47 protein-coding genes and 2 tRNA genes are annotated in these 51,359 nt (G+C 67.0%); 31 read left to right on the top strand and 18 right to left on the bottom strand.

What is annotated here, in order from left to right:
* From O1Q03_RS32570 to O1Q03_RS32560, 3 genes are all read left to right on the top strand, one after another.
* Positions 1–427 (top strand): IS30 family transposase (locus tag O1Q03_RS32570; protein WP_269500940.1); only part of this gene is annotated, 427 nt, incomplete at its 5' end.
* Positions 428–771: 344 nt separating this feature from the next.
* Positions 772–1,119, top strand: coding sequence for a surface attachment protein Sap1 (gene sap1, locus O1Q03_RS32565; RefSeq protein ID WP_269508754.1), 348 nt, complete (start codon positions 772–774; stop codon positions 1,117–1,119).
* Between the two features lie 176 nt (positions 1,120–1,295).
* Positions 1,296–1,850, top strand: a complete 555-nt coding sequence (locus O1Q03_RS32560; protein WP_124455812.1) for a YaeQ family protein — start codon at positions 1,296–1,298, stop codon at positions 1,848–1,850.
* Positions 1,851–1,857: 7 nt separating this feature from the next.
* Here O1Q03_RS32560 and O1Q03_RS32555 read toward each other — a convergent pair whose 3' ends face one another.
* Together O1Q03_RS32555 and O1Q03_RS32550 are read right to left on the bottom strand one after the other, a co-directional pair.
* Positions 1,858–2,271: a VOC family protein gene (locus O1Q03_RS32555; RefSeq protein ID WP_269508752.1), complete on the bottom strand. Its 414-nt coding sequence runs from the start codon at positions 2,269–2,271 to the stop codon at positions 1,858–1,860.
* Between the two features lie 189 nt (positions 2,272–2,460).
* Positions 2,461–2,592, bottom strand: coding sequence for a hypothetical protein (locus tag O1Q03_RS32550; RefSeq protein ID WP_269508750.1), 132 nt, complete (start codon positions 2,590–2,592; stop codon positions 2,461–2,463).
* A 117-nt stretch (positions 2,593–2,709) separates the two neighbouring features.
* Between O1Q03_RS32550 and ada the strand changes: the two genes are divergently transcribed.
* The 3 genes from ada (at position 2,710) to gshA (ending at position 6,845) form a co-directional block, all read left to right on the top strand.
* The gene (gene ada / locus O1Q03_RS32545) at positions 2,710–3,801 is read left to right on the top strand and encodes a bifunctional DNA-binding transcriptional regulator/O6-methylguanine-DNA methyltransferase Ada (RefSeq protein WP_269508749.1); all 1,092 of its coding nucleotides are present in this window, start codon (positions 2,710–2,712) and stop codon (positions 3,799–3,801) included.
* Positions 3,798–4,772 carry a DNA-3-methyladenine glycosylase family protein gene (locus O1Q03_RS32540; protein WP_269508747.1) on the top strand — a complete coding sequence of 325 codons (975 nt, stop codon included), beginning with the start codon at positions 3,798–3,800 and terminating at the stop codon, positions 4,770–4,772. The genes ada and O1Q03_RS32540 overlap by 4 nt, the downstream gene beginning before the upstream one ends.
* 459 nt (positions 4,773–5,231) lie before the next feature.
* Positions 5,232–6,845 (top strand): glutamate--cysteine ligase, encoded by a 1,614-nt coding sequence (gene gshA / locus O1Q03_RS32535; RefSeq protein ID WP_269508744.1) that lies wholly within the window; start codon positions 5,232–5,234, stop codon positions 6,843–6,845.
* Between the two features lie 121 nt (positions 6,846–6,966).
* Here the strand turns inward: gshA and O1Q03_RS32530 are convergent, their stop codons facing one another.
* A complete protein-coding gene (locus O1Q03_RS32530; RefSeq protein WP_269508742.1) occupies positions 6,967–7,278 on the bottom strand; it encodes a DUF4148 domain-containing protein in 312 nt (103 codons plus the stop codon).
* 405 nt (positions 7,279–7,683) lie between these two features.
* Here O1Q03_RS32530 and O1Q03_RS32525 point away from each other — a divergent pair, with 405 nt between their 5' ends.
* Positions 7,684–9,324 carry an L-lactate permease gene (locus O1Q03_RS32525; protein ID WP_269508740.1) on the top strand — a complete coding sequence of 547 codons (1,641 nt, stop codon included), beginning with the start codon at positions 7,684–7,686 and terminating at the stop codon, positions 9,322–9,324.
* 118 nt (positions 9,325–9,442) lie between these two features.
* Here the strand turns inward: O1Q03_RS32525 and O1Q03_RS32520 are convergent, their stop codons facing one another.
* Positions 9,443–10,360: a LysR family transcriptional regulator gene (locus tag O1Q03_RS32520; protein WP_269508737.1), complete on the bottom strand. Its 918-nt coding sequence runs from the start codon at positions 10,358–10,360 to the stop codon at positions 9,443–9,445.
* A 229-nt stretch (positions 10,361–10,589) separates the two neighbouring features.
* Between O1Q03_RS32520 and O1Q03_RS32515 the strand changes: the two genes are divergently transcribed.
* Positions 10,590–12,761: a phosphocholine-specific phospholipase C gene (locus tag O1Q03_RS32515; protein WP_269508734.1), complete on the top strand. Its 2,172-nt coding sequence runs from the start codon at positions 10,590–10,592 to the stop codon at positions 12,759–12,761.
* Positions 12,762–12,979: 218 nt separating this feature from the next.
* Positions 12,980–13,705: a phosphonate utilization associated transcriptional regulator gene (locus O1Q03_RS32510; RefSeq protein WP_269508732.1), complete on the top strand. Its 726-nt coding sequence runs from the start codon at positions 12,980–12,982 to the stop codon at positions 13,703–13,705.
* 124 nt (positions 13,706–13,829) lie between these two features.
* Here the strand turns inward: O1Q03_RS32510 and O1Q03_RS32505 are convergent, their stop codons facing one another.
* The 7 genes from O1Q03_RS32505 to O1Q03_RS32475 all read right to left on the bottom strand — a co-directional run bounded on the left by O1Q03_RS32505 (position 13,830) and on the right by O1Q03_RS32475 (position 21,563).
* Complete coding sequence (locus O1Q03_RS32505) at positions 13,830–14,102, bottom strand: hypothetical protein (RefSeq protein ID WP_269508730.1); 273 nt, start codon at positions 14,100–14,102, stop codon at positions 13,830–13,832.
* On the bottom strand, positions 14,099–14,416 hold the full coding sequence (locus tag O1Q03_RS32500; RefSeq protein WP_269508728.1) for a hypothetical protein: 318 nt from the start codon (positions 14,414–14,416) through the stop codon (positions 14,099–14,101). Before O1Q03_RS32500 ends, O1Q03_RS32505 begins: the two co-directional genes overlap by 4 nt.
* A 470-nt stretch (positions 14,417–14,886) precedes the next feature.
* Positions 14,887–16,275, bottom strand: coding sequence for an FAD-dependent oxidoreductase (locus O1Q03_RS32495; protein ID WP_269508725.1), 1,389 nt, complete (start codon positions 16,273–16,275; stop codon positions 14,887–14,889).
* Between the two features lie 126 nt (positions 16,276–16,401).
* The gene (locus O1Q03_RS32490; protein WP_269508722.1) at positions 16,402–17,532 is read right to left on the bottom strand and encodes a 2-aminoethylphosphonate--pyruvate transaminase; all 1,131 of its coding nucleotides are present in this window, start codon (positions 17,530–17,532) and stop codon (positions 16,402–16,404) included.
* A 48-nt stretch (positions 17,533–17,580) separates the two neighbouring features.
* The gene (locus O1Q03_RS32485; protein ID WP_269508720.1) at positions 17,581–19,308 is read right to left on the bottom strand and encodes a putative 2-aminoethylphosphonate ABC transporter permease subunit; all 1,728 of its coding nucleotides are present in this window, start codon (positions 19,306–19,308) and stop codon (positions 17,581–17,583) included.
* Positions 19,305–20,396 (bottom strand): putative 2-aminoethylphosphonate ABC transporter ATP-binding protein, encoded by a 1,092-nt coding sequence (locus tag O1Q03_RS32480; RefSeq protein ID WP_269508718.1) that lies wholly within the window; start codon positions 20,394–20,396, stop codon positions 19,305–19,307. The genes O1Q03_RS32485 and O1Q03_RS32480 overlap by 4 nt, the downstream gene beginning before the upstream one ends.
* 111 nt (positions 20,397–20,507) lie before the next feature.
* Positions 20,508–21,563 (bottom strand): putative 2-aminoethylphosphonate ABC transporter substrate-binding protein, encoded by a 1,056-nt coding sequence (locus tag O1Q03_RS32475; RefSeq protein ID WP_269508716.1) that lies wholly within the window; start codon positions 21,561–21,563, stop codon positions 20,508–20,510.
* Between the two features lie 218 nt (positions 21,564–21,781).
* Here O1Q03_RS32475 and phnA point away from each other — a divergent pair, with 218 nt between their 5' ends.
* The 5 genes from phnA to O1Q03_RS32450 all read left to right on the top strand — a co-directional run bounded on the left by phnA (position 21,782) and on the right by O1Q03_RS32450 (position 26,927).
* Complete coding sequence (gene phnA, locus O1Q03_RS32470; protein ID WP_269508713.1) at positions 21,782–23,020, top strand: phosphonoacetate hydrolase; 1,239 nt, start codon at positions 21,782–21,784, stop codon at positions 23,018–23,020.
* A gap of 27 nt (positions 23,021–23,047) precedes the next feature.
* Entirely contained in the window at positions 23,048–24,502 is a 1,455-nt protein-coding gene (gene phnY / locus O1Q03_RS32465) for a phosphonoacetaldehyde dehydrogenase (protein ID WP_269508711.1), read from the top strand.
* A gap of 192 nt (positions 24,503–24,694) precedes the next feature.
* Positions 24,695–25,477: an amino acid ABC transporter substrate-binding protein gene (locus O1Q03_RS32460; protein ID WP_269508709.1), complete on the top strand. Its 783-nt coding sequence runs from the start codon at positions 24,695–24,697 to the stop codon at positions 25,475–25,477.
* Between the two features lie 14 nt (positions 25,478–25,491).
* A complete protein-coding gene (locus O1Q03_RS32455; RefSeq protein WP_269508706.1) occupies positions 25,492–26,172 on the top strand; it encodes an amino acid ABC transporter permease in 681 nt (226 codons plus the stop codon).
* Positions 26,169–26,927 carry an amino acid ABC transporter ATP-binding protein gene (locus O1Q03_RS32450; RefSeq protein ID WP_269508704.1) on the top strand — a complete coding sequence of 253 codons (759 nt, stop codon included), beginning with the start codon at positions 26,169–26,171 and terminating at the stop codon, positions 26,925–26,927. The genes O1Q03_RS32455 and O1Q03_RS32450 overlap by 4 nt, the downstream gene beginning before the upstream one ends.
* Before the next feature lie 142 nt (positions 26,928–27,069).
* Here O1Q03_RS32450 and O1Q03_RS32445 read toward each other — a convergent pair whose 3' ends face one another.
* Positions 27,070–28,104, bottom strand: coding sequence for a DUF3592 domain-containing protein (locus tag O1Q03_RS32445; protein WP_269508701.1), 1,035 nt, complete (start codon positions 28,102–28,104; stop codon positions 27,070–27,072).
* Between the two features lie 186 nt (positions 28,105–28,290).
* Positions 28,291–28,366 (bottom strand) — tRNA-Lys (locus O1Q03_RS32440).
* Positions 28,367–28,556: 190 nt separating this feature from the next.
* Here O1Q03_RS32440 and O1Q03_RS32435 point away from each other — a divergent pair.
* Both O1Q03_RS32435 and O1Q03_RS32430 read left to right on the top strand, forming a co-directional pair.
* Positions 28,557–28,961 carry a PaaI family thioesterase gene (locus O1Q03_RS32435; protein WP_269508698.1) on the top strand — a complete coding sequence of 135 codons (405 nt, stop codon included), beginning with the start codon at positions 28,557–28,559 and terminating at the stop codon, positions 28,959–28,961.
* An 8-nt stretch (positions 28,962–28,969) separates the two neighbouring features.
* Positions 28,970–29,836, top strand: a complete 867-nt coding sequence (locus O1Q03_RS32430; protein WP_269508696.1) for a patatin-like phospholipase family protein — start codon at positions 28,970–28,972, stop codon at positions 29,834–29,836.
* Positions 29,837–29,890: 54 nt separating this feature from the next.
* On the opposite strand, the gene O1Q03_RS32425 is transcribed toward O1Q03_RS32430, so the two are convergent.
* Positions 29,891–30,904, bottom strand: a complete 1,014-nt coding sequence (locus tag O1Q03_RS32425) for a D-2-hydroxyacid dehydrogenase family protein (RefSeq protein ID WP_269508694.1) — start codon at positions 30,902–30,904, stop codon at positions 29,891–29,893.
* Positions 30,905–31,333: 429 nt separating this feature from the next.
* On the opposite strand from O1Q03_RS32425, the gene O1Q03_RS32420 reads away from it, so the two are divergent.
* Positions 31,334–32,383 carry a LysR family transcriptional regulator gene (locus O1Q03_RS32420; protein ID WP_269508692.1) on the top strand — a complete coding sequence of 350 codons (1,050 nt, stop codon included), beginning with the start codon at positions 31,334–31,336 and terminating at the stop codon, positions 32,381–32,383.
* 132 nt (positions 32,384–32,515) lie between these two features.
* Here O1Q03_RS32420 and O1Q03_RS32415 read toward each other — a convergent pair whose 3' ends face one another.
* From O1Q03_RS32415 to dprA, 3 genes are all read right to left on the bottom strand, one after another.
* Positions 32,516–35,113, bottom strand: coding sequence for a DNA topoisomerase III (locus tag O1Q03_RS32415; RefSeq protein WP_269508689.1), 2,598 nt, complete (start codon positions 35,111–35,113; stop codon positions 32,516–32,518).
* A 190-nt stretch (positions 35,114–35,303) separates the two neighbouring features.
* Positions 35,304–35,684, bottom strand: coding sequence for a thioredoxin family protein (locus O1Q03_RS32410; RefSeq protein WP_269508686.1), 381 nt, complete (start codon positions 35,682–35,684; stop codon positions 35,304–35,306).
* Between the two features lie 36 nt (positions 35,685–35,720).
* Complete coding sequence (gene dprA / locus O1Q03_RS32405; protein ID WP_442865894.1) at positions 35,721–37,178, bottom strand: DNA-processing protein DprA; 1,458 nt, start codon at positions 37,176–37,178, stop codon at positions 35,721–35,723.
* A gap of 71 nt (positions 37,179–37,249) precedes the next feature.
* On the opposite strand from dprA, the gene def reads away from it, so the two are divergent.
* The 14 genes from def (at position 37,250) to O1Q03_RS32335 (ending at position 49,931) form a co-directional block, all read left to right on the top strand.
* Positions 37,250–37,753, top strand: coding sequence for a peptide deformylase (gene def / locus O1Q03_RS32400; protein WP_269508681.1), 504 nt, complete (start codon positions 37,250–37,252; stop codon positions 37,751–37,753).
* Positions 37,754–37,785: 32 nt separating this feature from the next.
* Positions 37,786–38,769 carry a methionyl-tRNA formyltransferase gene (gene fmt, locus O1Q03_RS32395; RefSeq protein ID WP_269508678.1) on the top strand — a complete coding sequence of 328 codons (984 nt, stop codon included), beginning with the start codon at positions 37,786–37,788 and terminating at the stop codon, positions 38,767–38,769.
* A 110-nt stretch (positions 38,770–38,879) separates the two neighbouring features.
* Entirely contained in the window at positions 38,880–39,518 is a 639-nt protein-coding gene (locus O1Q03_RS32390) for a LysE family translocator (RefSeq protein ID WP_269508675.1), read from the top strand.
* 99 nt (positions 39,519–39,617) lie between these two features.
* A complete protein-coding gene (htpX, locus tag O1Q03_RS32385; RefSeq protein ID WP_014895693.1) occupies positions 39,618–40,475 on the top strand; it encodes a zinc metalloprotease HtpX in 858 nt (285 codons plus the stop codon).
* A 176-nt stretch (positions 40,476–40,651) separates the two neighbouring features.
* Positions 40,652–42,040: a 16S rRNA (cytosine(967)-C(5))-methyltransferase RsmB gene (gene rsmB / locus O1Q03_RS32380; protein ID WP_269508673.1), complete on the top strand. Its 1,389-nt coding sequence runs from the start codon at positions 40,652–40,654 to the stop codon at positions 42,038–42,040.
* Positions 42,037–42,627, top strand: a complete 591-nt coding sequence (locus O1Q03_RS32375; RefSeq protein WP_269508670.1) for a DUF4390 domain-containing protein — start codon at positions 42,037–42,039, stop codon at positions 42,625–42,627. The genes rsmB and O1Q03_RS32375 overlap by 4 nt, the downstream gene beginning before the upstream one ends.
* On the top strand, positions 42,617–45,031 hold the full coding sequence (esaS, locus tag O1Q03_RS32370) for a sensor histidine kinase EsaS (RefSeq protein WP_269508668.1): 2,415 nt from the start codon (positions 42,617–42,619) through the stop codon (positions 45,029–45,031). The genes O1Q03_RS32375 and esaS overlap by 11 nt, the downstream gene beginning before the upstream one ends.
* The gene (gene esaR / locus O1Q03_RS32365; protein ID WP_269508666.1) at positions 45,032–45,733 is read left to right on the top strand and encodes a response regulator transcription factor EsaR; all 702 of its coding nucleotides are present in this window, start codon (positions 45,032–45,034) and stop codon (positions 45,731–45,733) included.
* Positions 45,734–45,794: 61 nt separating this feature from the next.
* Positions 45,795–45,870: transfer RNA gene (locus O1Q03_RS32360), tRNA-Phe, on the top strand.
* A 351-nt stretch (positions 45,871–46,221) separates the two neighbouring features.
* On the top strand, positions 46,222–46,956 hold the full coding sequence (queC, locus tag O1Q03_RS32355) for a 7-cyano-7-deazaguanine synthase QueC (protein WP_006495384.1): 735 nt from the start codon (positions 46,222–46,224) through the stop codon (positions 46,954–46,956).
* A gap of 75 nt (positions 46,957–47,031) precedes the next feature.
* On the top strand, positions 47,032–47,664 hold the full coding sequence (queE, locus tag O1Q03_RS32350; RefSeq protein ID WP_269508664.1) for a 7-carboxy-7-deazaguanine synthase: 633 nt from the start codon (positions 47,032–47,034) through the stop codon (positions 47,662–47,664).
* An 18-nt stretch (positions 47,665–47,682) separates the two neighbouring features.
* Entirely contained in the window at positions 47,683–48,135 is a 453-nt protein-coding gene (gene queD / locus O1Q03_RS32345) for a 6-carboxytetrahydropterin synthase QueD (RefSeq protein WP_098550281.1), read from the top strand.
* Positions 48,136–48,363: 228 nt separating this feature from the next.
* Entirely contained in the window at positions 48,364–49,149 is a 786-nt protein-coding gene (locus O1Q03_RS32340) for an HpcH/HpaI aldolase family protein (protein ID WP_269508661.1), read from the top strand.
* A complete protein-coding gene (locus O1Q03_RS32335; protein WP_269508659.1) occupies positions 49,146–49,931 on the top strand; it encodes a tetratricopeptide repeat protein in 786 nt (261 codons plus the stop codon). Before O1Q03_RS32340 ends, O1Q03_RS32335 begins: the two co-directional genes overlap by 4 nt.
* Positions 49,932–50,045: 114 nt before the next feature.
* Here the strand turns inward: O1Q03_RS32335 and rodA are convergent, their stop codons facing one another.
* Positions 50,046–51,194, bottom strand: coding sequence for a rod shape-determining protein RodA (gene rodA / locus O1Q03_RS32330; protein ID WP_269508656.1), 1,149 nt, complete (start codon positions 51,192–51,194; stop codon positions 50,046–50,048).
* Positions 51,195–51,359: the final 165 nt, after the last annotated feature.

Raw genomic sequence — 51,359 nt, 5'->3', positions numbered from 1 at the left:
CGTGCTCGTCGAACGCATGAGCCGCGCCGTGCTGCTGGCCAAGATGCCCGATGCGACTGCTGCGTCGGCGCTCGCCGCCTTCACGACCAAACTGCAATCGCTCGTCGAGCCGCTGCGTCAAACCCTGACCTACGATCAAGGTCGCGAAATGGCCCGACATGCCGAACTGACGGCCGCGACCAACGTGCGCGTCTACTTCTGTGACCCGCACAGCCCTTGGCAGCGCGGTACATGCGAAAACACCAACGGCCTGCTGCGTCAGTACTTGCCCAAGGGCACGGATCTGTCCATTTACTCTCAAGAGGACCTCGACGAGATTGCTGACAAGCTCAATACACGACCGCGTGCCACGCTGAACTGGTACACGCCTCTGCAAATCCTTGCTCAGGTCCTGGCTAACCCCACCGACCGAGTCCCTGTTCAGTAACCCGCGAGGTGTTGCACTTCGCTCTTGAAACCGCCCCACCTGGTATTGGATTGAATTATCCGAACCGTTCAATCGACGTATCGTAACTGTGCTGAAAGCCTTGTCGGGCAGTGCTTTGCGCTCGGTCGCGCGGGGCCGTGCGCGGCACGGCAAGTGTCGCCACGCATGCGCGGAGCGCGAAAATCCGACCGCGCGCAGGGTGCGACAATCGGCCGCTATTGCGATCGCACAACAAATGTGCTTGATATCGCTTGCCGGTCTTCTAAAGTGAAAAACGCGGGTTCACGATCACCTTTAAACACATAGCTAACCCAGCCTGGTGCCCGCAAGCCTGGAGACAAAATATGATGAAGCGAGCCGGTGTCCTTTTCGCCCTTGTCGGCGCATTTTCCTTCGCATCGATTGCCCAGGCAGACGGTGATTCGGCCGTCAAGCCGAAGCAGGAAATCCAGTTGACGAAGAATGCATGGGGCTGTCTGTCGAAAGACAATCTGGACTCCGTACTGAGTCATGAGCGTGACGGCAAGTCGCAGGCAAGGCAGCAGTACTTCGACGACTACCGTTGCCTGTCGGTGCCGGAAGGCCAGCGTTTCCGCGTGGTGTCGGTCGATCAGGGCGACGTGCAGTTCGTGAGCGCCGACAACAGCGACCAGCAAGGCCTCTGGACCGATTCGCGCTTCGTCAAGCAATAATCCGCAGCGTACCTCTCGCCATCGCGCTCCGGCCGGGCACGCCGGCGGCGCGCCCAGAATGCGGCCCGGCCGATGCCGGGCCGTCGTGCTGTGAAGCGCACATCGCGCGCCGGGCGGCGCGCATTCGGTATCATCACGACCCGACCGAACCGAATGCCCGCCCGGGCCGTATCCGCATGGCGCTGAAATCCACAATCTACAAAGCCGAACTCCAAATTGCCGACATGGATCGGCATTACTACGCCGATCACGCGCTGACGGTCGCGCGCCATCCGTCCGAAACCGACGACCGGATGATGGTGCGCATCGTCGCGTTCGCGCTGTTCGCGCACGAGCGTCTCGAGTTCTGCAAGGGGCTGTCGGACGTCGACGAACCCGATCTGTGGCAAAAGGACCTGACGGGCGCGATCGACGTCTGGATCGAAGCCGGCCAGCCCGACGAGCGGCGCATCTCGAAGGCCGCCGGCCGCGCCGGACAGGTCACGGTGATCGCGTACGGCGGCAAGACGTCGGATATCTGGTGGCAGGGCGTGCGCAGCAAGGTCGAACGGCTGCGCAACGTGCAGGTGCTGTCGCTGGCCGACGGCGTCGCGACTGCGCTCGGGCGGCTCGCCGAGCGCACGATGCGCCTGCAGTGCACGGTGCAGGACGGCGCCGCCTGGATCTCGAGCGCGGATCACGATCCCGTCGCGGTCGAATGGACGGTGCTGAAGGCGCGCGCGGACGCGTGAGCACCGCTTAGCCGAGCGCGGCGGGCGGCCCCTTGAATTCCAGCATGTTTCCTTCGGGATCGAACAGATAGATCGACGGCCCGTAGCCGCCCGCGCCGTAGCGTTCGGCGGGGGCGCCCGGCCGCGCGCCGTGGGCGGCGAAATGCTCGGTCAGCGCGGCGGGATCGAACGGCTCGACGCGCAGGCACAGGTGATCGAGGTTGCGCCCGGTGCCCGGCAGCCCGCTGTCAGCGCGATCGATCGGGCCGCCGACCGACAGCAGGTCGATCAGCGCGTCGCCCGCGCGCAACTGCACGAGCCCCAGGTCCGGCTGTTCCTTCTCCACGTGGCAGCCGACGGCATCGCAGTAAAAGCGCGTCATCGCGGCCATGTCGGTCACGCGCAGCACGACGTGATCGATCGCGCGGATGGTCGGTTTCATGAGCGGCACTCCTTCGTGTACGGCGTGCACCGAGTGTAGACCGCCCCGGCGACGCGCGCCGGAACGGCCGCGATCGATGGACGAAAAAAAGCCCGTTCACGCAAGGCGGAACGGGCTTAATCCATATCAGGAGGAGACATGGAGGAGACAGTTCCAACTATACACACGGCGATGGTGCGTTGCAATATTTCAAGTGTAAAAAATCGTCAGGATGGCGATTTGTCGCAGCCGCACCGCAGCAAAAGGATGACGGAATGATGACGAAAGCGGCGCTTCAACAGAGCGCGCGCCGCCTTTCGTCTGATCGATCGTGATCGACATGTCCCCGCTTTATGTCACGCTTTCGTCGACGCGAATCACAGAGCAAGATTCAGGGCGCGACGGCATGTGCCGATGTCTAGAGTAGGCACCAACTACACTAGAAAGTGCGAGGTTCAGATGAAAACCGCCTATCCGACCGACGATGCCCGCTGGGGCGCCGTGACCGCCCGCGATCCGCATGCGGACGGCGCGTTCTTCTATGCCGTGCGCACGACCGGCGTGTTCTGCCGCCCGAGCTGTGCGTCGCGGCTGCCGCGGCGCGAGCACGTGTCCTTCTTTGCCAATCCGGCCGCCGCACGTGCGGCCGGGTTCCGCCCGTGCAAGCGCTGCCAGCCGGAAGGGCTGCCGCGCGAGCTGGAAATCGTCAATCGCGCGTGCGCGGTGCTCGACGCGCATGCCGAGCGGCTCACGCTGCAGCAACTGAGCGACGCCGTGCACGTGAGCCCGTTCCATCTGCAGCGGCTCTTCAAGCGCGTGGTGGGCGTGTCGCCGCGGCAGTACCAGGCCGCACGGCGCGGCGCCGCGCTGCGGCAGGCGCTGCAAAGCGGGCAGCCGGTCACGCAGGCAGCGGTCGACGCGGGCTTCAATTCGCCGTCGCGGCTCTATGCATCGGTGCCGCGTGAGCTCGGGATGGCGCCGTCCGCGTTCCGCCGCCAGGGCGAGGGCCTGCGGATCGACTATGCGACCGCGGCGACGCCGCTCGGCACGGTGCTCGTCGCCGCGACCGGGCAAGGGATCTGCCGGATCGCGTTCGGCGACACGCCGGTGATGCTCGTCGCCGAGCTGAACGACGCGTTCGCGCGCGCCGAACTGGTCGAAGCGCCGTCGCGGCTCGCGCCGTTCGTCGCGCAGATCCGGGCGTACCTCGACGGCACGCGGCACGCGTTCGACCTGCCGCTCGACATCGCGCCGACCGCGTTCCAGCAGCGCGTGTGGGAAGCGCTCACGCATATCCCGTACGGCGAAACGCGCAGCTATTCGCAGATCGCCGAGGCGCTGGGCGCGCCGCGCGCGGTGCGGGCCGTCGCGTCGGCATGCGCGTCGAACCCGGTCGCGCTCGCGATTCCGTGTCACCGTGTCGTGCAGAAGGGCGGCGCGCTCGCCGGATATCGCTGGGGCGTGCGCCGCAAGGCCACGCTGCTCGCATCCGAGGCGCGCCACGCGCACGGCGATGAAACCGATGTCGTGGCGGAGGACAACGCAGCTTGAGCATTGAAAAAAACACGATCACGTCCATCGCGAGCGGCGGCCATGTGCCGCCGTCCGCGCAGCTGGAACTGCGCTTCAAGGCGCCGTACGACTGGGCGCGCGTGCTGCGCTTCTTCAGCGGACGTGCGATTCCGGGTGTCGAGCAGGTCGTCGACGGCGTGTATCGCCGCATCGTCGATCTGAACGGCGACGCGGGCCGGCTCACCGTCACGAAGCATCCGCGCAGGCATTGCCTGATCGCGACGGTCGAAGGGGCGGCCGCGCGTCATGTCGACGATGCATTCGCGCGTCGCGTCGCATCGATGTTCGACCTCGGCGCCGATCCGGCCGCGATCGGCGGCGGGCTCGCGCGCGATCCGTGGTTCGCGCCGCTCGTCGAGGCCGCGCCGGGATTGCGCGTGCCGGGTGCGTGGTCGGGGTTCGAACTCGCGGTGCGCGCGATCGTTGGCCAGCAGGTGAGCGTGAAGGCGGCGACGACGATCGTCGGCCGGCTCGTCGAACGGGCGGGCGAGCGCGTCGCGCACGAGGACGGCACGGCCGTGCCGGGCGGCGCGCCCGCGTGGCGTTTTCCGACGCCGGATGCGCTGGCCGCGTGCGATCTCGAGAAGATCGGGATGCCCGGCAAGCGGGCGGCGGCGCTGACGGGCATGGCGCGCGCGGTGGCGGCCGGCGACGTGCCGCTCGACCCCGCGCATGCCGATCTCGGCACGCTGCGTAGCGCATGGCTCGATCTGCCGGGCATCGGCCCGTGGACCGTCGAATACATCGCGATGCGCGCCTGGCGCGACCCCGACGCGTGGCCGGCGTCCGATCTCGTGCTGATGCAGTCGATCATCGCGCGCGATCCGTCGCTCGACCGGCTCGCGAGCCAGAAGCGCCGCACCGAGGGCTGGCGGCCGTGGCGCGCGTATGCGGCGCTGCATCTGTGGAACGACGTGGCGGACCGGGCCGGCGGCGCGCGGGGCGGATGAGGGGCGCGGCGGGCGGGCGAGCCACGCTGCGATGCAGCCCGCGCGAGGCGAACGCCGGGTGGATCGGTCGGGCTCCTCAAGGTTGGGATGCTGCGCGCGATTCGGCCGATCGGATGACTGTCGTGTTGAATGCACAGCGCGGTTCGCATACGGCGGGCATGCGTCGACGGTTCGATAGCGCCGGTTGCACCTGTCGCTGCAGAGGCGTGCGCCGCGTTCCGTCGGACGAATTCGCACCGCGCGCCACGTTCACCCGGTCGACGCGAAGCCGGCCGCGCACGACGCGATGGCCGCGATCGCCCCGTCCGGCGGCCCGCTGCGCCGCGTGCGGCCGGCCCGGAGCCGCCTCAAGCGCGCGTTACGGCGAGATGTTAAAGTGCCCGCTACCAACGAAGCGACCAATAATCCAGCCGGCCGCGCGCGGCGTTCTGCACGCGGCCGCCACGCACTTGCGTCTCCATGTCGAACACCATGACTCACCGCCAGTCCGAACTGCTGCTGAATCGTCTCGAAGCGCTGAGCTCGGGCCCGACGCGGCAGCGTCTGCCCGACGGCCTGCGCGGCATCGAAAAGGAAAGCCTGCGCGTGACGCGCGACGGGATGATCGCGTTCACGCCGCATCCGCGCGCGCTCGGTTCGGCACTCACGCACCCGTCCGTGACCACCGACTATTCCGAGGCGCTGATCGAGCTGATCACGCCGGCGGAACCCGACGCATCGATCACGCTCGAGCGTCTCGACGATCTGCACCGCTACGTGTATGCGTCGCTCGGCGACGAGATGCTGTGGAACGAGTCGATGCCGGGGCTGTTGCCGGCCGACGATGCCATTCCGATCGCCGATTACGGCACGTCGAACATCGGCCGCCTGAAGACGGTGTACCGCCGCGGCCTCGCGTATCGCTACGGTCGCACGATGCAGTGCATCGCGGGCATTCACTACAACTACTCGCTGCACGAGGAAGTGTGGCGGCGCCTGCATGCGGAAGAAGGCTCGACGGCCACGCTCGTCGATTACCAGTCGGAGCGCTATCTCGCGCAGATCCGCAACTTCCGCCGCCGCAGCTGGCTGCTGATGTACCTGTTCGGCGCATCGCCTGCGCTCGACACGAAATTCCTGCGCGGCAAGCCGCACAAGCTCGACGCGTTCGATGCCGATACGCTGTATCGGCCGTATGCGACGAGCCTGCGGATGAGCGATCTCGGTTACTCGAACACGACCGCGCAGGCCGCGCTGCACGTCGACTACAACACGCTGCCCGGTTATCTCGACGCGCTGTCGAAGGCCGTGAGCGAACCGTATCCGCCGTACGAGGCGATCGGCACGCATCGCGACGGCGAGTGGATCCAGATCAACACGAACGTGCTGCAGATCGAGAACGAGTTCTACTCGACGATCCGGCCGAAGCGCGTCACGTATTCGGGCGAGCGTCCGCTGCATGCGCTCGCGTCGCGCGGCGTGCAGTACATCGAAGTGCGCTGCCTCGACATCGACCCGTTCGAGCCGACCGGCATCGCGCTCGAAACCGCGCGCTTCATCGACGCGTTCCTGCTCGCCTGCGCGCTCGACGACAGCCCGGCGCTCGACTGCGATGCGTACAAGGAAGCGAATGCGAACTTCGGCAGCGTGACGCTCGATGGCCGCAAGCCGGGGCTCACGCTGACGCGCGACGGCCAGCCGGTCACGCTGCAGGCGTGGGCGGACGACCTGATGACCGATATCGAAACCATCGGGCGCCGTCTCGACGAAATTCGCGGCGGCGACGAGCATGTGCGCGCGATCGCCGCGCAGCGCGACAAGCTTGCGGATCCGGAACGCACGCCGTCGGCGCGCGTGCTGCGGACGATGCGCGAGAACGGGCAGTCGTTCCTTGACTTCGCGCGCGCGCACAGCGAAGCGCATGCCGCGCACTTCCGTGCGAACCCGCCGTCGGCCGAGACGCTGCGCGCCGAGCAGGCGCTTGCGGCGAAGTCGCTCGCCGAGCAGGCCGAGCTCGAAGCGAAGGAGGCCGGATCGTTCGACGCGTTCGTCGCGGCCTATCGTGCGTACACGCTGAACCGCTTCAGCGTGTGACCGCGGCAGCCCGCTGCGCATCGCGCGGCGGGCATGCCGATTGCCGGCCGCGGCGCAGTGCGTTCATGCGCACGCGGCGGTTTTTCCCGCTCCCGCTCTCGCTCTCGCTCCCGCTCCCGCTTCAGTGATGCGCGTACGTGTCACGATCGACCACCTGCGGCAGTGCCGGCTTTCCCGATTCCACCTTTGCACGGCCGTCGCTGCCGTAGCCGGCCGCGTCGCCGCGCGCCTGCGCGGCACGCTGCATGACTTCCTGCATGTTCTGCGGAAAGTCGGGACTGCTCGCGAGACTCGCGCGGTAGCCGGCAGCCTGCAATTCCACGAGTTCCTGGCGAACGTCCGCACGCGTCAGCGTTGACGCGGCCTGGGCCTGGGCGGCAACGGCCGAGCCGATCAGCAGTAACGTGCAGGCCGCAAGTTTCATCGTTTTCATCGTGTTAGCTCCGTGAAGTTCCGGAGCCGCGCACGTGTCGGCGCGGGCGGAATCGATGTGGCCAGTCTAGGCTTCGGACGCCAAACGAAACATCCCGCTCGCCGTCAGGCACCTTTGCCGGCTGCGCAACATTGCGACGACGGTTTGCTGACGCGCGCGTCAGCGGGCTGCCATTCGCCGTTCATCGTGCGGCCGGCGGCGTGTCGCGGGCCCAGCGCATCGGGCTTGTCCCCCCTTGTGCAAGCGCGATGCGCCTCCTAACCTCTTTTAAGCGACCGATCGGTCGGCGCTGTCGCATGGTTGCATGCGCAAGCGTCGGATGATCTTCGCCGCCGTGGAACGCACGTTTGATACGGGACCGGGGCACGCGTTAAAGCGCCAACTCCAGTCGACAACGGAGACACGATGAATCCCACTGCCGCCCTGCCGCCCGGCATCCTGTTCGCACAGCCGCTGACGCCCGTCGCCAACTCGCTGTTCCTGTCGTTTCTCGTCGCGGTGATCCCGATCGCGATCGCGCTGATCGCGCTCGGCGTGCTGCGCCGGCCGGCGTGGCAGGCGTCGCTGGCGGGGCTCGTCGCCGGCCTCGCGGTCGCGATCGGCGCGTGGGGCATGCCCGCGGGGCTCGCGTTCGACGCGGTCGGCGCCGGCATGGCGCTCGCGGTCGTGCCCGTGATGTGGATCGTCTTCAACGCCTTGCTGCTATACAACATCGCGGTGAAGTCGGGCCGCTTCGACCAGTTCCGGCAGTGGATGCTCGACAACCTGCCCGACGACCGGCGCCTCGTGCTGCTCGTCGTCGCGTTCTCGTTCGGCTGTCTGCTCGAAGGGATCTCGGGCTTCGGCACGCCGGTCGCGATCACCAGCGCGCTCTTGATCGCGCTCGGCTTTCCCGCGCTCGAAGCGCTCACCTACACGCTGCTGTTCAACACGGCGCCCGTCGCGTTCGGCGCGCTCGGTGTGCCGATCACCGTGCTCGGCGCGGTCACGTCGCTGCCGCCGACGACGCTCGCCGCGATGGTCGGCCGGCAACTGCCGTTCTTCGCGCTGCTGCTGCCGTTCTACGTGGTCGGCGCGTATGGCGGCCTGCGCTCGATTGCGAAACTGTGGCCCGCGCTGCTCGTGTCCGGCGGCAGCTTCGCGATCGCGCAGTTCGTCACGTCGAACTTCCTCGGCTATCAGCTCACCGACGTGCTGTCGTCGCTCACGTCGCTGATCGTCACGATCGGCTTCCTGCAGCTGTGGAAGCCGCAGCCCGATCCGCAGTTCGCGCTCGCGCGCAGCGTGCCCGCCACGGCCGGCGCCGCGCGCGCGGGCTTCGGCGGCTGGCTGCCGTGGATCGTCGTGTCGGTGGTCGTGATCGTCTGGGTGCACGCGAACATCGCCGCGATCGGCGACGTGAAGATCAAGTGGCCGGGCCTGCACAACACGGTCTACGTGTCGCTGTACCACAAGCCGTATGCGGCGATCTGGGACTTCCAGCCGCTCGGCACCGGCACCGCGATCCTCGTGGCCGCAATCATCACGGCCGTGCTGACGCGCACGGGCATCGGCGCGTTCTTCGAATGCGCGGTCAAGACGTGGCGGCAGACCTGGATCGCGATCATCACGGTGATGATGATCGTCGGTCTCGCGTACCTGCTGAACTACTCGGGGATCAGCTACACGCTCGGCACCGGCGTCGCGTCCACCGGCGCGCTGTTCCCGCTCGTGTCGGCGTCGCTCGGCTGGATCGCGGTGTTCCTGTCCGGCAGCGACACGTCGGGCAATGCGCTGTTCGGCAACCTGCAGGTCGTCGCCGCACGGCAGCTCGGCCTCGATCCGGTGCTGATGGCCGCGACCAATTCGTCGGGCGGCGTGATGGGCAAGATGATCTCGCCGCAGAACATCGCGACGGGCGTGTCGACGACGGACCTGAAGGGGCAGGAGGGCGTCGTGTTCGCGCGCACGTTCTGGCACAGCGTGATTCTCACGCTGCTGCTCGGCGTGCTGGTGTTCCTGCAGCAGCACGTGCTGACGTGGATGATTCCGGCGCTGCCGAAATGACGCGCGCCGGCGCGGCGGGCGGCAACAAGGAACGCACGAGGACAACAACGACGGAACGCGCGGGAAAAGCGCTCGGGCGTACGAAGGAAATGTGCGAAACGGGTGAACGCGCGGTGGCTCAGCGCGCGCTCACCTGCGGCGTCGCGCGCGCGGCACGCGCCGCATCGTCGGTCGCATGCCGCGCCGGCAGCATGCACGCGAGGAACGCATCGATCGCGGGGCTGTGGCGGCGCGCCTTCAGGTAGTACACGTATTCGTCGATCGTCGTGTCGACGCCGCGCAGCGCGACGACGCGCAGGTCCGGATGGCGCTCGGCCTCGCCGCGCGGAAAGAGGCTCCCGCCGACGTCGTGCAGGATCGCCTCCCGGATCGCTTCGCGGCTGCCGATCTCGGCGACCGATGTGGCCGCGACACCGGCCGCTGCAAGGATCGTCTCCGTGCAGCGGCGCGTGACCGAGCCATCCTCGCGAATCAGCAGCCGTACGGCGGCGAGCTGCGCGGCATCGATCGCGTCGAAGCGCGCGAGTGGATGGTCGCGATGCACGACGAGCACCAGCGGATCGGTCGAGATCACCCTGCGTTCGAGGCCGTCCGCGTCATTGCGCTGCGACGACACCGCGAGATCGATGCGGAATTCGTGCAGCGCCTGCAGGATTTCCTCGGAATTGCCGATCCGGCACGTGAGCGCGATCGACGGATGCGCGTGCGAGAAGCGGCCGACCGCATCCATGATGTAGTACGGCCCGGTCGCGCCGATCCGCAGCTGACCTTCGAACAGCCCGCCGATGTTGCGCAGCATGATGTCGGCCTGCGCCTCGAGTGCGATCATTTTCTCGATGAGCGGCAGCAGCTCGATGCCGGTCTCGGTGACCTCGAGCTTGCGGCCGCTGCGGTAGAACAACTCGACGCCGTACAGCTGCTCGACCTGCCGGATCTGCGCGGCGATCGTCGGCTGGCTCACGCCGAGGTGGCGTGCGGCGCGCGTGATGCTGCCCTGCCGGACGGTCGCATGGAACGCCTTCAGCTGATCGAACACGACTCGGCTTCTCTCCTCTTCATCGCGCGTCAGCGTAGCGCGCGCATGTGTCGCGCGGATGAAAGGCGCGCCGGGCGCCGCTTCGCAAAAAAGCTGGGGGTGAGCGCAAGAAACCTGCTGGAACCGGTCACGGCCGGGACATGCCGGTGCGGACTAATAGCGTCAACGCACCGACCGCCGGCCCCGCTCGACCGGCGCCATCCCTCCTACGACAAACAGGATCTTCTTCATGTCCGCCACCAATCGACGCGATTTCCTGCGCCTTGCCGCCCAGTCGGCCGGCGCGATGGCCGCCTACGCCGGCTTCCCGCCGGCCATCCGCAACGCGCTGGCGATGCCGGCCGCGTATCGCACCGGCACGATCCGCGACGTCGAGCACGTCGTGATCTTCATGCAGGAAAACCGCTCGTTCGACCATTACTTCGGCGGGCTGCGCGGCGTGCGCGGCTTCAACGACCCGCGTCCGCACCTGCTGCCGAACGGCGCACCGGTGTGGCAACAGCCGCCGGCATCGGTATTCACGAAGAACTACCATTCGCGCGGGCTCGATCCGGCCGCGCCGTACGTGCTGCCGTTCTACCTCGATCCGAAGCAGACGACCGAATTCCAGCCGGGCACCAACCACGGCTGGAGCAGCGGGCATCTGTCCTGGAACAACGGCCAGTGGGACCAGTGGGTGAACCAGAAGCAGGACGTGCTGACAATGGGCTACCTGAAGCGCCAGGACCTCACGTACCACTACGCGCTCGCCGACGCGTTCACGATCTGCGATTCGTACTTCTGCTCCGCGCACGCGGACACGGCGCCGAACCGCATCTACCTGTGGACCGGCACGATCGACCCGCGCAACGTCTACGGCAACCCGCCGAACGGCCCGGGCATCGGCGAGCGCGACGACGTGAACGGCTACACGTGGATGACCTACGCCGAACGTCTGGAGAACGCGAAGATCAGCTGGAAGGTGTACCAGGGCGGCACCGGCATTCCGGGCGACCCGACCGACAACTACACCGACAATTCGCTGATGTTCTTCAAGCGCTTCCAGGTGAAGGAAGGCGCGAGCGGCCCGCTCGTCGACAAGGGCGCGTCGGACCACACGCTCGCCGAGCTGAAGGCCGACGTGCAGGCCAACCGGCTGCCGCAGGTGTCGTGGATCGTCGCGCCGTACAAGTACAGCGAGCACCCGCAGGCGTCGCCGACCGACGGCGCGTTCTACATCAACATGGTGCTCGAGGCGCTGACCTCGAACCCCGAGGTGTGGGCGAAGACGGTGTTCATCCTGAACTACGACGAGAACGACGGGCTGTTCGACCACGTCGTGCCGCCGGTGCCGCCGGTCACGAGCGGCGTGGGCGGCCAGGGCATCGTGTCGTCGAACCTGCTGTCGAATCTCGGCGACGAACTGCTCGACCTGAACAAGTACCCGGGCGAGATGAGCCCGCTCGTGCCGGGCGCGGACCCGGGCGGCATCCAGCCGATCGGCCTCGGGCCGCGCGTGCCGCTGATCATCATCTCGCCGTGGACGAAGGGCGGCTGGGTCTGCTCGGAAACGTTCGACCATACGTCGGTGCTGCGTTTCCTCGAGGCGCGCTTCGGCGTGCAGGAGCCGAATATCAGCGCGTGGCGCCGGTCGATCTGCGGCGACCTCACGTCGGCGTTCGATTTCTCCGCACGCCCCGACACGCGCACGGTGAGCTTCACGGTGCCGCAGCACATCGCCACCGCCGGCCACGCATATCAGGTGCCCGCGCAGCAGTCGATGCCAGCGCAGGAAGCGGGCACGCGTCCGGCACGCGCGCTGCCGTACGAACTGTTCGTGCATGCGCGCGTGAACGGCGGCGACGACAGCGTGTCGCTCGATTTCGCGAACACGGGCGATGCCGGTGCCGCGTTCTACGTGTACGACCGCCGCAATCCGGCGACGCCGCCGCGCCGCTATGCGGTGTCGTCGCACGACCGGTTCGCCGATACGTGGAGCACGTCGGCCGCGGGCGGCGACTACCATCTCGCCGCGTACGGCCCGAACGGCTATCTGTGCGAGTTCCAGGGCAATACGCGGCTGGCGGCCGACGCCCGCCACGCGAACCCCGAAGCGAAGATCGGCTACGACGTGCGCAACCGCCACGTGTACCTGCAACTGCGCAACAGCGGCCGCGAGCGCTGCAGCGTGGTCGTCGACAACGCGTACAGCCATGCGCAGGCGCGCAGCTACACGCTGGAGCCGGGCGCGCGCATCGAGGATCACTTCGAGCTGTCGTCGAGTCACGGCTGGTACGATCTGACGATTACCGCGACGACGCTGCGCGGCGGCGACGACAAGGTCGTGCGCCGCTTCGCGGGCCACGTCGAGACGGGCCGGCCGAGCCACAGCGACCCGGGGCCGGTGAAGCAGACGGCCTGACGGCAGGCCGGCGTCGCGCGATTCGGCGGATCCCATTCGCCGCCGCGCGACGTCCGCGCGCGGGCCGGCTTCGTCCGCGGTTTCGTCCATGTATCGGCGCATGGGACCGGTTTTTGGAAACTGAAAACTGTTGACAATATTTCGGGGCGACGGTATATAACGATCATTCGCCGATATGGCGCCCTCGTTTTCATTCGCAGCTTTGCTGCCTGCCGACCATGACTGCCCCGAACGCGCTCAACGCCATCGAACTCCTGCAAAGCCAGTCGCTCGCGATGATTGTCCAGGACATGCTCGAGCGCGCGATCGTGTCCGGCGAATACGCCCCCGGCGAGAAACTCAACGAAGTCGATATCGCGACCAAGCTGAACGTGTCGCGCGGCCCCGTGCGCGAGGCATTTCGCGCGCTCGAGCAGGCCGGGCTGCTGCGCAACGAGAAGAACCGCGGCGTGACGGTGCGCGTCGTGCCGCTGCGCGAAGCCGAGGAGATCTACGAAGTGCGCGCGATGCTCGACGAATCGGTCGCGCGCGCGCTCGCGAAGCGCATTTCGCCCGAGACGCTGAAGGTGCTGAAGGGCATCATCCAGTCGATGAAGGATGCCGCGAAGACGCATGACGTCACGCGCTATACCGAGCTGAACGTGCAGTTCCACGATGCGATGGTGGTCGGCGTCGGCAATACGCACCTCACCGATACCTATCGCCGCCTCGTGCGTCAGCTCGGGCTGCTGCGCCAGGCGGCGATCGAAGCCGAGGAGGATGCGATCGCGGTGTCGGCGGCCGAGCACGACAAGATCGTGCAGGCGCTCGCCGGTGGCGACGAGGAGAAGGCGGTAGCGCTCGTGCGCGAGCACGTCGCGCACGGTCTCGCGCGGATGCGCCGCACGCACGAACAGGGGCTGCCCGCGACGGGCAAGGCGGCGCGGGAGAAGGCTCGCGCGTGAGGGGTTGCGGTGCGTGTCGTCGCACATCGTGCGGCTACGCGCACGCGCTTGTTACGCCGGGCGAGCGTAGCCTCGGTCGAAATCGACGTGGCCAGAGCCAAGCGCAATGATCGCCAGCAGGTGATTATTTGCCGTGTCGTCTATCAAAGGCATCATCCAGAACCCAGCCCGTACCGGATCTGCAGTCCACTTGCGTGTATGCGTAGATTTTGGCAACACGATCCGTCAGGGGAACACAAGACTCGCCTTTCCTGATCGTAAAGATCGGCTTGGTCCTGTCGTCGTTTGGTTCAGCAAACGCAGGCATGTCTTGAAGCGCCGTCCATTCCTCGTCCTTGTATTTCGAGCACGCAGTGATCATCACAGCGAGTATGGCCAATAGCAGGAGGCGTGTCATTTCTTCGGATATCGTCGGATTCCAATCAGGCGCTTCGAATGACGCAGACCGGTCATCAAATCTGCGGGGGCTATGATACCCGGGAGTTGCCATCTTGGGTCGTAAGCCAGAATTCCCGCCTTGCCAAGTACTTCAGCGATATTCGATGAGCAATTATTGTCGACGAGAGAGTATGGCTTGTCTTCGTGTCGCCGTCTTTTTATCTCGGAAAGGATGATCTTTTTCTCATCCTTGAGTGTATGGAGGAGATAGCCGATCGTGTCGCGTTGCATCTTAGTCTGCTGACGATGTAGGTAGCTCAGGATGTTGTCCACGTCCCATCCCGGGTGCGCTCTACCATATACGATTCCATCGACTGCAATGGCAGCGTGTCCGAACTGTGACCCTCGTGAGACGGATCGGGAGTCGCTAATCAGGATTTCAATGATTGTTGACGAGTGCATGAAAAGTAAAGGCGGAATCCAATTTGTCGAATAACTTAAATCCTATCATGCTGATTTGGAAAGCAAAATCGAGATAATGGAATGACAAAAATAAAACGTGTAGTGCGGTGCGCTGTCTTATAACTTTTATTTTCGACGGGACATGTCTTATTGATGCGTGGTTGTTTTCATGGGGTATTTACCGTTTCTGAGCAAGCGCGGCGCCCGGGATCGGACTTGTTCTATTGGCGGGATTCCTTCACTTGTTGCCCGCTCGAGGTGTGGGTTCGATAGACGCTGGCGACGTGATGGGGCCGGCGAGCCGCTGGCCTTCTTGCTCCGCACCGCATTGCCCCCGCCACTCAAGCCTTATCGGCCTTCCCCGCCGCACTCGCAAACTTCGCGAGCCACGTGTCGACCATCGCCGGCTGCCGGCTCTCGTCCTCCGCACGCTCCTTGCGCCGAATCGCATTGCGCACGACGTGCGCGCCGACATAGCGGATCGGCTCCGGCGGGAAATGGCCGAGCGGGCCGCGCACGATCGGGCTGCGCGTCCACGCGTTGTCGAGGCCGAGCACCAGCGACGACAAAATCTGTCCGCCCATGTACGTCGGCCCGACGCCGTTACCCGAATAGCCGAAGCCGTAGAACACGTTCGGCGCATCGTCGAGGCGGCCGAAGAACGGGAAGCCCGTCACCGAGCGGTCCGACGGCCCGTTCCAGCTCGCGGTCACCGGCACGCCCGCGAGCGACGGGAAGAATTCGCGCAGGCTGCGCGTGAGCTGCGCCTCGTACGGCGAGCGCCGGTCGAACACCGGCGCGATGCGGCTGCGCCACGAGAACGTGTTGCCGCCCTTGCCGAGCATCAGCCGCCCGTCGGCCGTCGTGCGGTAGTAGTACACGAAGATCCGCGAATCGAGCACCGACACGCCGTCCACGAGCCCGGTCTTCTCGAGCAGCTCCGGGCATTTCTCGGTGATGACCATGTCGCTCGACACCACCGCGATCGTGCGTTCGAACTGCGGGAAGCGGCTCGCCATCCACGCATTGATCGCGAATACCAGCTTGCCCGCGCGCACGCTGCCGGACGGCGTGCGCACGACGGCCGGCTGCCCTGACGTGAAGTCGACGAGCGGCGAGCGCTCGTAGATCCGGATCCCCATCGCGAGCGCGACGCGCCGCAGTCCGCGCACGAGCTTGCCCGGATGCACGGTCGCGGCGATCGGCGAGTACACGCCGTCGAGATTGCGCGCGGAGCCCGAGCGGCGCGCGACTTCGGCGGGCGGCAGCGGCTCGTAACTGTGGATCCCGCACGCGGCGAGCGCGTCGAGCACCGGCGCGAGCGTGCCGACCTGCGCGCGTGACGTCGCGGTGTACAGTGTGCCGTCGAGCCGCAGTTCGGCATCGATGCCGTGCGTACGGCAGAAGTCGGCGATGTGCTGCACGGCTGCTTCCGACGCCTTCACGAGCCGGATCGCCTCGGCTTCGCCGAACAGGCGCCGCAGCGTCAGAAATTTCGCGGACCACGTGAGCAGGCACCCGCCGTTGCGCCCGCTCGCACCGGCGCCGCACAGGTCGGCCTCGATGATCGCGATGTCGAGCGCCGGGTTCTGCTGCTTCGCCTGGATCGCGGTCCAGAGCCCGGTGAAGCCGCCGCCGACGATACAGACGTCGGCCTGCGTCGCGCCCTGCAGCGCGGGTGCGAGATCGCCGTCGTTGAACAGTGCCTGTTCGATCCAGAAGGGTCGCATCGGATGTCGTGCCCGTAGAGGTCGGTCCGCCGTGCCGCGCACGGCGGGAGAAAACGAAAACGAAACCGCCGCACGGCGACGCGCGGCGGGAAGCCGTGCGCGGCCGTGCGGCCCGGGACAGCGCGTTCAGGCGGCGGCTTCGGCCGACACGCGGCGCACGCCCATCGCGTTCAGCGTATCGGCGATCGCAGCCACCGCGCCCGGAATGCCGGCTTCGCCGAAGTGGCCGATGCAGCCGACGCGGAACGTGTCGACTTCGGTCAGCTTGCCCGGATACAGAATGTAGCCGCGCTTTTTGACCTCCTGATAAAAGCGCTTGAAGTCGTAGTTCGGATCGTCCGGCGCATGGAACGTGACGATGATCGGCGCCTGGATCGCCGGATCGAGGAACGGCCGGAAGCCGAGCGCGCGCATCCCGTCGATCAGCGCACGGCAATTGCGCTGGTAGCGGCCGCCGCGCGCGGCGAGTCCGCCTTCGTCGACGTATTGCGCGACGGCCGCGTCGAGCGCCGCGACCACGTGCGTCGGCGGCGTGAAGCGCCACTGCGTCGTGCGCTGCATGTAGACCCACTGGTCGTACAGGTCCATCGCGAGCGAGTGGCTGTTGCCTTCGCAGCGCTCGAGCGCGGTGCGCTTCGCGATCACGAAGCCGAGCCCCGGCACGCCTTCGAGGCATTTGCCGGATGCGGCGATCACCGCGTCGAACGGCGTCGTGCGCGCGTCGATGTCGATCGCGCCGAACGAGCTCATCGCGTCGACGATCAACCCGCGGCCGTGCTTCTCGACGACCTTCGCGACGTCGTGCAGCGGGTTCAGCACGCCCGCGCCGGTTTCGCAGTGCACGAGCGCGACGTGCGTGATGGTCCGATCGGTGGCGAGCGCATGCTCGACGTCGGCCGGATCGACGCGGCGGTCCTCGCTGTAGTCGATCGTCGTGAGCTGGCGGCCGAGCACGCGGCAGATCTTCGCGAGGCGCTGGCAATACGCGCCGTTGTTCGGCACCAGCACGTGGCCGTCGCGCGGCACGAGCGTGCCGATCGCAGCCTCGACCGAGAACGTGCCGCTGCCTTGCAGCGGCACGCATTCGTGCGTGCCTTCGCCGTGCACGATCTGCAGCAGCCGTTCGCGCAGCCGCGCGGTGATCGCGTTGAAGTCGCTGTCCCACGAGCCCCAGTCGCGCAGCATCGCGTCGCGCGTGCGGTCCGAGGTCGTCAGGGGGCCGGGGGTCAGCAGGATGGGCTGGGTGGCGAGCGTCATGGTGTCTCCTTGGTGAAGTCGGAACGTCACGTGAATGCGGCGAAAGGATCAACGGCGATGCGGATTGCGCCAGGCCTGCGTGCGGCGCAACAGACGGTGCGAGATGCATGCGAACAGCACGCACGCGAACGACGAGGTCGCGAGCACGAGCGTGGCCATCGCGGCAGCCGGGCCCATCTGGCCCGCGTCGTCGAGGTTCAGGATCGCGACCGATGCGGGCTGCGTGTCCGGCGAGTACAGGAACGCGACGGCGGAGACCGTCGTCATCCCGTTGACGAACAGGTAGCGCGCGATCAGCAGGATCGCGGGCAGGCACACGGGCACGGTCACGCGCACGAAGGTCTTGTAGAACGGCACCTTCAGCGACGCGGATACGGCCTCGAACTCGCTGTCGATCTGCCTGAGCGCGGTCACCGCAGTGAGGTGGCTCGACGCGTAGTAGTGAACGACGGTGACGATCGCGAGCAGCCACAGCGTGCCGTACAGCCCGTTCAGCGGATTGCCGGGCGCGTTGAACAGGAAGATGTAGCTGATGCCGAGCACGAGGCCGGGCACGCCCATCGGCAGGATCGCGCACAGGCTGATGAAGCCGCGCAGCCAGCGCGCACCGCGAGTCTTCTCGATCAGGTAGGCGCCGCCGAACACGACGATCGTGCCGCCGAGCGCAACCGTCGCGGCCATTCGCAGGCTGTTCTTGTACGCGTCGAAGATGCCGGCGCCGATCAGCCCCATCTCGTAGTGCTGCAGCCCGACGCTCATCTGGTACGGCCAGAACTTCACGAACGACGCGAACACCGAGATGCCGACCACCGCGATGAAGAACGCGCACACCAGCGCGCAGTACGCGAGCATCGCTGCATCGAAGCCGCGCGACGGCTTCGGCTGGTACGGCGTCGAGCGCGCGCCGAGCTGCGACTGCTGGCGGCGGCGGATGAAGTAGTCGACGCCGAACGCGACGAGCGCCGGGCACAGCAGCATCAGGCTCACGACCGCGCTGCGGTTGAAGTCCTGCAGCCCGATGATCAGCTTGTAGATGTCGGTCGACAGTACGTTGTACGAACCGCCGATCACCACTGGCACGCCGAAGTCGTTGATGCACATCGTGAACGCGACCATCGTCGCGCTGATCAGCCCGTACTTCGCGCCGGGCAGCGTGATCGTGAAGAACTTGCGCGTGCGGCTGGTGCCCATCGCGTCGGCGGCTTCATAGAGCCGGCCGTCCGCGAGCGACAGCGCGGTCACGAGGATCATCAGCACGTGCGGAAACGATGCGTACACCATACTCAACACGATCCCCGGCAGCCCGTAGATCGAGTGGCCGTGCAGCAGCGGCTTGAGCAGCCCCGAATTGCCGAACCAGTAGATGAACGACACGGCCGACAGCAGCGTCGGCGCGAGCAGCGGCAGCAGTGCGATCGTGCGCGCGGCGTTCTTCAGCGGCATGCACGAGCGCGTCAGCGCATACGCGAACGTGAACGCCATCGGCACGACGATCATCGTGACGAGGGCGCCGACCGTCAGCGAATGCAGCATCGAGCGCAGCACGCCGCTGTCCTCGAGATACTCGACGAAGTTGTGCATGCCGACGAAGCGGCCGTCCGCATCGACGAAGCATTTCTGCACGACGAGCGCGAGCGGCAGCAGCAGGAACAGCGACATCAGCGCGGCCATCGCGACGAGCGCGAGCTGCGCGACGCGGTCGTGCCAGTGCGTGATCTGCCGCACGTCGGCGGGAGCGGCCGCGCCGCGGCGGCGTTCGGTGAGGACGGTGCTCATTGAAGTCGCTCCTTCGCGCTCGGAAACACGCACACATGCTCTCGATCGAGTGCGAGGTCGACCCGCGCGCCGGCCTGCACGCCGGTGCGATCGACGTCGTGATACGACAGGTCGGCGACGATCTCCTGGCCGTCGAGCCCGTCGATCCGGAAGCTCACGCGGCAGAACGCACCGAGGAATTCGAGCTTTTCGACGCGGCCGGCGAGCACGTTGTCGGCCGTCTCGCCGGGAATGCGGATGCGCAGATCCTCGGGCCGCACGTAGACCGACACGGCCGCGCCCTGCGCCGGCCGGGTGGCGCCATGCCGGCAATCGAAGCCGACGCTGCCCGCGCGCAGCGTGCCGTCCTGCGCGACTTCGGCGGGAATCGTGTTGACGCGGCCGATGAAGTCCGCGACGAACGGCGACGCCGGTTGCCGATAGATTTCGAGCGGCGTGCCGATCTGCTCGATCACGCCGTGGTTCATCACGACGATGCGGTCGGCCATCGACAGCGCTTCTTCCTGGTCGTGCGTGACCATGATCGTCGTCACGCCGAGCCGCTGCTGCAGCGCGCGGATCTCCTGGCGCAGCCGCACGCGCACGCGTGCGTCGAGCGCCGACAGCGGTTCGTCGAGCAGCAGCAGGCCGGGGGACGTGGCGAGTGCGCGCGCCAGTGCGATGCGCTGCTGCTGGCCGCCGGACAACTGGCCCGGATGCTTGCGATGGCTGTCGGGCAGGCCGACGAGCGCGAGCAGCGTATGCACGCGCTCGTGGATCGCATCGCGCTTCATCTTGCGGTTCACGAGCCCGTACGCGACGTTGTCGTAGACGGTGAGGTTCGGGAACAGCGCATACGACTGGAACACGATCCCGTAGTCGCGCAGTTGCGGCGGCAGCCGCGAGATGTCGCGGCCGTCCTGCATGATGTGGCCGGCATTCTGCGTCTCGAGCCCCGCGATGATCCGCAGCAGCGTGGTTTTCCCGCAGCCGGACGGCCCGAGGAAGCAGATCATCTCGCCCTTCATCACGCTCAGGTTGATGTCGGTGAGAACCTGTGTGTCGTTGTACCGCTTTTCGATGCGTTCTACGCTCAGATAGGGTGCCATGCACGCCTCCACGCTGCGGGCGGCCCGCCAGCGGGCCGGATTCGACGATGGGAACAGATGCGGGGCGGCGCGTGACGCGGCCCCGCTGCCGGGTGCGGCGTTACTGCCGGGTCATTGCTGCGCCTTGGCCCCGTAGCGCTTCTGCCAGGTATCCAGGATCGACGCGCGGTTCTTCGCGGACCACACGAAATCGTTCTTCACGAGCAGTTCCGAATAGTTGTCGGGGATGCCCGAGAGCTTGCGCGCGACCCCCGGGTACGCGACGATCGCCCACCAGCGCGCGGTGATCTCGTTCGCTTCCTTGCTCGCCATGAAGTCGGCGAGCTTCTTCGCGGCGTCCGGCTGCTTGGTCGTCTTCATGATCGCCGTGCCTTCCATGTCCCAGCCGAGCCCTTCCTTCGGGAACACGAGATCGATCGGCGCGCCCTGCGCCTGCAGTTCGTGGCCGCGGAACTCGAACGAGATACCGATCGGGAACTCGCCGGTGCCGGCGAGCGTGCACGGCTTCGAGCCCGAGTGCACGTACTGCGCGACGTTCTTGTCGAGCGCGTCCATGAATTTCCAGCCTTTGTCGTCGCCGAACGTCTGCAGCCATGCCGTGACGTCGAGATAGCCGGTGCCCGACGACACCGGGCTCGGCATCACGATCGCGCCCTTGTAGACCGGCTTCGTCAGGTCCTCCCACGACGCCGGCTTCGGAATGTTCTTCGCCTGCGCGGCGACGCGGTTGTAGCAGATCGTCGCGCCCCACACGTCCATGCCGACCCAGTGCGGCGGCGTGTTCGCGTCGCTGTACTTGCGCGTGAGCTGGTCGAAGCCCTTCGGCGCGTACGGCATCAGCATCCCCTGCAGGTCGAGCAGCGTGAGGCTCGATGCGGCGAGGCCGAGGATGACGTCCGCGCGCGGGTTGTTCTTCTCCGCGAGCAGCTTCGCGGTGACCGAGCCGGTCGAGTCGCGCACCCAGCGGATCTCGACGTCGGGGTTCGCCTTCTCGAACGCGTCCTTGTAGGGCTTCATCGCCTCGTCTTCCAGCGCGGTGTAGACGAGCAGCGACGTCTTCGCGTGCGCCGCCTGCGCCGCGCCGAGCGCGATTGCGGCGGCCAGAGCAACACGGGCCGCGCCCGTCGCCCATCCATTCAAACGCTTGTGTACCGGCACTTCGTTCATCTTGAGACCCCTTGACTGTGGCGCCGCGGCACGCGGCGGATGAGTGGAGACCAGCCCTCTTTATGCTTCCTCTTGCTTCCGCGTTTTGCTTTCTGTTCTCTGCATGTTGTTGACAATCTACAAATCATCAATTTTAATGTCAAGCATGGAAAACACCTCCTCGGCGCGGCGCGGGCGCCGACAGCTCAACCCCCTTCGAACCGAAAGGACTGAACGTCATGACTGAAACGCCTGTATCCGTGGAAGTGAACGGCCGCCGCTACAACTGGATGAGCCGCCCCGTGGTGGTGGTCTGCGTCGACGGCTGCGCCTATGAATATCTCGAGATGGCGGCCGAGGCCGGCGTCGCGCCGTTCCTGCGCACGCTGCTGAAGCCGGGCACGGCGCTCAAGGGCGAGTGCGTGGTGCCGAGCTTCACGAACCCGAACAACCTGTCGATTGTTACCGGCGTGCCGCCGGCGGTCCACGGGATAAGCGGCAACTACTTCTACGATCGCGACACCGGCGCCGAGGTGCTGATGAACGATCCGAAGTATCTCGTCGCGCCCACCGTGCTCGCGACCTTCGCCGAACAGGGCGCGCGCGTCGCGGTCGTCACCGCGAAGGACAAGCTGCGGCGCCTGCTCGGCAAGGGGCTCAAGGGCATCTGCTTCTCGTCGGAGAAGGCCGATGAAGCGAGCCTCGAGGAAAACGGCATCGACAACGTGCTCGAGCTGGTCGGCAAGCCGGTGCCGAGCGTATACAGCGCGGAGTTGTCGGAGTTCGTGTTCGCGGCCGGCGTGCGTCTGCTCGAGACGCGCCCGATCGACCTGATGTACCTGTCGACCACCGATTACGTGCAGCACAAGTGCGCACCGGGCACGGACGGCGCGAACGCGTTCTACCAGATGATGGACACGTACCTGAAGCGGCTCGACGAGCTCGGCGCGATCGTCGCGATCACGGCCGACCACGGGATGAACGCGAAGCACGACGGCGAGACCGGCGAGCCGAACGTGATCTACCTGCAGGAGCTGTTCGACGCGTGGCTCGGCCACGATGCGGCGCGCGTGATCCTTCCGATCACCGATCCGTACGTCGTGCACCACGGCGCGCTCGGCTCGTTCGCGACCGTCTACGTGCCCGATTCCGCCGATACCGACGCGCTGCGTGCGCGGCTTGCCGCGGTGGACGGCATCGAGGTCGTGCTGACGGGCGCCGAAGGCTGCGCGCGCTTCGAGCTGCCGCCGGCGCGGATGGGCGACCTGATCGTGATCTCGAAGCAGGACGTCGTGCTCGGCACGCGCCGCATCAAGCACGACCTGTCGGGCCTCGACGTGCCGCTGCGCTCGCACGGCGGGATCTCCGAGCAGATCGTGCCGCTGATCTTCAGCAAACCGGTCGCGACCGACGTGTCGGGGCGCGCGCGGCTGCGCAACTTCGACATCATCGACATCGCGCTCAACCATCTGCAGTGACGCGGACGCATCCGCCAGGAGACACTCATGAACGCCATTGCAGCATCGACGGATGTCCGCGAGCTTCATCGCGAAGCACTGCGAATCGATGGTGAACGGATCCACCGCGACGCGGTGATCGAGGTACGCAACCCGTACGACGGCTCGCTCGTCGGCACCGTGCCGAAGGCGACGCTCGACGACGTGCGGCGCGCGTTCGCGGTCGCCGGTGCGTACCGGCCGTCGCTCACGCGTCACGAGCGCGCGGCGATCCTGCGCCGCGCGGCCGACATCGTGCGTGCGCGCACCGCCGAGATCGCCGCGCTGATCACGGCCGAAGCCGGGTTGTGCATCAAGGATTCGACGTATGAAGCGGGGCGCGTGGCCGACGTGCTCACGTTCGGCGCGGGCGAAGTGCTGAAGGACGACGGGCAGATCTTCTCGTGCGATCTGACGCCGCACGGCAAGAAGCGCCGCGTGTACACGCAGCGCGAGCCGCTGCTCGGCGTGATTTCCGCGATCACGCCGTTCAACCATCCGATGAACCAGGTCGCGCACAAGGTGGTGCCGTCGGTCGCGACGAACAACCGGATCGTCGTGAAGCCGTCGGAGAAGGTGCCGCTGTCGTGCTACCTGTTCGCGGACATCCTGTACGAAGCGGGCCTGCCGCCGCAGATGCTCCAGGTGCTGACCGGCGACCCGAAGGAAATCGCGGACGAGCTGATCACCAATCCGGCGATCGACCTGATCACGTTCACCGGCGGCGTGTCGATCGGCAAGTCGATCGCGTCGCGGATGGGCTACCGGCGCGCGGTGCTCGAGCTCGGCGGCAATGATCCGATCATCGTGATGGAGGACGCCGATCTCGACGAGGCGAGCACGCTCGCCGTGTCGGGCTCGTACAAGAACTCGGGGCAGCGCTGCACCGCGATCAAGCGGATGCTCGTGCACGAGGCGGTGGCCGATCGCTTCACCGAGCTGGTGGTCGAGAAGACCCGCGCGTGGGCGTACGGCAATCCGGCCGATCCATCGGTCGACATGGGCACGGTGATCGACGAAGCGGCCGCGAAGTTCTGCGAGCAGCAGGTGAGCGACGCGATCTCGCGCGGTGCGCGGCTGCTGGTCGGCAACGTGCGCGACGGCGCGCTGTATTCGCCGACCGTCGTCGATCGCGTGACGCCCGACATGCCGCTCGTGAAGTACGAGACGTTCGGGCCCGTGTCGCCGATCATGCGCTTTCGCGACATCGACGAGGCGATCCGCATGTCGAACAGCACCGACTATGCGTTGTCGTCGTCGGTCTGCACGAACCGCTTCGACAACATCACGCGCTTCATCACCGAGCTCGAAGTCGGCAGCGTGAACGTGCGCGAGGTGCCGGGCTACCGGCTCGAACTGACGCCGTTCGGCGGCGTGAAGGATTCCGGTCTCGGCTACAAGGAAGGCGTGCAGGAAGCGATGAAGAGCTTCACGAATACGAAGACCTATTCGCTGCCGTGGTAAGTCGCACGTAATGTGTCGACATGCGCGCCCGCACCGGCTTCACGGCCCGTGCGGGCGTTATTCGATCGGCTCATATCGTTAGCCGATTTGCGTTTTTGCCGGGCTTGCCCGCGTCGGTAGAATTCGCGGACCTCTCGAACGGCGCACGTGCGCCGGCGGGATCACTCCCTTCAATCATTCGGGGTCCGCATCATGAAAATCCTCCGCTCCATCCTGGTCGTCGCGTTGCTGCAGGCCGTCGCGGTCACGAGTGTGCTCGCCGCCGACGACCTCTCGCAGATCAAGTCGGCCGGCGTGTTCCGCGTCGGCACCGAAGGCACGTATGCGCCGTTCACGTATCACGACGCGACGGGCAAGCTGACCGGCTTCGACGTCGACATCGCGACCGCGATCGCGCAGCGGCTCGGCGTGAAGCCCGAATTCGTCGAAGGCAAGTGGGACGGGCTGATCGCGGGCCTCGACGTGAACCGCTACGACGCGGTCGTCAACGAAGTGTCGATCACCGATGCGCGCAAGGCGAAGTACGATTTCTCGACGCCGTACATCACGTCGCACGCGGTGCTGATCGTGCGCGCCGACAACACGTCGATCCGCACGTTCGACGACCTGAAGGGCAAGAAATCCGCGAACACGCTGACGAGCAATTTCGGCAAGCTCGCGGCCGCGCATGGCGCGGACGTGGTGCCGGTGCAGGGCTTCAACGAGTCGATCGATCTGCTGATCTCGGGGCGCGTCGACGCGACGATCAACGACTCGCTGTCGTACCTCGATTTCCGCAAGCACAAGCCCGACGCGAAGCTGAAGATCGCGGCGACGGACACGACCGGCGCGGGCGACGCGTCCGGCGTGCTGCTGCGCAAGGGCAGCCCGGCACTGGTGGCCGCGATCGACAAGGCGCTCGCCGACATCAAGGCCGACGGCACCTACGCGAAGATCTCGCAGAAGTATTTCGGCCGCGACGTGTCGCAGCCGTGAGCCGAGGCTGAACGATGCCGTCCTGGCTGCACCTGATGGCGGAATCGCTGCGGCCCCTGCTCGTTGCAGGGCTCGTGTTCACGGTTCCGCTCACGCTCGCGTCGTTCGCGATCGGCCTGCTGCTCGCGTTCGGCGCGGCGCTCGCGCGCCTGTTCGGGCCGCGCTGGGCGCAGGCCGGCGTACGGTTCTACATCTGGCTGTTCCGCGGTTCGCCGCTGCTCGTGCAGTTGTTCGTGATCTTCTACGGATTGCCGAACGTCGGCATCGTGCTCGATCCGCTGACCGCCGCCGTGATCGGCTTCTCGCTGAACGTCGGTGCGTACAACGCCGAGGTGATTCGCGGCGTGATCGAATCGATCCCGAAGGGGCAGTGGGAAGCCGCGTATTCGATGGCGATGATGCGCGCGCAGGCACTGCGCCGCGCGATCCTGCCGCAGGCCGCGCGCGTCGCGCTGCCCGCGTTGTCGAATTCGTTCATCTCGCTCGTGAAGGACACGTCGCTCGCGGCCGTGCTGACCGTGCCGGAGATCTTCCAGGCCGCGCAGCGCATCGCGGCCGTGACCTACGAGCCGCTGATCCTCTACACCGAAGCCGCACTGATCTATCTGCTGTTCAGCTCGGTGCTCTCCACGCTGCAACGCCGCCTCGAACTCCGTTTCGGCCGTCACGCGCTGTTCCATGCGGAGTTGCGATGATTCGTCTCGAACGCATCGACAAGTCGTTCGGCACGCATCGCGTGCTGAGCGCGATCGACCTCGCATTGCAGCCGGGCAGCGTGACGGCGCTGATCGGGCCGTCCGGCAGCGGCAAGAGCACGCTGCTGCGCTGCGTGAACCTGCTCGAAGTGCCGGAGACGGGCGCGCTCACGGTCGGCGACGCGCGTATCGAGTTCACGGCCGGGCATCGGCCGTCGCGCGATGCCGTGTTCGCCGTGCGCCGGCAAACCGGGATGGTGTTCCAGAACTTTCAGCTGTTCCCGCATCTGAGCGTCGTGCAGAACGTGATGGAAGGGCTCGTGACCGTGCAGCGCTGGCCGCGCGAGCAGGCACGCGAGCGCGCGCTCGCGTTGCTCGACAAGGTCGGCATCGCGGCCAAGGCCGACGCGTGGCCCGCGACATTGTCGGGCGGGCAGCAGCAGCGCGTCGCGATCGCGCGTGCGCTCGCGCCGTCGCCGCAGGTGCTGTTGTGCGACGAGCCGACGTCGGCGCTCGATCCCGAGCTGTCCGTCGAAGTCGTCGAGGTGCTGCGCCAGCTCGCGCGCGAAGGCACGACGATGCTGATGGCCACGCACGATCTGCGTCTGGCCGCATCGGTTGCGCAGGACGCGGTGTTTCTCGCGGATGGCCGCGTGGTCGAAGCCGGTGCATCGCGCGAACTGTTCGGGCGGCCGCGCGACCCGCGCACCGCGAAGTTCGTCGCGACGCTCGCGCAAGGCGTGCCGGCTCTCTGACGTGCCGCGCGACAGCGGTGGCGATCCGCTGCGCTCGCGCCGGTCGCGCCGCGCCGCGACGATCGGTTCCCCTGCTGCATGAGGGAACCGCGCGCGTGGCATGCTCGGAGCCGGGCGGCTTTACCGGCCGGGCCCGCACGCGTCATTCGATGACGTCGTGCAGCCGATGCTCGGGCCACAGCCTCGCGGCGACGAACAGTCCGGCAACGAACAGCGGCGCACCGATCGCGAACAGGATGCCCGCGACGCGCCAGCGATCCCAGAACGGGTCGACGATCGCATGTTCCGGCGTGACGGGGTCGTACAGCACGTTGACCGCGTCGCCTTCATGCAGCCCCAGGGACGATGACGCCGGGCCTTGTGTGAACGTGATCGGGCGGCCGCTGTCGGTGGTGAACGTGACGATTGCCGAATGGAGCGACGAGCGTGCGGTGCCGGCCACCTCGACGACGTGGCCAATCGAGTGTGCGTAGCGATGGGCGATCTGCCACTGGCGCAGGCCCGCGGCGCCGGCGCCGGTCAGGAACCCGGTGCCGATCGCGATCGGAATCAACACGGCTGCGATGTTCCAGCGGCGCCGCACCGGTTTGCCGGTCGCTCGGTGTGGCAGTGCGTCGAATCGATGGTTGCGACGCTCGTTCACGTACAGCAGGCCGCCGATCGAGAGCGACACGACGGCGAGCAGCGCAGGCACGGCAGCTGGCAACCAGCGTTGCGCGAAATCGTCGACACGGGCGGGGCGCTCGGGATCGGCGGGGTCGAGCAGGACGTCGACGCTTTCGCCGATGTCGTACGCAGGGACGCTCGACGCGGTATTGCCGGCGACTTCGCGGCGCCGGCCGCCGTTCGCGAGATAGGCGACGATCGGCCGGTATGCTCGCATCGCGTCGCTGTCCTGCACGATGCGCACGACCGTACCGGGTGTGCGAACCAGCTGGCCGGCCGTGCTGCTGGCCGCGACGGCGAGCGCACCTGCGAGCGCGAGCAGCGCAATGCCGAGTGCAAATGCAACGAGCGTGTCCTTACGCGGCATGAGCGGATTCGCTGCGCGCGTCGTGCGACGGATCCGGATGCGGTCGGATGGGGAGCGCGCGCCGACCTGCGCGCCGTTGCCGGCGTGACCATGCCCTCTGAATGGCCCCGTCTCGTGCACATGATTCCATGTTTGACGTCCCATGCTCTCTCAGTGCCGGCAGCGATACGGCGATCGCGGTGCCGGTCGTGTGATATTTGTCGGGGGATTCTAGCGGAAACGATGCGGGAGATGCGTGCGACGGCATACCGCGACGCAGGCGCGTGGGGCAAGCCGCGACGGAAATGGAAAAAGGCCGGTTAGCTTGCGCTAACCGGCCTTTGGAATTCCTGGTGGGGCGTGAGTGACTCGAACACTCGACCTACGGATTAAGAGTCCGCTGCTCTACCAACTGAGCTAACGCCCCCCAACAGAAGAAAGATTATGCACGGGTATTTCACCCTTGGCAAGTCCTTTGTGCAAATTTCTTCAAAATATTTCGTCACCACAACGGCGCCTGTCGGCGGGTTAACGAGCCATCGCAGTTGGCTCGCTCCCGGTATGATGACGTCCACCTGTTGCGCGGCGGTCGCGCAACGCTTTCAGGGCATTCGAAGATGGACGAAAACGCAGTCCGCGAATTGCTGGATCGCCTGCTGGCCCCATGGGTCCGCTCGCTCGGTCTGGTCCCCGTGTCGATCGGCGACGACACCGTCACGATGCGTCTGCCGTTTTCCGGCGAATTCCGCCATTCGGGCGGCAGCATCTGCGGCCAGGTGTTCACGGCCGCGGCCGACACGGCGATGGTGGTCGCGATCTCGGCCGCCCTCGGCGAATTCCGGCCGATGACGACCGTTTCGCTGAACACGAACTTCATGCGTCCGGTGCGCAAGGGCGACGTGCTCGTCACCGCGCGCGTGCTGCGGATGGGTCGCAACCTCGTGTTCGGGGAAGTCGAGCTCTTCGACGAGGACGGCAAGATGGCCGTCCACGCGACGTCGACCTACGCGCTCGTCGGTTGAGCGGCGCGATGTTCGACCAGATCGTCTTTGCGGGCGGCGGCAATCGCTGCTGGTGGCAAGCCGGCTTCTGGGACGTCGCGCAGCCGGCGCTCGGGCTGCGCCCGCGCGTGATCGCGGGCATCTCGGCCGGCGCGGCCACCGCCTGCATGCTGTATACGCGCGACGCCGCGTGGGTGATGCGCTATTACGAGGAAGCACTGCGCCACAACCGCAAGAACGCGTACTGGGGCAACCTGTTCGGCCGCGAGCCCGTGTTTCCGCATTACCGGATCTACCGGCAGGCGCTGCTCGACATCTACGGCGAGCCGTTCGCGCAGCTCGCCGACGCACCGGAGATCCGCATCGGCGTGTCGCACGTGCCGCGCTGGCTCGGCGCGCGCAGCGCGGTCGCGGCGGGCCTCGTCGCGTACAACATCGAGAAGTACGTGCGCAAGACGCTGCACCCGACGCTCGGCCGCACGCTCGGCTTTCGTCCCGAGTTCGTGCGCGCGCAGGCCTGTGCGACCGTCGACGAACTCGCCGACCTGATCCTGCAGTCGTCGTGCACGCCGCCGTTCACGCCGGTGCTGCGCCGCGGCGGGCGGCCCGTGCTCGATGGCGGGATGGTCGACAACGTGCCGGTCGACGCGCTCGACCCGTCGCCGGGCGACGTGCTGGTGCTCGTCACGCGGCTGTATCCGCGCCCGCAGATGTTCACGGTCGCGCACGGCGACCAGCGGCGGTTGTACGTGCAACCGTCGAGCAAGGTGCCGATTTCGAGCTGGGATTACACGAGTCCGTCGCAGATGCGGCATGCGTACGACCTCGGACGGCGCGACGGCGAGCATTTCCTTGCGCGCGTCGACGCGCTGACGAGCGGCCGCGTGGCCGCCTGAAGAGGCAAACGGCGAAGCGGGGCCGCACGATATGCACGGCCCGCGCGGCGCGGATCAGCGCTTGCGGATCGGCGTCAGCGCTTCCGGGTTCGCGACGCTGGACATGTCGCCCTGGTCGAACGCGAGGATGTTCTTGAACGCCGCGCTGAAGTAGAGCTCGTAGCTTTCGCGCTCGACGTAGCCGATGTGCGGCGTGCAGATCACGTTTTCCATCCGCAGCAGGCTGTAGCCCTGCAGGATCGGCTCGCTCTCGAACACGTCGATCGCGACCATCCCCGGACGGTTGTGCGACAGCGCGTTGACGAGCGCGTTTTCCTCGAGCAGTTCCGCGCGGCTGGTGTTGACGAGCAGCGACGTCGGCTTCATCCGCATCAGGTCTTCCTGCTTGACGATCCCGCGCGTGTCGTCGTGCATCCGCAGGTGCAGCGACAGCACGTCGCTCTGCTCGAACAGCGCTTCGCGGCTGTCGGCGGCCGTGTAGCCGTCGGCGCGCGCGGCCTCGAGCGAATGCTCGCGGCCCCAGATCAGCACGTTCATCCCGAAGGCCTTGCCGTAGCCGGCGACGATCCGGCCGATCTTCCCGTAGCCCCAGATGCCGAGCGTCTGGCCGCGCAGCACCTGGCCGAGGCCGAAGTTCGGCGGCATCGCCGACGTCTTCAGGCCCGACTGCTGCCATGCGCCCTGCTTCAGGTTCGCGACGTATTGCGGAATGCGGCGCTGGGCGGCCATCACGAGCGCCCACGTGAGTTCGGCCGGCGCGACCGGCGAGCCGGTGCCTTCGAGCACCGCGATGCCGCGGTCGGTACAGGCTTCGAGGTCGATGTGGCTCGATATGCGGCCGGTCTGGCTGATCATGCGCAGATTCGGCAGCTTCGCGAGCAGCTGCGACGTGATCGGCGTGCGCTCGCGGATCAGCACGAGCGCCTCGACTTCCGCCAGACGGCTCGCGAGCTGTCCCAGGCCGCGCACCGTGTTGTTGAAGACCTTCACGTCGTGGTCGGCAAGCATCTCGAAGCAGTTCAGCTTGCGGACGGCGTCCTGGTAGTCGTCGAGGATGGCAATTTTCATGGTCAGCGGGAATCGCGCGTAGAAGGCGGCAGCGGTGGCGGCGGCGCACGTCGCGCACCCGTCCCGCCCGGCCGGGGCCGACATGATGCTACGTCGGCGTGCTCGGTGGTGTCTTTTTAACAGGTTGTTACGCTCCGCCGCAATCGGCGCCGGCCTGATCCGGCGCTGCTTGCGTGCGATGACGCGTGGTGCGCTGCTGTGTCGCATCAAACACGTCTTTCCTCATTCGTCCACTTCCCCGCCGAGGTTCACCCAATTGTTGCTGCAATCAGAATAATTGGATCAAGTATCCGCAACCAGCGAGGATTTTTGACTATTTTTATCTCGTTTAGCGGTCTCGTTAGGCAACTCTGCATCTTTTCCGCTGTCGTAGGAGAATTACGCATTTGCTTCAACTTTTTGAAGTTGTAACAGCGGCAGGAGTCGTTTATGGATCATTTGCAGTCGATGCGCGTGTTCGTCAAGGTTGCGGATCTCGGCAGTTTCGCGCGGGCCGCGAGCGCAATGGATATCTCGAACGCGGTCGCGACGCGTCACGTCGCCGATCTCGAAGGCCGGCTCGGCACGCGTTTGCTGAACCGCACCACGCGCAGCCTTTCGCTGACGGAGTCGGGTCAGGTCTATCTGGAGCGGGCGCGCCAGATTCTCGATGAGCTCGAGGACGTCGAACAGATGGTCGTCGCGCGCAACCACGAGCCGGTCGGCACGTTGCGCATCGTCGCGCCGGTCGTATTCGGCCTGCATAACCTCGCGCCCGTGCTGCAGTCGTACACCGAGAATTTCCCGAAAGTGGTGCCGGATCTGACGCTGGTCGATCGCCAGGTCGATCTCGTCGAGGAAGGTTTCGATGTCGGCATCGTCGTCACGCGCCAGATGCGCAGCGCAAGCATCGTCACGCGGCGGCTGACCACGGGCTGCATGACGGTGTGCGCGACACCGAGCTATCTCGAAAAGCACGGCGTGCCGACGCATCCGGAGCAGCTCATCGAGCACCCGGCGCTCAGCCTGCCGACCGAATACTGGGGCGACGAGCGCGTGTTTACGGGTCCGGACGGCGAAGTGCGCGTGCGGCCGACCAACGTGATCGTCGCGAACAACACTGCGATGCTGCGCCAGTTCGCGCTGCTCGGCATGGGTATCGCGATCCTGCCGAGCTACCTGATCGGCGGCGACATCGCGCGCGGCGCGCTGGTGCGGCTGCTGCCGGATTTCCGGCTGCCGCAGGTCGAGATCAACATCGCGTATCCGAGCCGGCGTCACCTGCCCGCGAAGGTCCGCACGTTCATCGACCACCTGGTCGAGCATTTCAGCCACTCGACCGACGCGACGATGGGCGAGCAATGGGCGTCGCAAGGCGCGGCGCCTGCGCCGATCGGCGTGGAAATGCGCGCCGAGCCGCCCGAGTCGACCGACCCGAACCTGCAGCCGCGTCTCGCGCGTTCGCCGCGCCCGCGTGTGGCGGTGCCGTCGCCGCTGTAACGGCGCGTCGCCGGGCGGCGATTGCCGTCGGCCCAAAGAAAAAACGCGGATCGAGCGATCGATCCGCGTTTTTTTACGCCATGCGACGATGCCCGATGCGCCGGGGCAGCCCCGGCGCTCAGGTCGCCATGGTTACGAACCCGTCTTGCGCGCCGTCGTCTTGCGGGCGGCGGTCTTGCGGGCCGGTGCCGGTTTCTCTTCGGCGCCTTCCGTCACGGTTTCGGCGTCCTTCGTCGCCGATTTCGCCGTCTTCTTCGCGGCTGCCGCCTTCGGCTCCTTCTTCTCGAACTCGAAGCCGATCTTGCCGTCCGGCTGCTTCACGAGGAATGCCTTGAAGTTGCGGCCGGTGCGCGACGACTTGAAGCCCGGCAGCAGATCCGTGCGGCCGTCGGCGAGCAGCTTGGCCATCTGTTCGCGCGTGATTTCCTGCTGCAGGATCACCTTGCCCGAGCGGAAGTCGCACGTCTTCGGGTTCGCGACCGAGTGTTCACACACATAGCTCATCCCGTGCTCGAACACGCGGCCCTTGCACTTCGGGCATGCGCCGACCGGCTCCTGCGCGGAGAAGTCCGGCGCTTCGCCTTCCTCGCCGCCCTGGTCCTGGCCGAAGTCGAACTCGAGCTTGTAGTTCTTCGTTTCGTCGTCGAACGAGAGCTTGAGGATCGCCGAGAACGGACGGCCCATCTTGCTGCGGAAGCCGGACAGCGGGCCGATGGTCTTCTCCCGCAGCAGCTCTTCGACTTCCGCGATCTCGAACTGCCGGCTGCCCGGAATCTTCGAGATCGAGAACTCGCACTTCGTGCACGCGAAGCGGCGGTAGTTTTCCTTCACCTGGCCGCCGCAGTTCGGGCACGGCGTCTCGAGCGTCGCGTAATCGCCGGGGATCGTGTCGGAATCGTATTCCTTCGCGCGCTTGACGATCTGCTGCGTCATGCGGGCGATTTCCTGCATGAAGGCTTCGCGCCCGAGGTTGCCGCGCTCCATCTGCGACAGCTTGTATTCCCATTCGCCGGTGAGCTCCGGCGCGGTCAGTTCCTTCACGCCGAGCCCGCGCAGCAGCGTCATCAGCTGGAATGCCTTCGCGGTCGGGATCAGCTCGCGGCCTTCGCGCACGAGGTATTTCTCGCCGAGCAGGCCTTCGATGATGGCCGCGCGCGTGGCCGGCGTGCCGAGGCCCTTCGCGGCCATCGCTTCACGCAGCTCGTCGTCCTCGACCAGCTTGCCCGCGCCTTCCATTGCGGACAGCAGCGTCGCTTCCGAGTAGCGTGCGGGCGGCTTGGTCACGAGCGCGACCGCGGCGATCTCGTCGGTCTTGACCTTCTCGTCCTTCTGCACCGGCACGAGGTTCGCGTCCGCGCCTTCCGCGTCGCGGCCGTACACCTGCAGCCAGCCCGGCTCGACGAGCACCTTGCCTTCGGTCTTGAAGTGATGCCCGGCGACTTCGGTGATCCGGGTCGTCACGCGGAATTCGGCTGCCGGGAAGAACACCGCGAGGAAGCGCTTCACGACCAGGTCGTACAGCTTCTGCTCCGGCTCGGACAGCGACTTCGGCGCCTGCAGCGTCGGGATGATTGCAAAGTGGTCGCTGATCTTCGAGTTGTCGAAGATCCGCTTGTTCGGCTTCACCCAGCCCTTGTCGAGCACCTGCTTCGCATGCGGCAGATAGTTGTTGCTCTCCTTGAGCATCTCGAGCGTGGACTGCACCGTCGACAGGTAGTCTTCCGGCAGCGCGCGCGCGTCGGTACGCGGGTAGGTCAGCACCTTGTGCTTTTCATACAGCGCCTGCGCGAGGCCGAGCGTATTCTTCGCGGAGAAGCCGAAGCGCCCGTTCGCCTCGCGCTGCAGGCTCGTCAGGTCGAACAGCAGCGGCGACAGTTGCGTCGACGGCTTCGATTCCTCGGACACCGTGCCGATCTGGTCGCGGCACGCGGCGACGATGGTTTCGGCGGCCGGCAGGCTCCACAGGCGCGAGTCGCGCTTTTCCGGATCGAATTCGTCGCGCTTGAATTTCGGGTCGTACCACTTGCCTTCGTAGAAGCCGGCTGCGCACGCGAACTCGGCCTTCACTTCCCAGTAGTCGCGCGGGACGAAGCGGCGGATTTTTTCTTCACGTTCGACGACGATCGACAGCGTTGGCGTCTGAACGCGCCCGACGGTCGTCAGGAAGAAGCCGCCGCCCTTGCTGTTGAACGCAGTCATCGCGCGGGTGCCGTTGATCCCGACGAGCCAGTCGGCTTCCGACCGGCAGCGTGCGGCGTCGGCGAGCGGCTGCATGTCGCTGTCGCTGCGCAGGTTCGCGAAGCCGTCGCGGATCGCCTGCGGCGTCATCGACTGGAGCCACAGGCGCTGGACCGGCTGCTTCGCCTTCGCGTGCTGCGCGATCAGGCGGAAAATCAGCTCGCCCTCGCGCCCCGCGTCACATGCGTTGATCAGGCGATCGACGTCCTTGCGCTTCATCAGCTTGGTGAGGACCTTCAGTCGCGATTCGCTTTTTGCGATCGGGTTCAGGTCGAAATGCGGAGGGATGACGGGCAGATGAGCGAAGCTCCATTTGCCGCGCTTGACCTCATACTCTTCGGGGGCGGCAATTTCCAGCAGGTGGCCGACCGCGGACGAAAGGACGAATTCGTCGCTCTCGTAGTATTCGTCATGCTTGGTAAAGCCGCCCAAAGCGCGCGCGATGTCGTTCGCGACAGAAGGCTTTTCCGCAATGATCAGTGCTTTGGACATGACAGGTGTATGTTGGTAGACCGGGTTCGCCGGTGTGGGTCCCTTTTACGACGGCTTTATAGCACACGCCGCAGCGACGGCGGCGCGGCGTGCAAAAAGCGGCCCATCATAGAGGGGGGCTGCAACGGCGGCAAGCGGCCGGCACGGCGGCCCGCGCAACGGCGCGACAAGCCGCCCGGCCGGGCGCGGTTCACGCCTCGACGTTCAGCACGTTGCGCAATTTCGGTGCGTGCGGCGTGCCGGGCACCGCAGTCAGGTCGGACAGCATCCGTTCGACGATCGCCGCGTGCGGCAGCACCGTGCCGAAGAAGCGCGCGGTGTTGGCGTCCTCGATCAGGATGGTCGGGAAATTCTCGACGTCCAGATCATCGAGCTGGTCGGCGTGGGTTTCAATGTCGATCCACGCGAAGCAGGCATCGGGATGGGCGTCGGCGAGCTGGTCGAACGCCGTCCGGTAGTCGCGGCACGTGCCGCACCATTCGGCGCACAGGCAGGCAACCAGCAGCGTGTCGGGATCGGCGAGGCGCTCGGCGATCCGATCTGCGTCGGTGTCGAGATTCAGCGCGGGCATGGATTTCCTTGGATGTCTTTGGCGGCGCGGCCGCCCCTATGCGGGGGAATGTAGCACGCCGGACGCAGGCGGGGTGGGCGCCGCATCGAGCCGCGCGAAGCGTCCGCCGGCGACGCTCGCGATGCGGCCGGCCAGTTCCAGCGCGAGCAGCACGCCGTGCAGCACGTCGTCGGACAGGCCGGTGTGCTCGGCGAGCCATTCGTAAGTAACGGGGCCATATCCGAGCGCGGCGAGCACCGATCGTTCTGCCGGAGATTCCGGCAGCGCGGGCGGCGCGGCTTCGATCCGGCCTCCCGCCGCTGGATCGGCCGGCGCTGCTTGCGCCCGATGCGCGGCCGCGCGCCGGCCGGCATGGCCGGATTCAGCGCCGTTGCCCGCGATTGCGCCCGAATTCTCGGCGCGTGCTGCGCCGTCGGCGGTATGAGGATGAGCCGTTGGTTCACCCAGCCCGTATTCCTCGAGTACGTCGAGCGGCGCCGCGGCGAGCTTCGCGCCGTCGCGGATCAGCGCATGGCAGCCCTGCGCGAGCGGCGCGTGGATCGAACCGGGCATCGCGAACACGTCGCGGCCCAGCTCGTTCGCGAGCCGCGCCGTGATCAGCGAACCGGAGCGCGGCGCGGCTTCGACGACGAGCACGCCGAGCCCGAGCGCGGCGATCAGCCGGTTGCGCTGCGGGAAATGCGACGCCCGCGCGGGCGTGCCGAGCGGCCATTCCGACACGATCGTGCCGTGTGCGGCGATTTCGTGGGCGAGCGCACGGTGCCGCGCCGGGTAGACGAGATCGGCGCCGGTCGCGATCACCGCGATCGTGCCCGAGCGGCCGTCGAGCCCGCCGCGATGCGCGGCCGCGTCGATGCCGAGCGCGAGGCCGGAAACGATCGCGAGCCCCGCGTCGGACAGCGCGTGGGCGAAGTGTGTCGCGTCGGCCAGCCCTTGCGGCGTGGCGTGGCGGCTGCCGACCACGGCAAGGCCGCGGGCGTGCAGCAGATCGAGCCGGCCCTTTACATATAGCAGCGGCGGCGGATCGTGCAGGTCGCGCAGCCGCGGCGGGTACGCGGGATCGTTGAGCGTGACGATCACGTTGCCCGGCGCATCGAGCCACGCGAGCGCGGCGTCGGTGCGCGCGTCGAGATCGTCCCGCTCGCTCGCGCGTACCGCCTGCGCGGCGGCGGCGCTGCTCGCCGCAACGATTGCGTCGTCGGACGCGCGCAGCAGCGCCGCGGGCGTGCCGAATGCATCGAGCAGAACCTGCAGCACGGGCGGGGCGAGGCCCGGCGCATGCGCGAGTTGCAGCCACGCGCGCAGCGCGGATGGGGTCAGCGCTTGCGGCGACATGAGGTTCCCTTCGAACGCGACGACCAGCGAACGACGTCGCGCCATGATAAAATTTTCATCATCCGAAATACTCGACAGGGCCGCGCGCGCAGGCGTCCGGCCGATTGCAGGAGGCTTGACCCGCGGCATTGATATGCCGCGCGTTCGCCTCATCTTCATTGCATCCCGGCGGCGGCGCCAGCCGGCCGGATGGCCGATGCGGCACGCCGCTCCACCGAATACCGAACACCATGGCATTGCTGAACATTCTTCATTACCCCGACAAGCGGCTGCACAAGGTCGCCAAGCCCGTCGACAAGGTCGACGACCGGATCCGCAAGCTCGTCGCCGACATGGCCGAAACCATGTACGCAGCGCCGGGCATCGGCCTGGCAGCCACGCAGGTCGACGTGCACGAGCGTGTGATCGTGATCGACGTGTCCGAGGACAAGAACGAGCTGCGCGCGTTCATCAATCCCGAGATCGTCTGGTCGAGCGACGTCAAGCAGGTGTACGAGGAAGGCTGCCTGTCGGTGCCCGGCATCTACGACGAAGTCGAGCGTCCCGACCACGTGCGCGTGCGTGCGCTCAACGAGCAGGGCGAAACTTTCGAGCTCGACTGCGAGGGCCTGCTGGCCGTGTGCGTGCAGCACGAGATGGATCACCTGATGGGGCGCGTGTTCGTCGAATATCTGTCGCCGCTGAAGCAGACGCGCATCAAGACGAAGATGAAGAAACTCGAACGCGCGATGTGACGCGTGTTCGCCAAGCTCTCCCGAACGCTGTCATGACCCATACGTTGCGCGTGATTTTTGCCGGCACGCCGGAATTCGCCGCGGCCGCACTTGCCGCGATCCACGAGGCCGGTTTTCCGGTGCCGCTCGTGCTCACCCAGCCCGATCGCCCCGCCGGGCGCGGGATGAAGCTGCAGGCGAGCGCGGTGAAGCGCTATGCCGTCGAGCATGGGATGCCCGTCGCGCAGCCGCCGTCGCTGCGCCGCTCGGGCAAGTACCCGCAGGAAGCGGCCGACGCGATCGAGCTGCTGCGCACGACCCCGCACGACGTGATGGTGGTCGCTGCATACGGGCTGCTGCTGCCGCAGGAAGTGCTCGATATCCCGCGCGCCGGCTGCATCAATATCCATGCGTCGCTGCTGCCGCGCTGGCGCGGCGCCGCGCCGATCCACCGCGCGATCGAGGCGGGCGACGCCGACACGGGCGTCACGCTGATGCAGATGGATGTCGGCCTCGACACCGGCGCGATGATCGACGAAGCGCGCATCGCGATCGCACCCGACGATACGACCGCGACGCTGCACGACCGGCTGGCCGCCGACGGCGCGCGGCTGATCGTCGACGCGCTCGTGCGGCTGGAGCGTGACGGTGCGTTGCCCGCCACACCGCAGCCGGCCGACGGCGTGACCTACGCGGAGAAGATCGGCAAGCACGAGGCGGCGCTCGACTGGCGCAAGCCGGCCGACGTGCTCGCGCGCCAGGTGCGCGCGTTCGATCCGTTCCCGGGCGGCGTCGCGACGCTCGACGGCGCGCCAATCAAGCTGTGGGCGGCCGAGGCCGTGGCAGCACGCGGCGACGCGGCGCCCGGCACGATCGTCGAAGCCGCACCGGAAGGCGTGATCGTCGCCTGCGGCAGCGGCGCGCTGCGCGTGACGCAATTGCAGAAGCCGGGCGGCAAGCGGCTGCCCGCGCGCGAATTCCTGGCCGGATCGCCGCTCGCTGCCGGCCAGCGCTTCACGTTGCCCGACGCGGCCTGAGCGCCATTCGACACGGCGTGGCGGCCGCGCACAAGCGGCCGGATGGCCGAGTCGCGCGGCGCGTCAGGCGCGCGTAGAATTTCCCTGCGCTTTTCGGTTTTGAGGTTTTCATGCTTGGCATCACCCATTTCGGCTTCTTCGTGCTCGCGGTTTTCCTGCTGAACGTCACGCCCGGCCCGGATACCGCGTATATCGTCGGCCGCAGCGTTGCGCAGGGCCGCGGCGCGGGGCTGATGTCGGCGCTCGGCATCTCGGCCGGCTGCTGCGTGCACGCGCTCGCGTGCGCATTCGGTCTGACCGCGCTGCTCGCGGCGTCAGCCACCGCGTTCACGGTGATCAAGCTGGTCGGTGCCGCCTACCTGATCTACCTCGGCGTGCGGATGATCGTCACGAAGCAGGCGGCCGCGCCGGCGAATGCCGATGCGCAGGTCACTGCCGCGAAACCGCTGCGCCAGCTGTTCATGCAGGGTTTCTGGACCAACGTGCTGAATCCGAAGGTCGTGCTGTTCTTCGTGTCGTTCTTCCCGCAGTTCGTGTCGGCCGACAGCCCGCACAAGGCACTGGCGTTCCTGGCCCTCGGGTCGGTGTTCGTCGTGATGAGCACCATCTGGACCAGCGTCGTCGCATGGGTCGCCGGCAGCGTCACGCAGCGCTTTTCCGGCAAGCCGGGCGTCAAGAAGTGGCTCGACCGCACGGTCGGCAGCGCGTTCGTCGGCCTCGGCCTGCGGCTGGCGGCGTCGCAACGCTGAGATTGAATTTTTCCGGCAAGACCTTATCTAACAAATCGCTTACAATTTCTCGCCGCACCTGCTGATGTGCGGTGGTCCCCTGACGGATAAGGAGTGGGTATGTTCAATTGGGTCAAAACGGCAATGCTGATGGCCGGGATCACGGCCCTGTTCATCGTGATCGGCGGCATGATCGGCGGCTCGCGCGGCATGACGATCGCGCTGTTGTTCGCGCTCGGCATGAACTTCTTCTCGTACTGGTTCTCCGACAAGATGGTGCTGCGCATGTACAACGCGCAGGAAGTCGACGAGAACACGGCGCCGCAGTTCTACCGGATGGTGCGCGAGCTGGCCACGCGCGCGAACCTGCCGATGCCGCGCGTCTACCTGATCAACGAAGATGCGCCGAACGCATTCGCTACCGGCCGCAATCCCGAGCACGCGGCGGTTGCCGCGACGACGGGCATCCTGCGCGTGCTGTCCGAGCGCGAAATGCGCGGCGTGATGGCGCACGAACTCGCGCACGTGAAGCACCGCGACATCCTGATCTCGACGATCACCGCGACGATGGCGGGCGCGATTTCGGCGCTGGCCAATTTCGCGATGTTCTTCGGCGGTCGCGACGAGAACGGCCGGCCGGCCAATCCGATCGCCGGGATCGCGGTCGCGCTGCTCGCACCGATCGCCGGCGCGCTGATCCAGATGGCGATCTCGCGTGCGCGGGAATTCGAAGCCGACCGCGGCGGCGCGCAGATCTCCGGCGATCCGCAGTCGCTCGCCACCGCGCTCGACAAGATCCATCGCTATGCGGCCGGCATCCCGTTCCAGGCGGCTGAAGCGCATCCGGCCACCGCGCAGATGATGATCATGAATCCGCTGCACGGCGGCGGCCTGCAGAACCTGTTCTCCACGCACCCGGCCACCGAGGAGCGCATCGCGCGCCTGATGGAGATGGCGCGCACCGGCCGTTTCGACTAAGCCGCGTCGCACTCCACGCATCGCCCCGCACGCCCCGCGCTGCGGGGCGTTTCATTTGCGCGCCCCGTAAAGGGGCCGCATGGACCGCGCGATACAATGCGCGGTTTGGGATCGCGCGGCTACGCGGCCGTAGAGGCCTCGCCGGCTGCCGCGCCCCGTTTGCCGATTTTGCTCCGATGACACGAACCCGTTCCTCTGCCCCGTCTACCGCCGGCCGCCCTGCGCGCCTGTCCGCGCTGCACCTCGCGCCCGATTCGCTCGGCTTCGCGCTCGACGCGGCCGCGCAGGCAGTCGATGCGGTGCGGCGCGGCACCGCGCTGCCGGCGGCACTCGCCGCGGTGTTCGCGCAGATGCCGGACGGCGCGCAGGCGCTGGCGCGCGGCGCGACGCAGGACGTCGCGTACCGGACGATGCGTCGTCTGGGCACGGCGGACTGGCTGATCGGCAAGCTCGTCAGCAAGGCGCCGCCCGCGCATGTGCATGCGGTGCTTGCCGGCGCGCTCGCGTTGCTGCTCGATCCGGAGGACGCAGCGGCGTATCCGGCGTTCACGATCGTCGACCAGGCCGTGACGGTAATCGGCGGCCGACGCGAATACGCATTCGCGAAGGGCTTGGTCAACGCGGTGCTGCGACGTTTCCTGCGCGAGCGCGATGCGCTCGTCGCGGCGCTGCAGGGCGATCCGGTTGCGCGCTGGAATTACCGTACCTGGTGGGTCGACGCGGTGAAGCGCGCATGGCCCGACACGTGGCAGGCGATCCTCGAGGCCGGCGAGCGCCAGGGGCCGCTGACGCTGCGCGTGAACGCTCGCCGCGCGAGCGTCGACGCGTATCTCGACACGCTGCGCGCCAGCGGGATCGAAGCGACCGCGATCGGCCGCCATGCGGTGCGGCTCGCGTCGGCGTTGCCGGTCGACCGCATTCCGGGTTTCGCCGACGGCGTCGTGTCGGTGCAGGATGCCGGCGCGCAGCTCGCGGCCGAATGGCTCGGTGCGCGCGACGGCATGCGCGTGCTCGACGCGTGCGCGGCACCGGGCGGCAAGACCGGTCATATCCTCGAGCTGGCGGACGCGGAAGTCGTTGCGCTGGAGAGCGATGCGACGCGCGCGGCGCGCATCGGCGAGAATCTCGCGCGGCTGTCGCTCACGGCGGACGTGCGCGTCGGCGATGCGGGCGCGCCGCAAGCATGGTACGACGGTCGTCCGTTCGATCGCATCCTCGCCGACGTGCCGTGCTCGGCGTCCGGCATCGTGCGTCGCCATCCCGATATCCGCTGGCTGCGCCGCGAAGCCGACATCGCGGCGCTCGTCGTGGAACAACGCCGCATCCTGTCGGCGCTGTGGCCGCTCGTGAAGCCGGGCGGCGAACTGCTTTACGTGACCTGTTCGATCTTTCCCGAAGAAGGCGAATTGCAGGCGCGCTGGTTTGAAGCGGCCTGTGAAGATGCGGTACGATTGGACGCGCCCGGCCAACTGCTGCCGGGCGGCGTGCGCGGCGGGGCGGCCGGCGCACTCGACCAGAACACCGATCACGACGGATTCTTCTACGCGCGGTTTCAGAAACGGTGACGATCAAACACCTTTTTCCACTTCGGCTTGCAGCCGTCCTGATGGTCGCGCTTGCGCTGTGCCTGACTGTCGTTCGGCCGGTGCATGCCGAATCGATCGCCGTGCAGCGTGCATCGCTGCAGGCCGACGGAAGCGGCTGGAGCCTCGATGCCCGCTTCGATTTCGAGCTCAATCCGAACCTCGAGGATGCGGTCAACAAGGGCATCCCGCTCTACTTCACGACCGACTTCGAACTGAGTCGCGCGCGCTGGTACTGGTTCGACGAGCAGCCGGTGTCGGTGTCGCAGACGATCCGCCTGTCGTTCCAGCCGCTCACCCGCGAATATCGCGTGTCGACGGGCGGGCTGCAGCTCGGCTTCCCGTCGCTGAAGGACGCGCTCGCGGTCGTCAGGCACATCACGTCGTGGCACGTGATCGACCGCAACCAGGTGCGTGCCGGTGAAACCTACATGGCGTCGGTGCGGATGCAGCTCGATACCGCGCTGATGCCGAAGCCGTTCCAAGTCGACGCGGTGAACAATCGCGACTGGACGCTCGGATCGGACTGGAAGCGCTTCAACTTCACGGTGACCGAACGTGCTAAATAAAGTGCGCCGTGCGGCCAGCGGGAAGAGCCTCCTCATTCGCGTGATCGTCTCGACCGTCGCGATCACCGCGCTGCTGCTGCTCGTGCTGCTCGCGGCCGCGAGCGCGAACACCGAATTCTTCGACCGCTACTACTCGTGGCTGTACGCGACGAACATCGTCGTCGCGCTCGTGTTCCTGCTCGTGGTGCTCGGGCTGATCGGGATGATCGTCGTGCGCCTGAGGAAGGGCAAGTTCGGCACGCGGCTGCTCGCGAAGCTCGCGGTGTTCTTCGCGCTCGTCGGCGTGGTGCCGGGCGGGATCATCTACATCGTGTCGTACCAGTTCGTGTCGCGCAGTATCGAGTCGTGGTTCGACGTGAACGTCGAGACCGCGCTGACGGCCGGCCTGAACCTCGGCCGCGGGATGCTCGACGCGTCGCTGTCCGACCTGCAGACGAAGGCGCGGCTGATGACCGACCAGCTCGCGAGCGTCGATGCGAACACGAACGGCACGACGCTCACGCTGCTGCGCTTGCGCGACCAGTTCGGCGTGCAGGACGCGACCATCGTCGAGCCGAGCCGCGGCGGCTCGGGCGCCGCGCCCGACCTGCACATCGTCGCGCAGGCATCGGGCAATTTCGCCGCGCTGATTCCGGACGACCTGCCGACCCCGCTGATGCTGAGCCAGGCGCGCGAACACGGCGTGTATGCGGCGATCGAAGGCGAAGTCGACGGCGACCCGCAGGCGCATGGCGCGAAGGGCGCGTTGCGGCTGCGCGTCGTGCGGCCGATTCCCGACGCGACGACGTCGCTGCTGCAGCCGGCCGAGCGGTTCCTGCAGCTCACGCAACCGGTGCCGCCGGCGCTCGCGCACAACGCGGACGCGGTGCAGCGCGCCTATCGCGAGTATCAGGAGAAATCGCTCGGCCGCACGGGCCTGCGCAAGATGTACATCGGCACGCTGACGCTCGCGCTGTTCCTCGCGACCTTCATCGCGATGATGCTCGCGCTCGCGCTCGGCCAGCAGCTCGCGCGGCCGCTGTTCCTGCTCGCGCAGGGCACCAAGGAGATCACGGAAGGCGACTACACGCCGAAGCGCGAAATCAAGACGCGCGACGAGCTCGGCTTTCTCACGCAGTCGTTCAACGCGATGACGCGCCAGCTGTCCGAGGCGCGGCTCGCGGTCGAGAAGAACCGGGTCGCGCTCGAGCATTCGAAGACGTATCTCGAGAGCATCCTCGCGAACCTGACGGCCGGCGTGTTCGTGCTCGATCGTCAGTTCCGGCTGACGACGGCCAACCGCGGCGCCGAGCGCATCTTCCGGCAGCCGTTCAACTCGATGATCGGCACGGCGCTCGACCGGATCGGCGTCGTGGCGGAATTCGGCGCGATGGTGCGCAAGGCGTTCGCCGATCGCGAGGCGGCATCCGACGGCGGCAGCGGCGATCGCGGTCACTGGCAGCAGCAGTTCGCGGTCGAAGTGCCGGGCGAAGCCGATCCGCTGACGCTGCTCGTGCGCGGCACGCGGCTCGTATCGACGGTCGAGGGCGAGGCCGAGGATCCGCAGACGTCCGGCTACGTCGTCGTGTTCGACGATATCTCCGACGTGATTTCCGCGCAGCGTTCGGTCGCGTGGGGCGAAGTCGCGCGCCGGCTCGCGCACGAGATCAAGAACCCGCTGACGCCGATCCAGCTGTCGGCCGAGCGCTTGCAGATGAAGCTGTCCGACAAGCTCGCGCCACCCGACGCGGACGTGCTCAAGCGCGGCGCGACGATGATCGTCAACCAGGTGGCCGCGATGAAGCGGATGGTCGACGACTTCCGCGAGTACGCGCGCACGCCGCCGGCGGTGCTGTCGAACCTGCAACTGAACGAACTGGCGAGCGAGGTGCTCGGGCTGTATGGCGTCGGCGAAGGCAAGAGCGCGATCACGGCCGAGCTCGCGCCGTCGCTGCCGGTGATTCGCGGCGACGCGACGCAATTGCGCCAGGTGATTCACAACCTGCTGCAGAACGCGCAGGATTCGGTCGCGGAAGTCGCGCATCCGCGTGTGTTGATCGAAACCAAGACAGTAGAATATGGCGATCCCGACGCCGAGGGCAAAACGCGCGTCGCGGTACGTCTAACCGTGTCCGACAACGGGCCCGGTTTTCCGGCACGCATCCTGACGCGCGCGTTCGAGCCTTACGTCACGACGAAGGCGAAGGGCACGGGGCTCGGGTTGGCCACGGTCAAGAAAATCGTCGACGAGCACGGCGCGCGGATCGATCTGCGCAATCGCATGCACGGCGAGACCGTCGAGGGTGCGCAGGTGTCGATCCTGTTCCTGCAGATGGCGAGCGATACGCCAGGCGCCGAACCTGGCGCGCAGGGCGGGACGGCCCCGGCCAAGACAAAAGCAAGTGTGCAGACAAAGGCAGCGTAAATGGCAACCATCCTGGTGGTAGATGATGAAATGGGCATCCGGGAATTGCTCTCGGAGATCCTCAGCGATGAAGGACATGTCGTCGAGGCGGCGGAGAACGCGCAGGCCGCGCGGGAGTACCGTCTGAATCAGGCGCCCGATCTCGTGCTGCTCGATATCTGGATGCCCGATACCGACGGCGTCACGCTGCTCAAGGAATGGGCGGCACAGGGCCTGTTGACGATGCCCGTGATCATGATGTCCGGGCATGCGACGATCGACACGGCTGTCGAAGCGACGAAGATCGGCGCACTCGATTTCCTCGAGAAGCCGATCGCGCTGCAGAAGCTGTTGAAGTCGGTCGAGCACGGTCTCGCGCGCGGCGCGGCGCCCGTGTCCGCCAACGCGGCGCTGAAGGGCGGCGCCGGCCAGGCCGCGGGCCCGGCAGCGGTGGCGTCCGCGGCGGCATTGCCGACGCTCGGCGACGACATGGCCGCGGCACTCGGCCTCGCGGGCCAGACGGCCGCGATCCCGTTCGACATCCCGTTGCGTGAAGCGCGCGACGCGTTCGAGCGCGCTTACTTCGAGTATCACCTCGCGCGCGAGAACGGCAGCATGACGCGCGTCGCGGAGAAGACGGGCCTCGAGCGCACGCACCTGTATCGCAAGCTCAAGCAGCTCGGCGTCGAGCTCGGCAAGAAGCCGTCGGAAGGCGCCGCATAAAAATATTTCGTCAAAACGCTTGCACAAGTGCTGAGGGCTCGATATACTTTCATTCTTCGTTGGCCCGGTAGCTCAGTTGGTAGAGCAGCGGATTGAAAATCCGCGTGTCGATGGTTCGATTCCGTCCCAGGCCACCAGCATTTAAAACCCCAAGAATCGGAAGGTTCTTGGGGTTTTTCGTTTGTGGTGGGTATTGCGTGTCGTGGAAGGCATGCCCGGCAGCATTTTCAGGGGCGTGATAAAATCCGTGCCCGCTCAATGACTTAGCGCATCGCTTCATGCGCACGGCAGGGCTGCCCGCAGGCGCCGCCGTGACGCGCGGCAACGATGCCGCGCGATGGGCGGTATAAGCGCTGCGCCGCGTTCGCGGCCGACCGCGCTGCCTATACTGGTCGAGCCGGCGCAGGCCGGCACGCGTCGGGCCGCCCGGCGGCAGTCGGCCCCGGCGCGCAGCGCGACGCGAGCCTACACATTCACGGAGTATCACGGTGATTCGGACAGACGCTAAAGACGGCGCGCTCGTGTTGTTTTCCGGCGGGCAGGACTCGGCCACGTGTGTGGCCTGGGCCCTGGAACGCTATCAGACGGTCGAGACGCTCGGCTTCGATTACGGCCAGCGCCACCGCGTCGAACTCGAATGTCGCGAAGGCGTGCGCGAAGCGCTGAAGCGCAAGTTTCCCGCGTGGTCGGACCGGCTCGGCGACGATCACATGATCGACCTGTCGGTGCTCGGTGCGATCAGCGATACGGCGATGACGCGCACGATCGAGATCGAGACGACGGCGAACGGCCTGCCGAACACGTTCGTGCCGGGCCGCAACCTGATGTTCATGACGATCGCCGCGGCGATCGCCTATCGCCGCGGGCTGCGCGTGCTGGTCGGCGGGATGTGCGAGACCGATTTTTCGGGCTATCCCGACTGCCGCGACGACACGATGAAGGCGCTGCAGGTCGCGCTCAATCTCGGCATGGATACGCGCATGGTGCTCGAGACGCCGCTGATGTGGCTCGACAAGGCGCAGACCTGGCAACTGGCCGAACAACTCGGCGGCGACGCGCTCGTCGAGCTGATCCGCGTCGAGACGCACACGTGCTACGTGGGCGAGCGCGCGGAACTGCACGACTGGGGCTTCGGCTGCGGCGAGTGCCCGGCCTGCAAGCTGCGCAAGCGCGGCTACGAGGCTTACCTGAAGGGCGAGCGGGTGACCGAAGCGCCGCTGTGACGCACATGCGCCGGCAGCGCTTCATCGATAACCGATTCTGATCGACAACGAGCGGCGCGAGCCGGACGAAGCACGATGACTTACGCGGTCAAGGAAATTTTCTACACGTTGCAGGGCGAGGGCGCGAATGCGGGCCGGCCGGCCGTGTTTTGCCGGTTCGCCGGCTGCAATCTGTGGTCGGGCCGCGAAGAGGATCGTGCGGACGCCGTGTGCCGCTTCTGCGATACCGACTTCGTCGGCACCGACGGCGAGAACGGCGGCAAGTTCAAGGACGCCGAAGCGCTCGTCGCGACGATCGCCGGCCTGTGGCCGAACGGCGAAGCGCATCGCTTCGTCGTCTGCACGGGCGGCGAGCCGATGCTGCAGCTCGACCAGCCGCTCGTCGACGCACTGCATGCGGCGGGCTTCGAGATCGCGATCGAGACCAACGGCTCGCTGCCGGTGCTCGACACGATCGACTGGATCTGCGTGAGCCCGAAGGCCGACGCGCCGCTCGTCGTCACGAAGGGCAACGAACTGAAGGTCGTGATTCCGCAGGACAACCAGCGGCTCGCCGACTACGCGAAGCTCGACTTCGAGTATTTTCTGGTGCAGCCGATGGACGGCCCGTCGCGCGACCTCAACACCAAGCTCGCGATCGACTGGTGCAAGCGGCATCCGCAATGGCGGCTGTCGATGCAGACCCACAAATATCTGAACATTCCCTGAGCCACGGCCTTTGACATCGTGCTGATTACCCGAAAACTCGAATTCGACGCGGGCCACCGCATTCCCGATCACCGCAGCCAGTGCAGGAACCTGCACGGCCATCGCTACGTGCTCGAAGTCACGCTGCGCGGCGATCTCGTCGATACCGAGGGGGCGCCCGACCGCGGCATGGTGATGGATTTCGCCGACGTGAAGGCGCTCGCGGTCGAGCACCTCGTCAACAAGTGGGATCATGCGTTCCTGGTCTATGCGCGCGACGAAGTCGTGCGCTCGTTCCTCGAGCAGATGGCCGACCACAAGACCGTCGTGATCGACCGGATCCCGACCGTCGAGAACCTCGCGGCGATCGCGTTCGACATCCTCGCGAACGTGTACGACGCGCACTACGGCGTGAACCTGCGTCTGGAGCGCGTGCGCCTGTACGAAACGCCGAACTGCTGGGCCGACGTCGAGCGCGAACCGGCCCGCTGATCCCGCAGCGCCGGCCCGCGCACGCGCGCTGCGGCCGGCCGGCGGTTGCCAGCCACGCGGCGCCCGCTCGGGCCCGCTTCACGCGTCTTCCCACATTCCGCCCGACGGCGCGCTATGATCGTTGCGTGGCGTGCCGGTGCATCGCGCCGCGCGATCGGGCGTCGCCGCCCGGCCGTCTTCCTTGTTGCCTGTTCCGTTCGATTGCCTGTCCGCCCGGAGGCCGTATCGATGAGCACGCTCACCAATTCCCTCAAGCAACGTCTGCATGACGGCGACGAGCCGCTGTACGGCCTGTGGCTGTCGCTCGGCTGCGACTCGGCCGCGGAAGCGCTCGCGCACGCCGGCTACGACTGGCTCTGCATCGACATGGAGCATGCGCCGAACGACAGTCGCGACGTCGCATCGCAGCTGCGTGCGCTGGCTGCCGCGCATCTGCCGAGCGAGCCCGTCGTGCGCGTGCCGGGGCGCGAGCCGTGGCTCGTGAAGCGCGCGCTCGACGCCGGCGCGCGCACGCTGATGTTTCCTTGTGTCGAGACGCCCGACGACGCCGCGCACGCGGTGCGGCTCACTCGCTTTCCGTCGCCCGATTCCCCGGACGGCCTGCGTGGCGTCGCCGGGATGGTGCGCGCAGCCGCATTCGGGATGCGCCGCGATTACCTGCTGACGGCGAACGCGCAGGTCGCGGTGATCGTGCAGATCGAATCGGCGCGCGGCGTCGATGAAGTCGAGCGGATCGCCGCGACGCCCGGTGTCGACTGCCTGTTCATCGGGCCGGCCGATCTCGCGGCGAGCCTCGGGCATCTCGGCGACAGCCGCCACCCCGACGTCGAAACCGCGATGGCGCGCGTGCTCGCGGCCGGCAGGCAGGCCGGCGTCGCGGTGGGCATCTTCGCGGGCGATACGGCGAGCGCACGCCAGTACCGCGAGGCCGGCTACCGGATGATCACGCTGTCGGCCGACGTGACGTGGCTGCTGCGCGCGACGCGGCAGGCACTGCAGGAGGTGCGATCATGAATGCCGACGATGGCGCGGGTGGCGTATGCGCGCGGCGTGCGGCCGGTGCGATCGCGGCGCACGGGCGGATCGGCGCGATGCTCGGGCTGTGGGCCGTGTGTGCGGCCGTGGCCGCGCAGAATGCGCCGCACGCGAAACCGGATCCGGCGCACGAGACGCAATCGGCGGTCGCCGACTACAACGCCGGCGACTATCGCGCGGCGCTCGTGCAGTTCCACGACGCGGCGGAGCGTGGCGACCGGCTCGCGCAGTTCAATTACGCGATGATGCTGATCACCGGCGTCGGCGTGACCGCGAACGTCGAGGAAGGGCTGCGCTGGCTCAGGCGCGCGGCCAACGCGAACATGTCGCATGCGCAGTACGTATACGGGCGGATGTTCGACGACGGCGAGTTCGTGTCGCGCAACCCGGCCGAAGCGCACCGCTGGTTTCTGCGGGCGGCGAAGCAGGGGCATGTGCAGGCGGAGCTGTCGCTCGCGAACCAGTTCCTCGACGGGCGCGGCACGCCGCGCGACAACCGGCAGGCGTTCACGTGGTACAAGCTCGCGGCGGATGCCGGCGAGCCGACCGCGCAGTACGTGACCGCGTCGTTCTACGAGCGCGGCGGCGACGGCGTCACGCAGAACCTGAACATCGCGCGCGCGTATTACGCGGCGGCGGCCGCGCAGGGCGACGAGACGGCCGAGCTGAAGTTCAACGAGCTGAGCGCGCGGCTGAAGGCGCAGGGGTCGGCATCGGGCGCCGGTGCGGACCACGGGAGCCCGCGCGCGACGCCGCAATGAGCGGGCGCCGCACGGCGTGCGTGCGTTCGGTTTCGATCCGCCCAACGAAAAACGGCGCCGGGCGCCGTTTTTCCATTGCCGCGACAGCCGGCGGCTGCGTGCCGCGCGGCGTCGTCAGGTCTTCATCAGCCGCCGCTGTCGTCCGACGCTCATGATCATCCCGATCGCGATGCCGAGCGTCGTGAGCGCGGTGCCGCCGTAGCTCATGAACGGCAACGGCACGCCGACGACCGGCAGCACGCCGCTCACCATCCCGATGTTGACGAACGCATAGACGAAGAACGCGAGCGTGAGCGAGCCCGCGAGCAAGCGGCCGAACAGCGTCGCGCCCTGCGCGGCGATATAGAGCCCGCGCGCGATCAGCGCCATGTAGAGCGTCAGCAGCACGAGGCCGCCGGCGAGCCCCCATTCTTCCGAGAACACCGCGAAGATGAAGTCGGTGTGTTTTTCCGGAATGAACTCGAGGTGTGCCTGCGTGCCCTTCAGGTAGCCCTTGCCGAGCGCGCCGCCCGAGCCGATCGCGATCACGGCCTGGATCGTGTGGAAGCCCTTGCCGAGCGGGTCGGAGGTCGGGTCGAGCAGCGTGCACACGCGATGCTTCTGGTAGTCGTGCATCAGCGGCCACTGCACTTCGGGCTGGCAGATGCGCTCCTCGAACACGGCGATCGAGCCGACCGCGATCACGCCCGCGACCAGCACCGGCACGATCAGCTTGAACGACAGGCCCGCGAGATAGATCACGAAGAAGCCGGCCGCGAACACGAGCAGGCCCGTGCCGAGGTCGGGCTGCTTCGCGATCAGGCCGACCGGCACCAGCAGGATTCCGAACGCGGCGACGAAGTCGTACCAGCGCAAGCCGCCTTCGCGACGCTGGTAGTACCACGCGAGCATCAGCGGTGTCGCGATCTTGAGGATTTCGGACGGCTGGATCACGACGCCGACGTTCAGCCAGCGCTTCGCACCCTTCTTGGTCATCCCGAACAGCGCGACGGCGACCAGCAGCGCGACCCCGAACGTATAGAGCGGGACCGCGAAGCGCATCAGCGTCGTGGGCGGGATGTTGGCGATCACCCACATCAGCACGAACGTCAGCATGATGTTGCGCAGTTGATCCTCGACGCGGCCCGGCATGTCGATCGCCGCGCTGTACAGCGTGACGATGCCCACGCACATCAGCAGGAACACGATGAGGGCGAGCGGGCGGTCGAAGCCCGCGAACATCTGCTTGATCTTGTCGAGCCAGGCGCGCTTGTCGAAGTGCATGCCTTTCTCCGTTAATGAGCGGTGCCGGCGGTCGCCGCTTTCGCGGCGGCCGTCGCACGGTAGTTGTCGTCGCGCGGCGCGGTGGCAGCCGGCTGCGCGTCGCTGGCGGGCCGGCGCGGCCGGTGCGGACGCCGGATCGGCGGCAGGCTCGCGGCCACCGGCGCG

Source organism: Burkholderia sp. IMCC1007 (assembly GCF_027257875.1).
GTDB lineage: Bacteria > Pseudomonadota > Gammaproteobacteria > Burkholderiales > Burkholderiaceae > Burkholderia.
This window is presented reverse-complemented; position numbering and strand designations above follow the sequence as displayed.

Coding starts and splice junctions, on each gene's coding strand:
- sap1 (WP_269508754.1), top strand. CDS start 772: ATGATGAAGCGAGCCGGTGTCCTTTTCGCCCTTGTCGGCGCATTTTCC.
- O1Q03_RS32560 (WP_124455812.1), top strand. CDS start 1,296: ATGGCGCTGAAATCCACAATCTACAAAGCCGAACTCCAAATTGCCGAC.
- O1Q03_RS32555 (WP_269508752.1), bottom strand. CDS start 2,271: ATGAAACCGACCATCCGCGCGATCGATCACGTCGTGCTGCGCGTGACC.
- O1Q03_RS32550 (WP_269508750.1), bottom strand. CDS start 2,592: ATGTCGATCACGATCGATCAGACGAAAGGCGGCGCGCGCTCTGTTGAA.
- ada (WP_269508749.1), top strand. CDS start 2,710: ATGAAAACCGCCTATCCGACCGACGATGCCCGCTGGGGCGCCGTGACC.
- gshA (WP_269508744.1), top strand. CDS start 5,232: ATGTCGAACACCATGACTCACCGCCAGTCCGAACTGCTGCTGAATCGT.
- O1Q03_RS32530 (WP_269508742.1), bottom strand. CDS start 7,278: ATGAAAACGATGAAACTTGCGGCCTGCACGTTACTGCTGATCGGCTCG.
- O1Q03_RS32525 (WP_269508740.1), top strand. CDS start 7,684: ATGAATCCCACTGCCGCCCTGCCGCCCGGCATCCTGTTCGCACAGCCG.
- O1Q03_RS32515 (WP_269508734.1), top strand. CDS start 10,590: ATGTCCGCCACCAATCGACGCGATTTCCTGCGCCTTGCCGCCCAGTCG.
- O1Q03_RS32510 (WP_269508732.1), top strand. CDS start 12,980: ATGACTGCCCCGAACGCGCTCAACGCCATCGAACTCCTGCAAAGCCAG.
- O1Q03_RS32505 (WP_269508730.1), bottom strand. CDS start 14,102: ATGACACGCCTCCTGCTATTGGCCATACTCGCTGTGATGATCACTGCG.
- O1Q03_RS32495 (WP_269508725.1), bottom strand. CDS start 16,275: ATGCGACCCTTCTGGATCGAACAGGCACTGTTCAACGACGGCGATCTC.
- O1Q03_RS32490 (WP_269508722.1), bottom strand. CDS start 17,532: ATGACGCTCGCCACCCAGCCCATCCTGCTGACCCCCGGCCCCCTGACG.
- O1Q03_RS32485 (WP_269508720.1), bottom strand. CDS start 19,308: ATGAGCACCGTCCTCACCGAACGCCGCCGCGGCGCGGCCGCTCCCGCC.
- O1Q03_RS32480 (WP_269508718.1), bottom strand. CDS start 20,396: ATGGCACCCTATCTGAGCGTAGAACGCATCGAAAAGCGGTACAACGAC.
- O1Q03_RS32475 (WP_269508716.1), bottom strand. CDS start 21,563: ATGAACGAAGTGCCGGTACACAAGCGTTTGAATGGATGGGCGACGGGC.
- phnA (WP_269508713.1), top strand. CDS start 21,782: ATGACTGAAACGCCTGTATCCGTGGAAGTGAACGGCCGCCGCTACAAC.
- phnY (WP_269508711.1), top strand. CDS start 23,048: ATGAACGCCATTGCAGCATCGACGGATGTCCGCGAGCTTCATCGCGAA.
- O1Q03_RS32460 (WP_269508709.1), top strand. CDS start 24,695: ATGAAAATCCTCCGCTCCATCCTGGTCGTCGCGTTGCTGCAGGCCGTC.
- O1Q03_RS32455 (WP_269508706.1), top strand. CDS start 25,492: ATGCCGTCCTGGCTGCACCTGATGGCGGAATCGCTGCGGCCCCTGCTC.
- O1Q03_RS32450 (WP_269508704.1), top strand. CDS start 26,169: ATGATTCGTCTCGAACGCATCGACAAGTCGTTCGGCACGCATCGCGTG.
- O1Q03_RS32445 (WP_269508701.1), bottom strand. CDS start 28,104: ATGGGACGTCAAACATGGAATCATGTGCACGAGACGGGGCCATTCAGA.
- O1Q03_RS32435 (WP_269508698.1), top strand. CDS start 28,557: ATGGACGAAAACGCAGTCCGCGAATTGCTGGATCGCCTGCTGGCCCCA.
- O1Q03_RS32430 (WP_269508696.1), top strand. CDS start 28,970: ATGTTCGACCAGATCGTCTTTGCGGGCGGCGGCAATCGCTGCTGGTGG.
- O1Q03_RS32425 (WP_269508694.1), bottom strand. CDS start 30,904: ATGAAAATTGCCATCCTCGACGACTACCAGGACGCCGTCCGCAAGCTG.
- O1Q03_RS32420 (WP_269508692.1), top strand. CDS start 31,334: ATGGATCATTTGCAGTCGATGCGCGTGTTCGTCAAGGTTGCGGATCTC.
- O1Q03_RS32415 (WP_269508689.1), bottom strand. CDS start 35,113: ATGTCCAAAGCACTGATCATTGCGGAAAAGCCTTCTGTCGCGAACGAC.
- O1Q03_RS32410 (WP_269508686.1), bottom strand. CDS start 35,684: ATGCCCGCGCTGAATCTCGACACCGACGCAGATCGGATCGCCGAGCGC.
- dprA (WP_442865894.1), bottom strand. CDS start 37,178: ATGAAGATGAGGCGAACGCGCGGCATATCAATGCCGCGGGTCAAGCCT.
- def (WP_269508681.1), top strand. CDS start 37,250: ATGGCATTGCTGAACATTCTTCATTACCCCGACAAGCGGCTGCACAAG.
- fmt (WP_269508678.1), top strand. CDS start 37,786: ATGACCCATACGTTGCGCGTGATTTTTGCCGGCACGCCGGAATTCGCC.
- O1Q03_RS32390 (WP_269508675.1), top strand. CDS start 38,880: ATGCTTGGCATCACCCATTTCGGCTTCTTCGTGCTCGCGGTTTTCCTG.
- htpX (WP_014895693.1), top strand. CDS start 39,618: ATGTTCAATTGGGTCAAAACGGCAATGCTGATGGCCGGGATCACGGCC.
- rsmB (WP_269508673.1), top strand. CDS start 40,652: ATGACACGAACCCGTTCCTCTGCCCCGTCTACCGCCGGCCGCCCTGCG.
- esaR (WP_269508666.1), top strand. CDS start 45,032: ATGGCAACCATCCTGGTGGTAGATGATGAAATGGGCATCCGGGAATTG.
- queE (WP_269508664.1), top strand. CDS start 47,032: ATGACTTACGCGGTCAAGGAAATTTTCTACACGTTGCAGGGCGAGGGC.
- O1Q03_RS32340 (WP_269508661.1), top strand. CDS start 48,364: ATGAGCACGCTCACCAATTCCCTCAAGCAACGTCTGCATGACGGCGAC.
- O1Q03_RS32335 (WP_269508659.1), top strand. CDS start 49,146: ATGAATGCCGACGATGGCGCGGGTGGCGTATGCGCGCGGCGTGCGGCC.
- rodA (WP_269508656.1), bottom strand. CDS start 51,194: ATGCACTTCGACAAGCGCGCCTGGCTCGACAAGATCAAGCAGATGTTC.